Raw genomic sequence first — 57,277 nt, forward strand, 5'->3', positions numbered from 1 at the left:
CGGAGACCTCGCCGGTCGCCTCGTTCTCGCCGTGGGGTAAGCCGCCGGTGGTGGGTTCGATCGGCACGCCGGTCAAGGGGGTGGAGATGAAGCTCATCGACAACGAGTGGAACGAGATTGCCGATGATCCTGAGGCGATCGGTGAGATCGCGATCAAGGGTCACGGCATCATGAAGGGCTACTACAAGCGTCCGGCCGCGACTGAGGAGGCGATCCATGGTGAGTGGTTCCGTTCCGGGGATCTGGGTCGTCGTGACGAGAACGGTTATTACTTCATCGTCGACCGCAGTAAGGACATGATCATCCGCGGCGGGTACAACGTGTATCCGCGTGAGCTTGAGGAGGTGCTGATGACGCATCCGGCGGTCTCGCTGGTCGCGGTCATCGGCGTGCCGCACGAGTCCCACGGTGAGGAGGTCAAGGCCGTCGTGGTGCGCGAGCCGGGTGTCGAGGTCACCGAGGACGAGCTGGTCGCGTGGGGCAAGGAGCAGTTCGCGGCCTACAAGTACCCGCGCATCGTGGAGTTCCGCGACGAGCTACCGATGACCTCCACCGGCAAGATCCTCAAACGCGAACTCAGCTGACCTGCCGCGTGGGCGGTGAGTCATCCCGCACGTCGCCGCTGGGCGGTGCGTGAGCACGCACTTGTGGCCCGGTAGCGCGGGATAGCTCACCGCCCGAGGTGGGGTGGGCGTGTGGTGCGGGACAGCTCACCGCCCACGGCGGGAGGCAGCGCCCTGTGACGGGGTGACGGACCGATACACTCGGACCGTCACCCCGTCCGTCGTTCCAGGGAGCGCCCGTGGCCCGCGTCATCGTCGATGTCATGCCCAAGCCGGAGATCCTCGACCCCCAAGGCAAGGCCGTACACGGCGCCCTGCCCCGCCTCGGTTTCACCTCGGTCACCGATGTCCGCCAGGGCAAGCGCTTCGAGCTCGAGGTCCCGGACACCGACGAGGCGACGCTGGACCAGGTGCGCGAGATCGCCGGCACCCTGTTGTCCAATCCGGTGATCGAGGACTTCGAGGTGCGGGTGGAGGGCGACGCGTGAAGGTCGGTGTCGTCACCTTCCCGGGGTCGCTCGACGACGGCGACGCTCGCCGCGCGGTCCGGATCGCCGGCGGGGAGCCTGTCGCGTTGTGGCACGGAGACCACACCCTCGCGGGTGTCGACGCGGTCGTACTGCCCGGCGGCTTCTCCTATGGCGACTACCTGCGCTGCGGTGCGATCGCGCGCTTCGCTCCGGTCATGGAGCAGGTGATCGAGGCGGCCAAGGGCGGTCTGCCGGTGCTCGGCATCTGCAACGGCTTCCAGATCCTGTGCGAGTCGCACCTCCTGCCCGGCGCACTCATCCGCAACGATCACCGCACCTTCGTGTGCCGTGACCAGGTGCTGCGCGTCGAGAATGCCGACACCGCCTGGACCCGCGACTACACCGCCGGCCAGGAGATCACCATCCCCTTGAAGAACGGCGAGGGCGGCTTCGTGGCCGCGCCGGACACGATCCGCGAGCTGGAGGAGTCCGGCCGGGTGGTCGCGCGCTATGTGGGCGTGAACCCGAACGGCTCGATGAACGAGATCGCCGGGATCACCAACGAGCGCGGCAACGTGGTCGGTCTCATGCCGCACCCCGAGCACGCGGTCGAGGACCTGTGCGGCCCGGGCACCGATGGCCTCGGTTTCTTCACCTCGGTCCTGCAGACCGTCCTGGTCTGACCCCCTTCCTGGGCGGTGACGTGCGCACCTCTCGCCCGGTTGGGCGGTGACGTGCGCACCTCTCGCGCGGGGTGAGAGGTGCGTAAGTCACCGCTCACTGGCGGTATCGCACCGCTGCACGACGAACGATGCGGTCCTAGGCTCGAAGCATGAGCACTGAGGTCAGCCACAACGAGTCCGAGCAGCGGTATGAGATCCACGTCGACGGTGAACTCGGCGGGTATCTCGTCGCGCAGCCCGATGGCGATGTCGTGACCCTGCCCCACACGGAGATCGACGAGCGCTTCGAGGGACAGGGCTTGGCGAGTCAGCTGGTGACCGCGACGTTGGAGGACATCCGCTCACACGGGCAGCGGATCCACCCGACCTGCCCCTATGTCAAGCAGTTCCTGGAGAAGCACACCGAGTACGCCGACCTCGTGGCGGAGTGACATCTCGCGGGGTCAGTCGGCGGCGACCGACTTGCGCAGGCTGTGCAGGAACAGGCTGCGGACCTCGCCGCGGGTGTGCACGGCGAACCGCGTGTGGGCATTGGCCGAATAGAGCAGGGACCAGAGCAGGTCGCTGATCCACGCACCCGGCAGCGCCGGGTCGATCGAGTGATCGGCATGCCCTCGGTCGACGATCGTGCCGACGATCTCGTCCTCCTCGAGGGCGTCGAGGACCTGCTCGTCCTCGGGCATCAGGAACCACCATCCGAGGATGTCGAGACGGTCGAAGAGTTCGGTCGCCAGACGCATCAGCGCCTCGAGTCCGGTGCCGTCCTGCGGCCGTGCCTCCTCGGCGGTCCGGGCGTATTCCTCCTCGACGAAGCTGCCGACGGCGGCCTCGAGGGCGGGGCGGTCCGCGAAGTAGCGGTGGACGGTGCTGCGGGCGACCTCGGCCGCTTCGCCGATCTCGCGCATGCTCGCTCGGCGGTTGCTGCCCAGGACGCGGATCGCCGCGAGGAGGATGGCGTGGCGGGTACGGTCCTGGGTCGGGGTGCTCACTCCGGCAGGCTACCAAGGTGTCCCTTTATGCGCCTGATTCGTCTCAGTTAGGACACCTATGTCTTAATAGTGAGCATGGCTGGCCCACGATCGCGTTTCTCGGTGCTCTGGTCCTTCGCGCGTCCGCATCGCGCGACCCTGTTCGTCGCCCTGGCCCTGGGCCTGTTCGCCTCGGGGATGGAGCTCGCGACGCCGTTGGTGACCAAATGGGTCCTCGACACGCTCGCGGCGGGCGGCTCGATCACCGGACCGGTGTCGGCGCTGCTCGGCCTGCTCGTCGTAGGGGCGGTGATCAGCTGGAGGCAGTGGATCCTCCTGGGCACCCTCGCCGAGGACATCGTCTTCGACGCGCGACGCCACATGATCGGCCGGTTCCTCTCCGCGAAGGTCCTGCCCCTGCTTCGGCGCCCGACCGGCGAGCTGGTGACTCGGATGACCAGTGACTCGGTACTCATGCGCGAGGCGGCGTCCTCGAGCCTCGTCGGCCTCGTCAACGGCAGCATCGTCCTGGTCGGGACGCTCGTGCTGATGGCGGTGCTCGACCTCGTGCTCTTCGCCGCCACCCTCGCCGCCGTGCTGGTCGTCGCCGTCCTGTTCGGACTGCTCATGCCGGCGATCGCGAAGGCTCAGGAGCAGGCGCAGGGGGCGCTCGCCGACCTGGGCGCGGGGACCGAGGGCACTCTGCGGGCGATCAAGACGGTCAAGGCGGCCGGTGCCGAGGAGCGGCAGCGAGAGCGGCTCTTCGACGACGCCCGGCGCGCTCGCGAACACGGGGTGCGGGCGGTGCGCCGCGAGGTGGTGGCGTGGACGATCGCCTGGACGGGGATCCAGGCGGCCATCATCGTGATCCTGGCGCTCGGCGCCGCCCGGGTCGCGGCGGACGAGATGGCGGTCTCGACGCTGGTGGCCTTCCTGCTCTACGCCTTCGGCCTCATGGGGCCGATCACCGAGCTCAGCCAGAACATGACCGCGTTGCAGGCCGGGATCGCCGCGGCGGGCCGTATCCGCGAGATCGACGAGCTCGAATCCGAGCCTCGCAGCGGTGTCATCGGCGCTGAGCCGTCCGGTGGCGGGATCGCCCTGCGCGATGTCAGGGCCCGATACGGCGCGGATGCCGACCCGGCTCTCGACGGCGTCTCCATCGAGGTGCCCGAGCGCGGGCATATCGCCCTGGTCGGCCCGTCGGGTGCCGGCAAGACCTCGGTGCTCTCGACGGTGCTGGGCTTCCTCGAACCCGAGGACGGCGACCTGCGGATGGGGGACACGCCCTACGAGTCGCTCTCGCCGGCACAGGTCCGCAGCCGGATCGCCTATGTCGAGCAGGAGACGCCCGTGGTGCCCGGGACCATCGGCGAGAACCTGCGCTTCGTCAATCCCGAGGCGTCCGACCAGGCGGTGGATCGCGTGCTGGCCGAGCTCCGACTCGATGAGCTCGTCGAGCAACTGCCCGACGGTCTCGACACCCCGCTGACCGACACCTCGGTCTCCGGCGGTCAGCGGCAGCGCATCGCCGTCGCGCGGGCCTTGCTGGCCGACCCGGAGGTGCTGCTGCTCGACGAGGCCACCGCGCAGGTCGACGGCATCACCGAGGCGGCGATCCATCGGGCGATCCGGCGTCAGGCCGAGCGCGGTGCCGTGCTCACGATCGCGCATCGGCTCAGCACCGTGGTCGACGCGGACGAGATCATCGTGATGGAACACGGACGGGTCGCGGCGCGCGGCTCGCACGAGACCCTGCTCCAGACCTCGGACCTCTACCGCCAGCTCGTCGCCGCCCTCGTCGTCCCGACCGGCTGACCGCTCTCGTCGTCTGGTGGTGGGACTCGGTGTCGGTGGGCGCCTCGCTGGGCGGTGACCTACGCACGTCTCGACGGCTTCGAGGGGTGCGTAACCCACCGCCCAGCGTGTCGAGGGGTGCGTAACCCACCGCCCAGCCGAGTGAGGGGTGTGTAGGTCACCGCCCAGGGGCGGGCCGGGGAGGTCAGGTGGTGAGGAGGGAGTGAGCCAGGGCGCCGACGGCCTCGGACTCGACGAGGAAACCGTCGTGCCCATACGGCGAGACCACCACGTCCAGCTCCGCGCAGCCCGCGATGCCCTCGGCGAGCTCGCGCTGCTGGTGCAGCGGATACAGGCGATCCGAGTCGATGCCCGCCACCAGGGTGCGGGCCGTGATCCGGCCGAGCGCGGCGGCGATGCCTCCGCGCCCGCGACCGACGTCGTGACTGTTCATCGCCTCGTTGAGCACGATGTAGGAGTCCGCGTCGAAGCGTTTCACGAGCTTGGCGCCGTGGTGCTGGAGATAGGACTCCACCGCCCAGCGTCCATCGGGCTGCACAGCGCGGCCGAAACGCTCGGCGAGCTCGAACTCACTGCGATAGGACAGATGCGCGACCCGGCGAGCCAGATCGAGTCCGGCTTCGGGGCCGGCGGCGCGGATGATGTCGTTCTGCGTGGTCGCCAGCCCGATCTGGTCGGCCGACGCCGCGGCGCTCGTGGCCAGCAGGAACAGGCGCTCGACGCGGCCGGGATGCTCGATCGCCCACTCCAGCGCCCGCATGCCACCCGCCGATCCGCCGATCACGCTGTGCCAGGCGTCGATGCCCAGCGCATCGGCCAGGGCGACCTCCGCGGCCACCTGATCGCGGACGGTCACGGCAGGGAAACGGGATCCGTAGGGCCGCCCCTCGGGGTCGAGGCTGAGGGGCCCGGTGGAGCCCCGGCAACCGCCGAGGATATTGGCGGCCACGACGAAGAACCGGTCCGTGTCGATGCCGCGACCGGGGCCGACGACATCGCCCCACCAGCCGCCCTCGCCGGTGACGATGTGGTCACCGGTGAGGGCGTGCAGGACGAGCACGGCATTGGAGCCGTCGTACTCGCCCCAGGTGGCATAGGCGAGGCGGACCTCCGGCAGGACCTCACCCGATTCGAGGGTGAGGTCGCCGATCGCCTGCTCGTGGGTCACTTGGCCGCGCGGAATCCTGCGTCGAGGTCGCCGAGGATGTCCTCGATCCCCTCCAACCCGACCGCCAGACGCACGAGACCGGGTGTCACGCCGGCCGCGGCCTGCTCCTCGGCGGTGAGCTGTGAGTGGGTCGTCGAGGCCGGGTGGATCGCCAGGCTGCGGACGTCGCCGATATTGGCCACGTGACTGTGCAGGTCCAGCGCGTCGATGAATCGACGGCCGGCGTCGATGCCGCCGGGCAGTTCGAAGGTGACGATGGCACCGGAGCCCTTCGGCGTGTACGTCTGCGCGAGCGAGTGATACGGGCTCGAGGGCAGGCTCGCCCAGTGCACCGACGCGACGTCCTCACGGGCCTCCAGCCATTCCGCGACGCGGCGGGCGTTCTCGACATGGCGCTCGACCCGCAGGCTCAGCGTCTCCAGCCCCTGCGCCAGCAGCCAGGCGTTGAACGGAGCGATCGCGGGGCCGACATTGCGCAGGTACTGCACGCGCAGCTTGGCGATGTACGCCGCCGCGCCGAGCGCCTCGGCGAACACCAGGCCGTGGTAGCTCTCATCGGGGGTCGTGAATCCCGGGAACTTGTCGCCGTGCGCGCCGTAGTCGAAGGTGCCGCCGTCGATCACGACGCCGGCGATCGCCGTGCCGTGACCGCCGATGTACTTGGTGGCGGAGTGGATCGCGGTGTCGGCACCGTGCTGCAGCGGGTTCAGCAGGTAGGGGGTCGCGACGGTGTTGTCGACCAGGAAGGGGACGCCGACCTCGCGGGCGACCGCCGAGATGGCCTCCAGGTCGAGGACGTCTCCCTTGGGGTTGCCGATCGTCTCGCCGAAGAAGGCCTTGGTGTTCTCCTGCGTGGCATTGCGCCACTGCTGCGGATCATTGGGCTCCTCGACGAAGGTCACGCGGATGCCGAGCTTCGGGAAGGTGTGCCGCAGCAGGCTGTCGGTGCCGCCGTAGAGGCTCGCGGAGGCGACGATGTGGTCGCCCGCCTCGGCGACATTGGTGAGGGCGCCCGTGGTGGCCGCCTGTCCCGAGCTGAACAGCAACGCGCCGACGCCACCCTCGAGCGCGGCGAGACGCTGCTCGACCACGTCCTGGGTGGGGTTCATGATGCGTGTGTAGATATTGCCCGGCTCGGCCAGGCTGAACAGGTCAGCGGCGTGCTGGGTGTCGCGGAACTCGTACGACGTCGTCTGATAGATCGGCAGGGCCCGGGCCCCCGTGGTGGGGTCGGCGGTCTGGCCGGCGTGGATCTGCTTGGTCTCGAACGACCAGTCTTCGCTCGTCATGTCTGCTCCTTCGGCTCGCGAACCTGGACCGAGCGTGACAGATATTCCACCACGTGAGCAACTGTCTCGCGATGCGGTCGAGCTGTCCTGGTCCGCTGAGGGGTGCATATTCGCCCGCGAGAGGTGCACATTCGCCCCGGCCCGGGCGAAATTGCAGCACTCGGCGGTTCGAGGAGGGAGGGCGGGGAAGAGCGCAGGGTTCGGAGCGGGCGACCAGGCTCAGGGGACGATGAGAGCGCTGTCGCGCAGGTCGGTGACGAGCATGTGGCCGGGCGCGTGGCCGATCGCCAGCGGTGGTCGCGAGGCCATGACCGCGGCCTGGGGTGTGACGCCGCAGGCCCAGAAGACGGGCACCTCGCCGTCGTGGATCGTGACAGCCTCGCCGAAGTCGGGCGCCGAGAGGTCCGCGATACCGAGACCGGCGGGATCGCCGACATGGACGGGAGCGCCGTGGACGCTCGGGTACCGCGAGGTGATTCGCACGGCGTCGGCGACGCACTCGGCGGGCATCGGCCGCATCGACACGACGAGCGGGCCGTGCATCCGGCCCGCGGGACGGCAGCCGCGGTCGGTGCGGTACATCGGCACATTGCGGCCCTCCTCGATGTGCCGCACCGGCACTCCGGCCTCCAGGAGCGCCGCCTCGAAGCTGAAGCTGCACCCCACCAGGAAGGCCACGAGATCGTCGGCCCAGGCATCGGTCGCGTCCGCCACCTGCTGGACCGGCTCGCCGTCGACGTACACCTGATACGTGGGCACATCGGTACGGATGTCGCCGTCCTCGCCCAGCAGCGGCCCGGTGAACTGACCGGGCTCGAGCACGTCGAGGATCGGGCACGGCTTCGGGTTGCGCTGCGCGAACAACAAGACGTCGAAGGCGTAGTCGCGTGACACCGCGATGAGATTCGCCTGCGCATAGCCCGCCGACCATCCGGCGGTCGGTGTCACCAGGCCCTCGCGAAAGCGGCGTCGGGCGTCGGCGGGGGACACATCGGCGAATGACACGGAGGCTCCTCTCAGGCCCAGGTGAAGCGGACCTTCTGCCCGGGGCGCAGCTGCGCGGCGCGGTCGACGTCCTCGTCGACGACGACCGCGACGACCGGATAGCCGCCCGTGACCGGATGGTCGGCGAGGAACAGGACCGGCTCGCCGCTCGGCGGCACCTGGATCGCGCCGCGGGCGGCTCCCTCGCTCGGCAGCTGCCTGTCCTGCTCGGCATGACGCAGCGTCGCGCCCTCGGGCGGGTTCAGTCGCGCACCGACGCGGTTCGCCTTGTCCGAGACGGTCCACGTGGTCCGAGTGAGGTGCTCGGCGTCGGCCAGCCAGTCGTCGCGCGGGCCACGGACCGCGCGGAGGGTCACCCCGTCCTCGTCGAAACCGGCGACGGGGGCAAGGTCGGTGGCCGGCAGCTCGCCCGCGCCGCGTCCCACGGGCAGCCGGTCGCCCTCGGAGAGCGGCTTCGGGCCGATCCCCGACATCGTGTCGGTGGCGCGAGAGCCCAGCACCGGCTCGACGTCGATGCCGCCGCGCACGGCGACATAGGCGCGCAGCCCTGAGGCGGCCTGGCCGAGCGTCAGTGTCGCTCCGGCGCGCAGGGTATGGCGGGCGTTGAGTCCCATCGGCACGGGGCCTTCGCCGTCGTCGATCAGCACCTCGACCCCGGCCCCCGTCACCGCGACCTCCACGGCCTCATCGGTACGCAGGCTGAGCCCGCCGATCAGCACCTCGACGGCCGCGAGCGCCTCGTCGTTGCCGACGAGCCGCTGCGCCAGGGCGAAGGACCGTCGGTCGGCCGCGCCCGAGCGCCCGACACCCATCGCGGCGTAGCCGGGGCGGCCCAGATCCTGCACGGTCGCTTGCGGCCCGGTGGCGAGCACCTCGAGCGTCGTCATCGGCCGACCTCCACGAAGCGCACCCGGTCACCGGGCTGGAGCAGCGCGGGCGGATCGCGGTCGAGGTCGAACAGGGTCGCGTCGGTGCAGCCGATGAGCTGCCAGCCGCCGGGAGACTCGCGCGGGTACGCACCGGAGAAGGTCCCGGCGAGCCCCACCGAGCCGGCCGGGACGGCGGTGCGCGGGTCGTCGCGGCGGGGCACCTCCAGTCGTTCGTCACCGCCGGTCAGATAGGCGAAGCCGGGGGCGAAGCCGCCGAATGCCACGGTCCAGGGCCGTCCGGTGTGCGCCGCGATCACCTCGTCGCGCGACAGGCCGGTGAGTCGGCACACCTCGTCGAGGTCGGGCCCGTCGTACACGGTGGGGATCTCGACCGGCTCGCGGTCCTCGTCCGCCTCGGTGTCGCGCGGGGTCAGCCCACCGAGGGCTTCGCGAATCCGGCCCAGCTGCTCGGGCGTGCACGCTGTGACGAGCACGGTCCGGGCCCCCGGGACGATGTCGAGCGCACCGAGGTCCGCCTCGGCGATGGCGGCCGCCCACCCCACGGGCTCCTCGCCGTCGTCGAGGTCCAGCAGCAAGGCGCGGTCGCCGTAGGCCAGCGCCCTCATCGGAAGGTCTCCACCGTGACACCGGCATCGGCGAGCGCCTCGCGCACGGCTCTGGCCATCGTGACGGCGTCCGGGCTGTCGCCGTGGACGCAGACGGAGTCCACGGACATGCGGATGACCGTGCCGTCCACGGCTTCGACAACCCCCTCGGTGACCATCTGGACGACTCGCGCGGCGACCGCGACCGGGTCGTCCAGCACCGCGCCCTCGTCGCGCCGCGAGACGAGGGTGCCGCCGGGTGTATAGGCGCGATCGGCGAAGGCCTCGTAGACCGGCCGCAGGCCCCGCCGCTCGGCCTGCGCGAGCAGCTCGGAGCCCGGCAGTCCGAGCACCGGGAGGCTCGGATCCACCGAGGCGACCGCGTCGACGACCGCGCCCGCGTGCTCGGCGTGGTGCACCGCGGTGTTGTAGAGCGCGCCGTGGGGCTTGACATAGGTGACGCGCCCGCCCGCCGCCGCGGCGAGCGCCTGCAGGGCGCCGATCTGGTAGACGACATCGTCGGTCAGCTCGCGGACCGTCGCGTCGACGAAGCGCCGGCCGAAGCCCGCCAGATCCCGATAGCCGACCTGCGCGCCGATCGCGACCCCCTGCTCGACCGCCCAGCGGCAGGTGCGCGCGATCGTCGTCGGGTCACCGGCGTGGAATCCGCAGGCGACATTGGCGCTCGACACCAGACCGAGGATCGCCTCGTCGTCGCCGAGCTCCCACCGGCCGAAGGACTCGCCCACGTCGCTGTTGAGGTCGATACGCATCCGATCAGCTCCAGAGATCGCTCAGGCCGCCGAGTGAGTTCCACCCCAGATAGAGGGTGAGCAGCCACACGAGGAGGCCGGCGACCTTCAGCCACATCGGGTAGCGATACCCGCCCAGCAGATCACGTCTCGCCCAGGCGATCCACAGCACCACCGTGAAGCCGATCGGCAGGATGAGCCCGTTGACGGCGCCGGCGAAGATCAGCAGCGTGACGGGCGCGGCCCCGAGTGTCACGAAGGCGATGGCGCTGACGGCGATGAAGCCGACCGTCAGCAGGTTCTGGGTGCGGTCCGAGGTCGCGGTGGTGCTCATGAACGAGACCGAGGTGTACGCGGCGCCGATGACCGAGGTGATCGATGCCGCCCACAGGATGACGCCGAAGATGATGAGACCGGCGTCGCCGATCGCCGACTCGAAGGCGCTCGCGGTGGGGTTGTCGGAGGCCAGCTCGATGCCGCCGGCGGTCACGCCGAGGATGGCCAGGAACAGCAGCACACGCATGACCCCGGTGACGAGGATGCCGTAGACCGAGGTGCGGGTGATCTGACCGACGTTCTCCGGCCCGGTGACCCCGCTGTCGAGCAGCCGGTGGGCGCCCGCGTAGGTGATGTAGCCGCCGACGGTGCCGCCCACGATCGTGGTGATGGCCAGGAAGTCGATCGTCTCGGGCACCACGGCGTTGCGCAGCGCCTCGCCGAGCGGCGGACGCGACACGATCGCGGTGTAGAGGGTCATCGCGATCATCAGCACGCCCAACGCGACCACGACGCGGTCGAGCGCCACGCCGGCGCGCTTGCTGAGGAAGATCGCGATGGCGATCACCGCCGAGACGGACCCGCCGATCCTCGGGTCGACGCCGAGCATCGCATTCGTGCCGAGGCCGGCACCGCTGACATTGCCGATATTGAAGATCAGCCCGCCCGACACGACGAGCACGGCGAGCAGCCAGCCGACCCCGGGCAGCACCTCGTTGCCCAGCTCGTGCGCGCGGCGCCCGGCCACGCCGACCACGCGCCAGACGTTCAGCTGCACGGCGATGTCAATGACGATCGAGGCGACGATCGCGAAGGCGAAGGCCGCGCCCAGTTTGACCGTGAAGTCGGTGGTCTGGGTGATGAAGCCAGGACCGATGGCGCTCGTGGCCATCAGGAACATGGCCCCGAACAGCGCTGTGCGGGCCGAGCGCGGCTTCTGCTGGCTGCCGGAGTCGTCGGCGGTCATCGGGCTCTCCCGTCACCAGGGGTCTCGTGCGCGATGACCGCGATCGTAGTCGGGTCGCTGCCGGCCCGCTCGGCGCCGAGGTCAGCCCGCGCTGTCGACGGGATCGTAGGTGGGGTAGCCGATGATCCTCGCGACCGACCGCATGGTCGTGTCATGGGTGACGATGGTGGCGTCTACGCCGGTGTGGATGGCGGTGGTCTCATCGAACCAGCGCGCTGCCGAGGCTGACGGAGGAGTCGAGGTAGAGGTACTTCATCACGCGTCCTTCATGTCGTCGATCAGCTCATCGACGGTCGCGGCGGTTCGTGGGTCGTGCCGGAGGAGACGTGCGGTGCGCGCCGGGCCGGCCTTCTTCGGCGGCGGGATGCCGGGCTGGGTGTCCGGCGGGACGATGTACCCGATCACCCGGTGGTGCCGGGTGATCGCGTAGGTGTCTCCGGCCTCCACCGCGGCGAGGGTCCGTGTGGGGCCCTGCCGGAGTTCGCTGACGGACACGGTCTTCACCTATCGATGGTACGAGTTTTGTCGACGAGTATCGAGAAGTGCGCGTCGTCAGCGCATGGAGAAGGGCTGTCCGGTGGACTCCATGACGCTCAGCCAGAGATCGCCATCGGGGTTGACCCGCTGCGTGCGCTTGGTGACCTCCTCGATCGGCACGTGCGCGAAGCGGTGACGAGGGCGGCCGACGACGATATCGGTGCGACCGGCCATGGCCGCGTGGACGGCGACCTGCGCCAGCCGGGTGCAGTACACCGAGTCCGCGGCGTCCGCGGGAACCGAGCGGATCAGATAGCCCGGATCGAAGTGCCGCAGCGTGAGCGGCAGGCCACGGTCCTTGAAATCGCGGGCGATCCGGGCGCGCAGGAGACCGGAGAAGTCGCCGAGGACCTGGTTGCCGCTCGCGTCGGTGCGCCGGCTCGCGGGGATGAGATCCTGCCCGGCGCCCTCGGCCAGCACGATGACGGCGCTGCCGCGCTCGCTCACCCGCTTGGCGAGCTGGGCGAGCAGCCCGTTCTCGCCGTCGAGCGAGAAGGGCACCTCGGGGACCAGCACGAAGTCGGCATCTTGATAGGCGAGCGCGGAGTAACAGGCCACGAAGCCCGCGTGCCGGCCCATGACCTTGACGACCGCCACGCCGCCGACCGCCGCATCGGACTCCACGCGTGCCGCCTTGATCGACTCGGCCGCCTTGGCGTAGGCGGTCTGGAAGCCGAAGCTGGTGCCGATGAGCGGGATGTCGTTGTCGATCGTCTTCGGCACGCCGACGACGGCGATCGACAGCTCGCGGCGTGCGATCTCCTCGTGGATCGCGTGGGCCCCGCGCATCGAACCGTCACCACCGATGACGAAGAGGATGTCGATGCCGCGATCGACCAGCGTGTCGACCATGACGCCGACCTCCTGGCTGCCCCGCGAGGAGCCCAGCACGGTGCCGCCGCGCTCGGCGATGCTCTGCACGAAGGAGGGCGTGAGCTCGATGGGATCGGGTGCCTGACCCGGAGCGAGCCCCGCATAGCCGTTGCGGAAGCCGGTGACATCGGTGACGCCGTAGTGCTCGAACAGCTCGAGCACCAGGGCACGGATGACGTCGTTGAGTCCGGGGCAGAGGCCGCCGCAGGTGACGATGCCGGCCTTGGTGGTGGCCGGGTCGAAGAAGATCTTGCGGCGCGGTCCGCCGGGCTCATAGGAGGGGACCTCCTCGAGCGGGACGTCGCCGCGCGAGGCGAGCAGGCTGATGGTGTCGTCGATCAGGACGCGATCGTCCTCGGCGACGTAGTAGGCATTGGTGGCGCGGTGGGCCACGTACTCGGCGAGGGGGGAGTCGTAGCGCGCCTCGCCGAGGGAGCGGACCTGCAGGTCCGCCAGGCTCATGTCGTCATAGGTCGCCACACCCCAACGGTAGCCGACATCGGGACCGAGCAGACAGGCGTCCGCGTCCGTGCGTGGGGCTGGTCACGTGAGGTGTGGTGGACGGTTCTCGCACGTATTCTGGGGATATGGCCCGATCCGCCCGGTCTCCTCGCGTGTCGCGCTGGCCGTCGCGGCGCCGGCCGTTGCGGGCAGTGCACGCCGATGCGGTGCTGCACGAGGACCCGAGCTCCCGCGCCCGGCTGATCGGCCGTGGTGCCCGGCTCGCGGTCAAGCCGTTGCTGCGGCTCGCGCCGATGGACGACCGGATGTTCGCCCGCCTCCGTTCCCTGGACCGGTACCGGCCCGGTCGCCCGGCCGAGGGGATCAGTGCCGTGGAGGTCGATCTGGGCGGCGTCCGCGCGGAGTGGATGGAGCTCAACGAGGGACGCAGCAGCGATCTGACCCTGCTGTACTTCCACGGCGGAGGTTTCTTCACCGGGAGCATCGACTCGCATCGCAGCATGTGCGAGCAGCTGGTGCGCGACACGGGCGGTGCCGTGGTGTCGGTCGACTACGTGATGCTCCCCGATGGCACGATCGCCGATTCGGTCGCGGACGCGATGACGGCCTACGAGGCGGTGATCGAGTGGGTGAGCCGGCCCGACAGGATCGTCGTCGGCGGCGACTCCGCGGGTGGGTACCTCGCGATGAAGGTGGGGGAGCTAAGCACCCGCCGCGGCATCCAGCGCCCGGCCGGACTGATCGGCTTCTCGCCGCTGCTGAGCCTGGACCCCGAGCGCGAGGACAAGAATGTCGTCCGGGTCTCGCCCATGCGCGAGGCCTATCTGCCGGTCAAACGCACGCCCCGCATGCGCGAGCGCTGGCTGCCCGATGGCGCGGTGATCGAGGGCTTCGCCTCGCCGCTGCACGCCGCGGCCTATATCGAGTCGCCGGTGCATCTGGTCGCGGTGGAGGACGAGATGCTCCGCCCGGAGACCGAGGCCTTCGCCCTGCTGCTGACCGACAAGGGTGTCGACGTGGAGGTGCACCTATGGCGCGGGCAGGTGCACGCGTTCGTGTCGCTCGTCGACGTCCTTCCCGATGCGCGGGTCGCGGTGCGTCAGGGTGCCGACTTCGCCCGGCGTGTGATCGGCGACCTGGTCGAGGAACCGGTGACCGATCCCGACACCCAGCCCGAGGATCTCTCCGGCCACCTCGCCAGCTGACCTCCGACTCCCGTGGGCGGTGAGTGGCCAACCACGGGCGCGCGTGGGCGGTGAGTAGGCGTCCTTTATCGATGGTGAGCGGTGGGTGAGCGTCCGTTCGCCCGTGCGGATGGACGCTGTCTCACCGCCCGGCCCGTCCGTCGGGAGTGGTCCCATCGCGGTGAGTAGTCAACCACCCCTTCCCCACTCACTTACCGGCAGGCTTGACTGTTTTTATCTCGCGCGCCATGCTGGGCGACGTGACCGAGGCAGAGATCCCGACGCGGGTTCCCCAGGAGGAGCGGACGCGCCAGATGCGTCGCCGACTCCTCGAGGCGACGGTCGACTCGCTCGTCGAGCTCGGCTGGTCGGGCACCACCACCACCGTTGTGAGTCAGCGGGCCGGCGTGAGTCGCGGCGCGCAGCTGCATCATTTCCCGACCAAGCACGACCTCGTGGTCGCCGCCGTCGAGTTCATCACCGAACGTCGGCGCAGTCAGATGGACGCCGTGCTGGCCGACCTGCCCGTCGAGGGCCGCACTCGCGCGGTGCTCGAGGCGCTCACCGCGCAGTTCATCTCGCCGGTCTTCTTCGCTGCCCTCGAGCTGTGGGTCGCCGCCCGCACCGACGAGAGCCTGCGTGCCGAGGTCGGCGATCTCGAACGGCGCATCGGTCGCGAGACCCACGCGCACGCGGTCACACTGCTCGGCATCGACGAGAGCCGGGGCCGTAACCGGCAGCTCGTGCAGGCCACGCTCGACCTCGTCCGCGGTCTCGGCCTGGCCGCGACGCTCAGCGACGACTCGATGCGCCGGACCGCGATCCTCGACGCCTGGGCCATCACCCTCGACCATGAACTGGAGCGCTGACATGACCGTCCTCGACTCGATCCTCGACGACCTCGCCGCGGAGAGCCTGCAGCTCGACGGGTGGGTCGCCGGCCTTCCGCTCGCGGGGTGGCAGACGGTGACCACCCCGGAGGGGTGGACGGTGGCCCATCAGATCGCCCATCTGCACTGGACCGACGAGGCCTCGGTCGAGGCGATCACCGATCGCGCTGCCTTCGAGGAGCTGGTGCGGCAGGCCGGCGAGAACCCGACGGGCTTCGTCGACGAGGCCGCCGACGAACTCGCCTTGGAGCCGCCCGATCAGCTGCTGCGTGCCTGGCGACAGGGGCGTGGTGCGCTCGCCGAGGCGCTGACCTCGGTGCCCGAGGGCGAGAAGGTGCCCTGGTTCGGGCCGCCCATGAGCCCCGCCTCGATGGCCACGGCGCGGTTCATGGAGACCTGGGCGCATGGCCACGATGTCGCCGAGGCGGTCGGGATCGAGGTCCCGCGCAACGATCGGGTGCGGCATGTGTGCCATCTGGCGGTGCGGACCCGTGGGTTCGCCTATCTCATGCGGGGCCTCGAGGCGCCCGATGTTCCGGTGCGAGTGGAGCTGACCGCCCCCGGTGGGGAGCGATGGGAGTGGGGCCCGGAGGACGCCGCCGAACGGGTGAGCGGGGATGCCTGGGACTTCGCGCTGCTGGCGACGCGGCGACGCCATCGCGACGATGTGGACGTACAGGCGACCGGTGAGCACGCGAACCACTGGCTCGATATCGCCCAGACCTTCGCGGGGCTGCCGGGCAACGACCCCAAGCGACTCGCCGACCGCTGACCCCTCGCCCGGTGGAGAGGGGCGGTGGTCCTGCTCGTGTCTACTCGATCCCGGGTCCCGGTGGTCGAGTAGTGGAGGTCGTGATAGGGCGAGGCCACGTTGTGGTGGTTTCGATACGCCGCTCGTTCCTCACGGCTACTCAACCACCGAGGTGTCGCGTACGGACGCTCAGGAGATGACTGAGGCGAGTGCGAGGAAGGCGACGAGGGCGGCCACGAAGACCGCGGTGCGCACGGTGCCGATGCGAAGCTGTCGGCGTTGGACTTCGGTCATGTACTCATCATAGTTCGCCAGGTGCCTGCATGCCATCGGGGAGGGCGGATTAAAGTGTTCGCCATGCCGAACATTTTGCGGTGGGGAGGGCTGGCAGCGGCCCTCGTCCTGTCCGCCTGTGCCCCCGCCGTCTCCGGCGAACCGGCCGACGAGCGCCCCGTGGTCCTCTCGACGTTCACGGTCACGGCCGACATGATCGAGGCCGTCGGCGGCGATGCCGTGCGGGTCGAGTCCCTCCTTCCTCTGGGGGCCGAGGTCCACGGCTACGAACCGACCCCCGGCGATCTGCGCCGCGCGGCGGATGCCGACCTCGTCATCGACAACGGGCTCGGCCTCGAGGCCTGGTTCGAGCAGTTCATGCAGCGCCTCGACGTGCCCCGAGTGACCGCTGCCGAGGGGATCGAGCCGATCGCGATCGACGGCACGGACGAACCCAATCCGCACGCGTGGATGTCACCACGCGAGTCCGCGGACTACGTGGACACGATCGAGCGGGCGCTCATCGACCTGGTCCCCGAGGCGCGGAAGGAGATCACGGCACGTGCCGACGGCTACCGCGCAGAGCTCGCGGCCATCGAGCGACGACTCGTGGAGGCGGCGGCCGAGGTGCCCGTCGAGCGGCGCATCCTCGTCACCTGCGAGGGCGCCTTCTCCTATCTAGCGCGCGACGCCGGGCTCCAGGAGGCCTATCTGTGGCCGGTCAACTCCGAGCATCAGGTCACGCCCAGACGTGCTGCCGCACTCGACGATCTGCTGACCCGGCGCGATGTTCCGGCGGTGTTCTGCGAGTCCACGGTGTCGAGCCAGACGATGCGCCAGCTCGCTGCGGCGACCGGCACCCCCTTCGGGGGCACGCTCTATGTCGACTCGCTCTCGACGGCGGACGGCCCGGTGCCGAGTCATCTCGATCTGGTGCGCCATGCCGCCGATCTGATCGCCGAGGTCCTCCGATGACCGCCGTCGAGGTCGAGGAGGCGACCGTTCGCCGCGCGCGACGCACCGTGTTGCGGGATGTCTCGGTGCGGGTCGAGGCCGGCCGGGTGTGCGCGCTGCTCGGGATGAACGGTGCCGGGAAGAGCACGCTCTTCGATGTCATCGCCGACCGGCTCCCGCTCGCCGGCGGGTCGATCGAGGTGCTCGGCGCCACGCCTCGCAAGGCTCGCCGGGCCGGGCGGGTCGGCTATGTCGTGCAGAGCGAGCGGATCGACCTCGACTTCCCGGTGACGGTCCGCGGGGTGGTCTCGATGGGCATCACCTCGCGACGTGAGGCCCGGCAGCGGACGGACGATGCCATCGAGCGCGTCGGTCTGCAGGACCTCGCCGACCGGCCCCTCGGTCGCTTGTCAGGAGGGCAGCGCAAGCGTGCCTTCCTGGCCCGGTGCCTGGCCCAGCGAGCCGAGCTGATCCTGCTGGACGAGCCCTTCGCGGGAGTCGACCGGCCGAGCGAGCTCACCTTGCGGCAGGCGATCGGCGAACTCGCGGCGGATGGCAACACGGTGATCGTCTCCACCCACGACGTGCGGGAGCTGGACAGCTGGTGCGATGACGCGATCGTGCTGGCGGGCCGGGTCGTGGCATCCGGCCCGGTCCGGGAGACGGTGACGGCCGAGCGGCTGGCGCAGGCCTTCGGTTGGGAGGGGTCGGCGTGATCGAGATGTTCTCCTACGAGTTCATGCAGGTCGCGGCGCTCGTCGCCGTGGCCGCTTCGGTGGCCTGTGCGCTGCTCAGCTGCTGGATCGTGCTGATCGGCTGGTCGCTCATCGGGGACGCCGTCTCCCACGCGGTGCTGCCGGGAGTGGTGCTCGCGTACGCGGCCGGCGTCCCGTTCACGGCCGGTGCGCTGCTGTTCGCCTTCATCGCGGTCGGCCTGATCGCGCTGGTCCGCCAGGGACCGACCAAGGAGGACGCCGCGATCGGGGTCGTCTTCACGACGCTGTTCGCGCTCGGTCTCGTCCTGGTGTCGGTGGTGCCGAGCCATCTGGACCTCGGGCACATCCTCTTCGGCAACGTCCTGGGCGTCAGCGATGCCGAGGTGGTCCAGGTGGTCGCGCTCGCGACCATCGTCGCGGTGGTGCTGGTGGTCCTGCGCGGGCCGCTCACGATGTACGCCTTCGATCCGGTGCACACCTACATGATGGGTCAGTCCCCGCGGCTGCTGGCGGGCGTTTTGCTGACGTTGCTGGCGGTGACGGCGGTGGTCGGGCTGCAGGCCGTGGGGGTGGTGCTCGTCGTCGCGCTGCTGATCATCCCCGGTGTCACCGCGCGTCTGCTGACCGACCGGATCGGGCGCATGCTGATGATCGCCCCGGCGATCGCGGTCGCGGCCACCGCGGCCGGACTGACGGCGAGCTTCGTCCTCGACGTCGCCCCGGGAGGCATGATCGTGCTCGGCCAGTCGGCGGTCTACGCCCTGGTCTATCTCCTCGCGCCGCAGCGCGGCGTCCTGCCGCGCCTCGCGCGCCGGAACCGCGAAGTCCCCGCCTGAGCCCGGCAGCGGCGGTAGCTGGTCAACCCTTCCTCGTCGGTGGAGGTAGACGATCAACGTCATGGGCGAGGTGTGAGGTTGGCCGTCTACCGCCGATCCGGTCGAGAGCCGTAATCTGGAGAGGTGCACCCCGACGAGTTGACCGCGTCCACCCAGGACTATCTGAAGGTCATCTGGACGAGTCGCGAGTGGCACGACGAGCCGATCTCGTCGCGTGCGCTCGCGCAGCGGCTCGGCCAGTCGCCGTCGACGGTCTCCGAGACGGTCAAGAAGCTCACCCAGCAGGGACTGCTCACCCACGAGCGCTACGGGGATGTCGGGTTGACCGACGAAGGTCGCCGCGCGGCGCTCGCGATGGTGCGCCGGCACCGGCTCATCGAGACCTTCCTGGTGGACTACCTCGGGTACTCGTGGGATGAGGTGCACGACGAGGCCGAGGTGCTCGAGCACGCGGTGTCCCATCTCTTCATGAGTCGTCTCGCGGTCGCGCTCGGCGATCCGGAACGCGATCCCCATGGCGATCCCATCCCCACCGCCGAGGGGCGGCTGCCCGAACTGGACGCCCGTCAGCTGTCGGAGGTCGGTGACGGCGAGCGCGTGCGGGTGGTCCGCGTGTCCGATGCCGACCCGGCGCTGCTGCGGTTCCTCACCGAGCAGGGCATCGGCCTGGACGTGCTGCTGGATGTCAACGAACGGCATCCCTATGCCGGCACGATCAAGGTGACGCGCGACAGCGAGGAGCTCGACCTCGGGCTGCCCGCGGCCGAGGCCATCTGGGTCGCCACAGACTGATACGCGCGGCGCCCGGACGGGGCGGTGAGTGGTGAACCGTCGCCCCGCGCTTGTGGCGGTGCGTGAGCGGCCGCCTCTCCGGCCGAACGGACGCCTCCTCACCGGTGGTGGCCGGGAAATGGACGCCTACTCACCGCCCGGGGGCGAGGGAGGCGGGTGGTCAGTGGCCGCCGACGAGGTGGGTCTCGTAGGCGAGCACGACCAGCTGCACGCGGTCGCGGGACCGGGTCTTGGCGAGCAATCGGCTGATGTGGGTCTTGACGGTCGCCTCCGCCACGAACAGCTCACTCGCGATCTCCGAATTCGACAGGCCACGCCCCACCAGCACCAGCACCTCGCGTTCGCGATCGGTGACCTCGGCGAGCCGGTCGTCGGGGGACTCCGTGGCGCCCGCGGGGTCGGGCAGTGTCGTCGCGAAGTGGTCCAGCAGCCGTCGCGTGGTCGACGGCGCGACCACGGCGTCGCCGCGGTGCACCGCCCGGATCGCCCCGAGCAGCTCCGGCGGCGCGGCGTCCTTGAGCAGGAAGGCGGCCGCGCCGGCCTTGATCGCCGCGAAGGCGTACTCGTCCAGGTCGAAGGTCGTCAGCACGATCACCCGGGGACCGTCGGCCATCGCGGTGATGGAACGGGTCGCCTCGACCCCGTCGAGACGCGGCATCCGCACGTCCATGAGCACGACATCGCAGGAGGTCACGCCGATCAGCTGCACCGCTTCGGCCCCGTCGCCCGCCTCGCCGACCACCGTCATGTCGTCCTGGCTGTCGACGAGCATCCGGAACCCGGCCCGCACCATCTGCTGGTCGTCGACGAGGAACACGCGGATCGAATCGCTCACCAGGGAATCCTCGCATCGACCTCGTACCCGCCGCCGACGACGGGCCCGACCCGCAGCTCGCCACCGTGGGCGGCCACCCGCTCCCGCATGCCGACGAGCCCGTGCCCGCCGCCGTCGTCGGCCGCGCTGGCCCCGCGGCCGTCATCGCGGACCGTCAGGTTCAGCACGTCACCGTCGCGGCGCAGCGTGACGGTCGTGGTCACCTGGGGTCCGGCGTGCTTGCGGACATTCGTGAGCGACTCCTGGAGGAGGCGATAGGCCGTGAGCGCGACACCCGGCGGGACGCCGGCCAGGTCCGCCGAGATCTCGGTGTCGAGCCGCATCGACGCGGCGGCCTCCTCGAGGAGAGCCGGGACATCGGCGAGGTCGGGCTGCGGGGCGGTGCCGGTTCCATTCTCGCGCAGCAGACCGAGCAGCGACCGCATCTCGGTCAACGCCTGCCGTCCCGTGCTCGCGATGGTCTCCAGCGCGTCGACCGCCGTCTCGGGGCGGGCGGACGCGGCGTAGCGTGCACCGTCGGCCTGCACGATGATGACCGACAGCCCGTGGGCCACGACATCGTGCATCTCGCGGGCGATGCGGTTGCGCTCACCCTGCGCCGCCAGTTGCGCGCGCTGGTCGGCCTCCCGGGCTACCCTCTCGCTGCGTTCGATCAGCGAGTTCACGTACGCCTCGCGGGTGTGCCCGAGCAGTCCGAGGACCCATGCCACGACCACGATGAGGCCGATGCCGAAGGCCTGGGAGGCGACCAGGCTCGTGCTGTAGGAGGGGGTGCCGTAGGACGGCATCCAGTCGATCGCGGCGACGACGGCGGCGATGAGGCTGAGGACCAATACCGGGATGCTCCATCGCAGCCCCCGCCATCGCGCCACCGAGTACACGGCGATGGGGAAGGCCAGCTGCCCGGGGAGCGTGGTGTCGTAGAGGAGCACCTGCGCGGCGTGCGTGACATAGACCGCGGCGAAGACCGCCACCGGGTGCGAGCGCCGCCAGAACAACGGGGCGATCTGTGCCGCGGTCAGCACCGCTGTGCCCGGGCTGATGCCGACGGCCGCGAGCGGCGCGACGGCGAGCAGCGCACAGGTCAGCGCGATATCGAACCACTGCCTGCCGCGCGGGCTGAGGCGGAACGGTGCCCTGTCCATCGGATCGACGGTAGCCGAATGCGCGAGTCCGCAGATCCGTCCAGGGGTGGATCTTTACCTCATAAAGGTGCTTTTTTGTCTGGAATATCAGACGATCATCCGAAAACAGCCGTTGTGGCGGCCGATGCCGCGCGCGATGCGCCGCTATCTGCTTCCATGAGGTCCAAGGAGTGGCAGACGATCGGAGGAGATCATCGTGGGCGCCACCACCCCGCCGGGGTACGAGGACCTGGAACGCGATCTACGAGAGCGTGGGCTCGACGCCTCGGCGAGCTGGCCGGCCGACGTGCTGGCGAGCCTGGTCGCGAGCGACGCGATGAGCTTCGTCGAGCTCGCCCTCGAGCACGTCCTGGCCGATGCCCTCCGCGACTCCGAGCCGAGGGCCCGGGACCGCGAGCCCTGTGACGTCCGGGGCGCGGTCTTCGCGCACCGGCTGGACGGCACGATCTACGCGACGCTCGCCGAGGCGCTCTCCGCGCTCGCCTGGGCCGGTGATCCGGGCGTGGAGCGATGGCACGTGCTGCTCGCCGAGGTCGACCACGATGCAGCGGACATCCTGCGCTGCCGGATGCTGGCCGCCCCCTCGGCGGACTCCGATACCGCCGTGGAGTGGCTGGTGGCGCATCCGGACTGGTACTCGCTCGGCTGGGGATCGAGCAACTGGCCACCGATGGACGTCGTCGCGGTGCATGCCGATGTGTGCTCGATGGCCACCTATGAGGCGCTCGAACAGGCGATCTTGGAGTTCCTGCCCGCGGTCGAGGAGCCGGCGTGCCGAGGTTTCGGACAGTACGAGCTCCTCGCGGCGCTCGGCGACGGTCATCTCTCGAGCCTGGCGCGCGACCGCCTGGTGGAGCTGCACCATCGATTCGCCGAGATGCCGGTGGCGCGAACCTGAGTCGATGCGGCAGACTGTCGATGCGGCGGCGCGAGCGACGCCCGAGACCGTTCGCGCCGCCGTCTCGCCCTAGGGCCCTCAGCGCTCGGCGTTCCGTGGCGTGACGATGCTCGCGGTGCCGTCCGCCCCGATGCCACCTTCTATACTCGTGGAGTCCACGCCAGTGGACACCTGTTCGTCGCGGGGAAGCCGGTCGGAGTCCGGCACTGTCGCGCAACCGTAGGCCTTCGGGCGAGTCGGGAGACCGGGCGGGCGGGTCCATCACGACACACTGTCGCGTCTCGCAGTGGGGGGTCAGGACCATGGTCGTCACTGCCAGCCCCACGCAGCGTCGGCAGCGCCGCGCCCGCGATCTGCATCCGGGCGCCTGGTGGATCTGGGCACTCGGCCTGGCCGCCGCCGCGTCCGCCACCACCAATCCCGTCGTCCTGGTCCTCGTGATCGCGGTGGCCTGCCTGGTCGTCGCCAGCCGACGTGGCGACGCCCCCTGGGCCCGTGCCTTCCGCTTCTATCTGTGGTTCGGTGCGGTCATCGTGGTCGTGCGCGTGCTGTACCGGCTGGTGTTCGGCGGCGGATCGGTCGCCGGCGACACGGTACTGGTCCACCTGCCCGAGGTCCCTCTTCCCGATGTCATCTCGGGCATCAGGCTGCTGGGCGATGTCACCTCCACGGCCGTGCTCGCCGGACTCTACGACGGCCTGCGGCTCGCGGCGGTCGTCATCTGCGTCGGCGCGGCCAACGCCCTCGCCAATCCCAAGCGGCTGCTGGCCTCGGTGCCGCCCGCGCTGTACGAGGTGGGGACGGCGCTGGCCGTCACGATGTCGGTGTTCCCGCAGCTCGCCGAGAGCGTGCAGCGGGTCCACCGGGCGCGTCGTCTGCGCGGTGAGCCCGGCAAGGGGGTCGGGGCGCTGCGGCGGCTGGTCGTCCCGGTGCTGGAGGACGCGCTGGAGCGGTCGATGACGCTGGCCGCGGGCATGGACGCCCGCGGATACGGTCGTGCCGGCACCGCATCGGTGCGGGCTCGCGCCGTGACCGGCGGGTTCCTGCTCGCCGGCCTGTTCGGTCTGTGCGTCGGCACCTATGCCTTCCTCGACCAGACGGCGCCGAGATGGCTCTCCTGGCCGGTGCTCGCCGTCGGCGTCGGCTGTGCCGTGATCGGCTTCCTGCGCGCGGGCGAGCGGGTGCAGCGCACGCGGTATCGCCCGGACCGTTGGCGGAGCGCGGAGCTGGTGACCGCGTCCTGCGGTCTCGTCGCCGCTGTCGGCATGAGGATCGTCGATCCGGCTGCCGCCTTCCCGTCGCTCACGACGGCGCCCGATGTCTCGATCATGGCGCTGGCCGCGGTGCTCGTGGCGGCGGTGCCGGCCTTCGCGACCCCGGAGCCACGGCGGGCGGTCCGATGATCGACGTCACCGGTGTCACCTTCGCCTACGACGGCGTGCCCCTCCCGGTCCTCGTCGGGGTCGACCTGACGATCGGCGAGGGCGAGCTCGCCCTGGTCGCCGGCCGCACGGGATCGGGGAAGTCGACGCTGCTCGGCGTCTTCAACGGGCTGGTCCCGCACTTCACCGGCGGGACGCTGAGCGGGGACGTCCGGATCGACGGCGCATCGGTCCTCGGACGGCCTCCGCGCGAGCTGGCCGATCTCGTCGGCTACGTGCCGCAGGATCCGCTGGACGGCTTCGTGACCGACACCGTCGAGGAGGAGCTCGCCTACGGCATGGAGCAGCTGGGGCTGGCGCCGTCGACGATGCGGCGCCGCGTCGAGGAGACCCTCGACCTGCTCGGGCTGGCGGACCTGCGCGACCGCGCGCTGCGCACGCTCTCCGGCGGACAGCAGCAGCGGGTCGCGATCGGCTCGGTCCTGACGATGCACCCGCGCGTCCTGGTGCTCGACGAGCCGACCTCCGCGCTGGACCCTACGGCCGCCGAGGACGTGCTCGCCACCATCGCCCGGCTGGTCGACGACCTCGCGCTGACCGTGGTGGTCGCGGAGCACCGGATGGAGAGGGTCATCCCCTTCGCCGACCAGCTCGTCGTGGTCGAGAACGGCACGGTCCGCAGCGGGCATCCGGCGGAGCTGTTGCGCGACTCGCCGGTCGCCCCGCCGATCGTGGATCTCGGGCGGCTCGCCGGCTGGGACCCCCTGCCGCTCTCGGTGCGCGAGGCGCGCAAGCGGGTGCGCAGCGAGCCCTTCGTGCTCACGGAGCCCGAACCGCGACCGGCGCCGAACGGGCCGGTGGAGCTGACCGCTCGCGACATCACCGTCGCCTACGGCCCGGTCGTCGCCGTCGACGCGGTGGACCTGGAGGTGCGCGGCGGCGAGGTCTGCGTGCTGATGGGCCGCAACGGGTCCGGGAAGTCGTCACTGCTGTGGGCATTGCAGGGCACCGGTCGCCGGGACGCGGGCAGCGTCGCGATCGGCCCGGACGGGACCGACCCGATGAGCGTCCCCGCCGACGAGGCGCGGATGCTCGTCGGTCTCGTGCCGCAGACCGCGAGCGACCTGCTCTATCTCGAGGACGTCGCCGAGGAGTGCGCCGCCGCCGATCAGCAGGCGGGTGAGCCGCCCGGCACCTGCCGGGAGCTGCTCGACCGGCTCGCCCCGGGCATCGACGGCACCCGCCATCCGCGTGACCTCTCCGAGGGGCAGCGTCTCGCGCTCGTGCTGGCGATCGTCCTCACCGCCCGGCCCCGGGTGCTCGCACTCGATGAACCCACCCGGGGCCTGGACTACCCGGCCAAGGCCGAGCTCTCGCGGGTGCTTCGCGAGCTCGCCGATGACGGTCACGCAGTGGTGCTGTCGACCCACGATGTCGAATTCGTCGCGCAGGTCGCCGACACGGTGGCGGTGCTGGCGGACGGTCAGGTGGTGTCGGCGGGCCCGGTCCGTGACGTGCTGGCGGAATCGCCCGCGTTCGCGCCACAGGTCGCCAAGGTGCTCGGACCGCAGTGGCTGACCGTGGCGCAGGTGGAGCGGACGCGATGGTGAGCCCCGCCGTGCCCGTCGGTCGCCGGTCCGCGGCGGTCCTGGCACTCGCCTCCCTCGCCGGGATCGTCATGTTCTGCTGGCCGCTGATCATGCAGCCGGCCGATGACGCGACCCGCGTCGACCAGCCCTTCCTGCTCATGGCGCTGTTGCCGATCGTCGCGCTGGTCGTGCTCGCGGAGCTGTCCGAGGGCGGTATCGACTCGCGCGCGCTGGCGATCCTCGGCGTGCTGACGGCCGTCAACGCCGCGCTGCGCACCCTCGGGGCCGGGACCGCCGGTATCGAGCTGGTGTTCTTCCTGCTGATCCTGGCCGGCCGGGTCTTTGGCCCGGGCTTCGGCTTCGTCTTCGGATGCACGACGGTGTTCGCCTCGGCGCTGTTGACGGCCGGTGTGGGACCGTGGCTGCCGTTCCAGATGATGTGCTCGGCGTGGATCGGCATGGGGGCGGGGCTGCTGCCACGCCGCGTCGCCGGGAAGGCCGAGATCGCGATGCTCGTGGTCTACGGCGTGGTCTGCGCCTATCTCTTCGGCCTGCTCATGAACCTGTCCACCTGGCCCTTCGCGATCGGCATCGACTCGGGGTCGTTGTCCTTCGTGCCGGGGGACCCGCTGCTGGAGAACCTCCGCCGCTTCGGGGTCTTCTTCCTGCTGACCTCCACCGGCTGGGACACCGGGCGGGCGATCACCAATACCGTGCTGATCGTCGTCCTCGGGCCCGCCCTCCTGCTCACCTTGCGCCGGGCGGCCCGCCGGGCGCGCATCATCCCCGTCGAAAGGAACTCCCTATGAAGCGACTGCTCGCAGCCGCCGCCCTCGTCCTGCCCGGCCTCGTCGCCGTCGCCGCGCCGGCCTCGGCACACGGCGAGTGCGAGGATCCGGCCGATATCCCGATCCTCGTCGACTACGGCTCGCTCGAGGCGGAGCAGCAGGTCGTGTGCGCGCAGGACGCGGCCCAGATGACGGCGCTCGCCGCGATCACCGGTGCCGGGCTGGAGCTGGAAGGCACGACCGAGTACGGCGACAGCGTGGTGTGCCGGGTCGAGGGTCGCCCCGGCGCTGATGTCGAGTCCTGCGACTCGATGCCGGCCGGCGACAGCTTCTGGGGCTTCTACGTCGGCTCGGACGGTGCATGGGAGTTCGCTCAGCAGGGCGTGGACCAGCAGATCCTCGCCGAGGGCGACTTCGTCGCGCTGGCCTATGGCGACGGCACGGCGGCACCGGCCACCGCGCCCGATGAGGAACTGCGCCAGCAGGCGCAGGAGGCGGGCGGTGAGTCCACGCCCGCCGACGATGCCGCGGCCGAGGACGCCGAGGACGAGGGCAGCAACACCGGCCTCATCGCCGGCTCGATCGTGGTGCTCCTGGTCGTCGTGGCCGCGGTCGTGATCGTGCTGCGCCGCCGCCGCGCCTAGCAGCCTGATACCCGTGGTCCAGGCGCCGTCCCTCGGTGCCGCTCTCCGGGGGCCGACGGAGGATGTGATTCCGTGGTTGCCCTGACTACCACGAAGACACATCCTTCGTTTGCGCCCGACGGAGGATGTGCTTCTGCGGTTGCCCCAGCAGCCCCGGAATCACATCCTCCGTGTCCCGAATCTCGCGAGCAGGGTGTGCGCGTCGACCCCTTCCCCGCCTGCGGCGTCCCGGAGGGCGGCGATCAGAAGCTGGTTGTCACCGGGTCGATACCCGTGCCGGCGAGTTGAACGTCGCCGCTGGGCGGCTCACCGATGGTCACGGGCTGGAGCTGGAACACGAGGGGCGCCAGGGTGGTGCTGGTGTCCCAGTCCACGGTGCAGATCAGCGGCGGGCTCCCCGGGCCGAGGAACGGTGTGTCGACCGGATCCGGCACGAAGGCCGGCCCGCCAGGGGCTGCCTCGGCATCGCAGGTCCACCCGGGGGCGTCGATATCGATGAATCCCGTGGTCTGATCCGGGAAGGTGAAGACGGCGGTGATCGGGATCGTCGAGGCGTCTTCGCCGCTCACGGTCGGCACGGGGGAGAAGGTGGTCGACCAGATGCCGAGTTCCTCGGAGATCTGCTGGGAGACGATCGGTTCCCAGGCCAAGTCGGTCAGCACCATCGGCTGGGGTTCCTCGTGGGGCTCCTCTGGCTCGGGTTCCGGATCGGGACCTGGCCCCGGCTCGGGACCGGGCTCCGTCTCGGGACCCGGTCCCGGCTCGGGGTCCGTGGCGGGCGGGCTCGTGGGCCGGGTCTCCCAGGGGATGAGCGGCAGCGTCACCTCGGCGGTGTCATCCGAAGCAGGTGCCGGTTCGCCCGCCGGGGAGGACGAGGCCGGTTGAACGTCCTCGGCGGGATCGCTCGCCGGTCGTGGGGGCGGGTCCGCCGGAGTCTCACCCGGGTCGCCGTCGTCCGCCGGCGTGGAGGAGCTACCCGGTGGACTCGCCGCCTCGGCGTCGCTGGGCGCGGCCGTCGGGGAGAGCACGACGAGCGCCGCGACGAGCGCGGCGACGCCGGCGACACCGACCGCACCGGCGACCACGGGTCCGGAGACGGCGGACGACGCGGAGCCCGTCGACGAACCCTGATCGCGATGCAGGCCGCCGGGCCACGCGGCGGCGGGGAGGCCGGCGAAGCCGCACAGGACGACCGGCCAGATCCAGGCGCCGAGGCGGCCGTTGATGTCATCGAGCACCGCGTGCTGTGCCGCGCAGTCAGGACACTCATCGAGGTGGCGCATCGCCTTGGCATGGGCCGAGGGACTGAGCCCATCGCGCACGAGGACGCTGAGCCGCTCCCGCGTCCACCGGCACGGGAGGCGTTCGGCGGGAGCGACGTGACTGCTCAGGTAGCCCCGCCGTAACGCCTCACGGGCCCGGTAGGCCCACGTCGAGACCCGGGGCGCGGGAACGCCGAGGCGCTCGGCGACCTCGGCGACGGACATGTCCTCGACATCGAGGCACCAGAGCACCTCGCGCCAGCGCTTCGGCAACCCGTTCAGAGCCTCCGCGGCCCGCCGTTCATCGACCGGATCGAGGAGATCGTGGGTGTGCGGCCGGTCCAGCAGCCAGTCGCGATCCGAGCTCGGTGTCTCGTGGTTGCCGGTGCGCTGATGATCCAGATGCAGTCGCCGGACGGTGGTGGCGAGATAGCCGAGCAGATTGCGGTCCGGCCCGCGACCGGAGCGCAGGGCGGTGAAGACCCGGGTGAACGCCTCGGAGACGAGATCGTCGGCGCGTCCGGGGTCGAGGGCCAGGGCCACGCGCCGCACGGCAGGTGAATGCTGGCGGTAGAGGGTGTCCATGGCGTCGGTGTCGCCGCTGCGGGCGGCGTCGAGCAGGACTTGATCGTCGAAGGCGAGAACCACGAGTACTCCCAGCGTGGACATGACAGGGCCAGCGCTCCCGATCGCTGGTCTCACTATAGAATGTGACGTAGATCACTTCGAAAGCGGCGTCAGATCCGCGCCGATCGCCCGTCTTGTTGGCGATGAGTTCCTACGGTGATCGCCCCCTGGTCCTGGTGATCGACGACCCCTCCTCCCTGCCGGACCAGATATGGCAGGCATTGGACGCAGCCGGGGTGCGCGCCGACACGCGGCTCGTGCGGGCGCTGCGCGCGGGAGACCTCGCCGCGGCGGAGCGCGTGCTGGCCGCCTCCGGCCCCCGGCTCATCGCGGACCACCCGGGCATCCTCGCCCCTTGGTACCGCGATCCTCGGCTCCGGGAGACGGCCGGACCTCGTCTGCGGTGGGCGCTCTGGCTCGACGGGGGAGTCGTGCCGCGGCCGCTCGGCGCCGAACGCGGAACCGAGCGGCTCCTCCTGCGCGCTCTGCGTTGCGAGATCACCGCCGCTCGCGGCCACGGCTCCGACATCGTCGACGCCCACGCGGTCGCCGCCGCGGTGCGCGACGCGCCGCCGACGGTGCGGGATGCGCTCGGCCCCTGGCGTCCGGTGGTCCACGCCGCGTGCGCACGCCGTCTCGTCGCCGCCGGCGATACCCATGGAGCGCTGGCGACCCTCGCCGAGGGCATGGCCTCCGCGACGGACGACGATGCTCGGCGTGAGATCGGCGGGCTGGCCGTCTTCGCCGCCGCGGTACACGGGGACATGATGGAGGCCCGTCGGCTCCGTCAGACGATCCCCTCGGTCTCCGGCGTCCATCGCGTCGACCCCACCCTGGCCGCCGCCGACGCGTTGATCGCCCTCGAGCAGGGGAACGCGCGTGAGGCCCGACGGATCCTCGACCGCGCCGGCAACGAGCACCGTGACCTGCGAGCCGTGGACGCCTTCGTCCTCGTCGCCGAGGGGCGTCTGGACGACGCGGCGACCACGCGATCGCCGATGGGCGGCGGCCATCCACTGCTGCGAGCCCTCGACGACGCGCTGATGTCCGCCGGGACCGCACCGCCGCGACGGCTCGTCGATCTCGCCCTCGCCCAGGACGCGCCGCGTCCCCGGTTGCACGCGGCCGTCCGCGACTTCGCGGCCGCGCGACGCTTCGCCGGGCCGATCACGGTCGCGGTGCTGGCGCAGCGTGTCACCGACCTGGTCGCGTCACATGGGATGACCTGGCCGCTGGGACTGCTGAGTGCGGAGGACGGGGAGGCCCTGACGGCGTTGACCGGCCGGCTTCCCCTCTCCTTCGCGCCGCCGGCGCGGGGCGTGGACCTCACCGAGGCCGAGATCTCCGTGCTGCGCGAGCTCGCCGTCGGCGGCACCGAGGCCCAGATCGCGCGCCGGCTGTTCCGCTCGATCAACACGATCAAGACCCAGCGCCGGTCCGTGTACCGCAAGCTCGGCGTCTCCACCCGCGCCGACGCGGTCGCCATCGCGCTGGAGCACGGCCTCATCCCGGCGGAGCGCGGGGTGAACCGAGGGTGAAATCCGGCTCGAAGTCACCACGTGACCGACGTTCAGACCGAGGATGGCCCTCGGATTCCGGCACGACACGTTATCCAATCACTCCGACAGGAAGTACTTTCTCGATGAGAACGCCGCACGGCATGTTGAAGGCCATCGAGGCGCGCCTGCGCTCGAATCCCGCCTCGCACCGCACGCCCGGACCGATGGGCCGGATCCTGATGATGCTCTTGGCCGCCCTGATGGCGGTCGCCGGCATCGTGACCGTCATGAGTCCCGCGAGCGCGGCTCCGAATCCCCGCATCGTCGTTGACGGCATCACTCTCTCCTGGGACGGCGAAGGGCAGGTCGAGATCGGCGACACCCTCCGGCTTGATGGCACCTGGGATGCCAGCGATGCCGAGCCGGTCGAGGGCGACACGTTCTACGTCGGCCTGCCGCCTGAGCTCCGCTTCGACACCGCCATCCCCTTCGATCTGCTCGGTGCCGACGGCGAGATCTGGGGCAGCTGCCTCACGGATCCCGCCAGCGCGCAGGCGCTGTGCACGCTCAACGACCGGGTCGAGGACTGGGACGGCGCCCGAGGCACCTTCTTCTTCGAGGTCACCGCGAACCAGCGCACCGAGGCCAACGAGGTGACGGTCGATGCCAATGGCGAGGGTCGTCCCGTCGTCGTGCCCGGTGAGGGCGGCATCGGCGACGGCATCGAGCTTCCCGGCGAGGTCTCGAAGTCCGGCGTGATGAACGGCAACAACTGGTCGATGACCTGGACGGTCGACGTTCCCGGCGCCAATATGAGCGGCCAGGACACGGTCACCATCACCGACACCCTCGGCGCGGGGCACGTGCTCTGCGAGCAGCCCGGGTTCAAGGTCGAGACCGTCCGCGGCGACACCGTGAACGACGTCACCGGCATCGCGACCTTCGACGGAGAGCCCGGTGACACCCAGTTCGGCATCGTCCTCACGGCCCCGCAGGGCGGCTTCGCCGCGGACGTCACCTACCGCATCACCTACCGGACCTGCACGCCGGACGGTCGGATCGACGAGGCCGGCACCACCTACGACAACTCGGCTCAGGTTGAGGGTTGGGGCGAGGCCGGCGTCGGCATCGGCCAGGTCACGAACCGCCCGTGGCAGCTGGGCATCAACAAGTCCGGCAGCGTGCTCGGCGGTGCCGAGCGCAACGGCAAGATCCGCTGGACCATCGAGGTCCCCGGCAGCAAGCTGCTCGGCAAGGACGGCTTCACGCTGGCGGACACCCTCGGCGGCGAGCACGCTCTCTGCGAGGACACTGTCTCGGGCATCCGGGTGTTCGAGCGGTACGGCCCGAGCAACGACCGGCGCACCAACATCACCGACCAGCTGATCGCGACCCCCGGAGCGTCGACCGACACGTCCTTCGCCGTGGACTTCGCGATCGCGGACGGCTCAGATCTGCAGTTTAAGGACTCGGACTGGCGCTACGTCATCGAGTACACCACCTGCGCCACCGCCGACGGCCTCCCCGAGGGCGGCACCCCGTTCACGAACGCCGCGAGCATCGACGGCGAGGTCGCGACCGGCGGCACGCAGGTGCCCGGTCGGGCGGAGGGCAAGGGCGGCTCCATCAACGGCGAGACGGTCGTGATCGGCGACGAGGACTACCTGCCGCAGACCACCGTCAACTGGAATGTGCGGATCCCCGGCGAGAAGCTGGCCGACCTCGACGAGGCGCTGACGATCACCGATCAGTTGAGCAGCACGCACCAGGTGTGCGAGGGCGGCGAGAGCGTCGCGGAGTCGCTGCGACTGCGGGTCCGCGCGATCGATCAGATCAACAACGGCGGTCTGGCGACCGTCGATCTGACCTCCTCGACCCAGGCCGGCTACGACCCCGAGACCGGAACGATCACCTTCACCCTCGACCCGGCCGACGGCTTCAGCCGCGAGTACCAGTACCTCATCGAGTACACGACGTGCACGACCAGCGGCGGTATGGACGCGCCCGGCACGGTCTACAGCAACGAGGTCTCGTTCAGCACGATCGTGTGGAACAACTCGGTCACGCAGAACAACCGCGCCGGTGGCACGGGCCAGGGAGTGACGCGCGGCTCCGTCGCGATCTCCAAGGATCTCTCCACCACCGCGGGAGCCCAGTTCGTGCCGGCCGGCACGGAGTTCGCCGTGCACGTGGCCGAGGTCGATCCGGCCGGCGTCACGCAGAACGAGTACGACCTCCGCGTCCCGCTCGACGGCACTCCGGCCAGCGGCTTCACGCCGCGCGGGGCCGGATGGACCTTCGAGCTGTCCGAGCCGACCTTCCCGTCGATCCCGGGCGTCGTCTTCGGCGCTCCGGTGTTCGCCGAGACCTCCGGAGTCACGCCCTCCGAGGACGGCACCACCGCTGTCGCCACGGTCACGCCCCGCACGAATATCGCGGTCCAGCTGACCAACACGGCGCAGCTCGGCAGCCTGAGCGTCCTCAAGGAGATCGAGGGAGCCGCGGCCGGACTGGTCGATGCCGATCAGGAGTTCATGATGAACGCCTCGATCGACGTCAGCGCCCTGGGCGAGGGATTCCCCGCGCAGGACGACCGCCAGTTCGCGATCACGGCCGGCGAGCCCTACCAGCTCGACGACCTGCCGATCGGCGCCGTCGTCACCTTCTCGGAGACCGTGCCCGCCGATGACGACGTGCTGACCTGGGGTCCGGCCCGGATCACGCCGGAGACGATCGAGGTGACGGCCGATCATGTGAACGCACCGGCGACCATCACGGTCACGAACTCGGTGGAGCGCACCGTCGGCACCTTCTCGATCTCCAAGGACGTCACGGGTGCGCAGGCCGACAACCCGGCGGTCCCCGCGAACGTCGAGGTCACCGCGACCTGGACCGAGGAGGGCGGCACCGAGCAGAGCAAGGTGCTGAACCTGCCGACCGACGGCACCCCCGTGCCCTTCGACGAGCAGCTGCTCATCGGCACGCGGGTCACCCTGACCGAGACGCCGCTGGAGGACGGTTCGAGCATCGCCTGGGGCACGCCGGTCTGGTCCGGTGACGGCGTCAGCGTCGACGGCACTTCGGCCGTCGTGACGGTGGGCCGCGATGCCGAGGCGCACGTCACGGTCGAGAACCACGCCGCGACCTCCACGGCGGGCCTCAGCCTGCTCAAGGGAGTCGCCGGCGAGGCCGCGGGCGAGGTCGGCGACGACGCCGAGTTCCCGGTCACCGTGACCTGGACCGACGCCGAGGGCGAGGAGCAGACCCGTGAGCTGACGATCAACGCCCGCGAGCCGGTCGAGCTGGGTGAGGACCTGCCCGCCGGCACCGTGGTGACGATCACCGAGGGCGATGCTCCCGCGATCGACACGGTCATCTGGGACGCCATCACCATCGGCGGCGATGACGTCACCGACAACGGCGACGGCAGCGCCACGGTGGTGGTCTCGGACCAGCAGAGCGAGGTCACACTGGTGACCATCACCAATGAGGCCACCTGGGCGCCGGGCACCTTCTCGCTGAGCAAGGAGCTCACCGGTGTCTCCCCCGAGCACGGCGATGTGCCCGAGACCTTCACGGTGATCGCCAGCTGGCTCGACGAGGAGGGCGCCGAGCAGGCCAAGGAGCTGACGGTTCCGGTCGACGGCACCACCGTCTCGCTCGGCGAGGATCTTCCGCACGGCACCGAGGTCGCGCTCAGCGAGGTCCGACCGGACGACTCGGCCAGCTTCACCTGGAATCGTCCGGTGTGGACCGGGGACCGGGTCACCACGCATGACGACGGCACCGCGGTGGTCGTCATCGGGGCGGCCGATGATGTCGCGGTCGATCTGGCGAACTCGGTGACTGCCCTGACCGGCAGCGTGGAGTTGATCAAGGCGCTCGATGGTAAGAGTGCGGACGATGTGCCGGCCGGCGCCTCGTTCCCCGTGCGGGTCTCCTGGACCGATCTCCACGGCGAGGAGCAGCACCAGGACACCGAGATCACCGCCGGCACGCCGGTCGTCATCGACGGGGTCCTGCTGGGCACCGAGGTCACGCTGACGGAGTCGGCGACCGAGGCCGCCCTGCCGGGCAATGTGCTCTGGTCGGGTGTCCAGTGGAGCTCCGATGACGTCACCGTGACGGTCGACGACGATGCGAAGTCGTCCTCGATCACGATCGTCGGCGAGGACGGCGCACGGGCGGAGGTCACGCTGACCAATACCTTCGACGACCTCGGCACGATCCCGAATGCCGGCGCTCCGGACGGTGCCCTGTGGCTCGTCCTGGCCGGACTCGTGGCGCTGGCGGCCGGCGGCGGTCTGATGGCCCAGCGTTCACGCCGGCACTGAAAGACCCCCACGGCGCGGGCTTAGCTCCCGAGGCGCCCGCGTCGTGGGCCTTCACATGAACCGAGCATGTGAGGGAGGGGGCGACCGCCGGGTGGATCCATCCATCCCCCGGCGGTCGTCGTCGTTCACCCCGTCGACAAGGACGGGGTGAAAAAGGGGTGATGTCGCCACGATTCCTGCTCGCGCGGGCTGACCCGTCCCTAGATTCGGGGAGCTTCAGGCGGATCGTGCTGGAGCTCGAACCTGCAGGCGCAGCGAAAGGGTTGTCTGGTGAGTAGGCGAAGGACTCGAGGTCGTCACTCGGGCAGCGGAGCACGAGGACTCGTCGCGGGGGCACATGCGCTCCTGAGGGCACTCGTCGCGGCCTCCGTAGCGGCGACCTCCCTCGTGGTGGTCGGCGGCGCCATGACCGCGAGCCCGGCGGCGGCCCTCTCGCCGCTGATCTGCGATGGCAGCAAGATCTACACGGTGGCGGGCGGCAATGTCCGCGAGTTCGATGTGGCGACCCGGTCGCTCACCGGCAATATCGTCACCGGCCTGCAGAACAACGGTCTCGGCGTCACCAACGGCGGCGAGATCCTTTACTCGATCGAGAACACCACCGGCGGTGGCGAGAAGGAGATCAGGTACCAGGTGCGCGACACGGGGGAGGTCCGTTCGGCATCGGGGCCCGCGCTCGTCTCGATCGTGCGCGGCGCGGTCAACCCCGTCAACGACATCTTCTACTACGCGAACAACGCGTCCCCGATGCAGATCGGCATGTTCCGCAGCGATGCCGATGGCGACGTGGCGATCGCCCCGACTCAGGTGGCCACGATCCGCGGCATCCCTGCCGGTCAGAACGGCGACATGGCCTTCAGCGCCTCGGGCGACCTGATCATCCTGTCCAATAACGTGATCTACGCCGTGAAGGTCCCCGTCCCGGACTCGGTGGACGGGCCCCTGCCGGTATTGCAGGCGGAGCCCATCAAGACACTGGCCTCGTCGGTCGCCGGCAATGGCATCGCCTTCGGCAATAACGGCATGTTCTACGTGTCGACCTCCACCTCGATCATCGAGGTCGATCCCTCCACCGGTTCCAACCCTCGTACGACCTCCGTCCCCGGTGCCGGTTTCGGTGACCTGGCGAGCTGCGCCTTCCCCAACACGCTCTCGCTGAAGAAGAACATCGTCGGGGAGCGCGGGCAGGCCGGCGACCAGTTCACGATGACCATCTCCGGTCAGCCCTATCTCGGCAACAATGCCGGCAGCGTCTCCGCGTCCACGACCGGCTCCGCGCCAGGAGTGCAGGAACGTTACGCAGGCCCGGAGTTCGTGACGAGCGCCAACTCCTTCACGCTCAGCGAGACAGCCGGCGCGAATGTCCTGAGCCGCTATTACTCGGACCTGACCTGCGTCGACCAGGTCACCGGCCAGTCCGTCGGCGTGACCGGCTCGGCGCATACCTGGAGCGTCACCCAACCCCGTGACTCCCTGCGCGGTTCCGATGTCGTCTGCACGATCGCCAATGAGGCGCATCGCCCCGCGATCGAGGTCGTGAAGTCGGCCGATACGACCGAGCTGGTCGCGGGCGAGACGGTGACCTACACCTTCGATGTCGAGAACACCGGCAACATGCCGCTCGCGGATGTCGCCCTGGCCGACGCCCTTCCCGGTCTCGGCACCATCGCCTGGTCGGTCTGGCCGAACGGTCCGAATGCGAACCAGCCCGATGCCCAGAACCGGATCCCGCTGCTCGGCGTGGGTGAGAAGGCCCAGGCGACCGCGAGCATCGAGGTCACCCAGGATCACGTCGATGCCGGGCGCATCACCAACACCGTCACGGTCTCCGGTACACCACCGGTCGGCTCCGAGGTGACCGATACCGATGACGAGACCGTCACGGCCTCCCAGGCGTCCACGATCGACCTGCAGAAGTCGGTGCGGAATGCCGACGGCAGCGAGGTCACGAACTACGCGGTCGGCGACACCCTGCGCTACACCTTCGCGGCCACGAACACCGGTAACACCACGCTCACCGATGTCCGGATCGACGACCCGCTTCCGGGGCTGCGCGACTGGACCGCGGACTGGACCGGAGCGCAGGCCGAGGGCGTGCTCGCCCCGGGACAGACGGTGACGATGACGGCTGATCTCACGGTCACCCAGGCCCACCTCGACAACGGCTCCATCGACAACGAGGCCACCGCCTCGGGCCAGCCGCCGACGCCGACGGGCGGCACCGCACCCGATCGGGTGAGCGACGACTCCGAGGTCACCGTCACCGGCGACGCGGATCCCGGCATCTCGCTGACCAAGGTCCCCGATGCGACCGAGTACGGTGCGGGTGACGAGGTCGGCTACACCTTCACGATCACCAACGAGGGCAATGTCACCTTGAACGCCGTGGCCCTGGACGACCCGATGCTCGGCGGCGCCATCACCATCCCCGCCGATGCCTGGCCTCATGCGGACCGCCCCGGCGTGCTCGAGCCCGGCGATGTCGTCGAGGTCACCGTGCCCTATGCGGTGACCCAGGCCGACCTCGACAACGGCCTGATCGACAACACGGCCAGCGCCAGCGGCAATCCGCCCTCCGGCGACTCCGTCGACGACACCGCGAACTCGGTCATCCCCGCGGTGCAGAAGCCCGGCATCGAGCTGGAGAAGACTGGCGAGCTGTCAGCCGACGAGAGCACGGTGACCTACACCTTCATCGCGACCAACACCGGCGATGTCACCCTCACGGACGTGTCGATCACCGACCCCATGCCGGGCCTCTCCGCGCTCGAGTTCGACTGGTCCACGGCACTGGTGGAGGGGACTCTGGCTCCCGACGAGTTCGTGACCGCCACCGCCACCTACGCGGTCGAGCAGGCGGACCGCGATGCCGGCTCGGTCGTCAACCTGGCCGTGGCCCAGGGCACGCCGCCGAATCTCAAGGACCCGGACGAACCGACCGCGCCGGGCACACCGGCAGATCCGGTCACCGATGAGGATCCCGCATCGGTGAATCTCGGCCAGAACCCCTCGATCTCGCTGACCAAGACGGGCACGCTCCAGGTCGACGGTGACAGCCAGACCGTCACCTACGCGTTCGTGATCGAGAACGACGGCAACATCACCCTGAACGACGTCGCCCTCACCGATGCGATGCTGGATGCCGCCGACGCCGAGATCGTCATCGACTGGGCGAACGCGACCCCCGCGGCGGCCACTCCGGGCACGTTGGAGCCCGGACAGTTGGTCACCGGCAGCGCGACCTACGCGGTGACGCCGGCCGATATCGAGGCCGGACGCGTCGACAACACCGCGTCGGTGGAGGGCACGCCGCCACCGGTGCGCGATCCGCAGGATCCGGACGGGCCCGGCATCCCTCAGGAGCCCGTGGCCGACACCGATGACGAGACCGTGGCCCCGCAGGTCGTCACCGGGATCGAGCTGGTCAAGGACGGTGCCTTCGCCGATGACCCCGTGACACCGGGCAGCACGGTGACCTACACGTTCACCGCCACGAATACCGGCAATGTCACCTTGACGGATGTCACGCTCACCGATGACAAGCTCGGCGGCGAGGTCGACCTCGCCGACGCGGTGTGGCCCGACCCCGAGCGTCCTGGCGTGCTCGCGCCAGGAGCGCACGTCACCGTCACTGCGCCCTATCGGGTGACCGGTGATGAGATCGTCGCAGGCCTGGTGCACAACGAGGCGACCGTCGAGGGCACACCGGTCCCGGGCGCTCCCGATCCCGCGGACCCCGAGGGCGATCCGGTGCCGCGCGATCCGGTGACCGACGACAGCGAGAAGCAGCTGCCGGTGCCGCACGATCCGGGCATCGAGCTGGTGAAGACCGCCGACCCCCGGACCTACGCCGAGGGGACCGACCTCACCTACACGCTGACCGCCACCAATACCGGCAATGTGCCGCTGAGTGGTGTCACGATCACCGACCCCATGTTCGGCGGTCCCCTCGACCTCACCGGCGCGGAATGGTCGAGCGGGAGCAGCACCGACGCGCTGCTGCCCCAGGGCACCGTGACCGTGGAGGTCACCACGACCGCGACCCAGGCGCAGTTCGACGCCGGCACCATCACGAATCTCGCAGCGGTGACGGGTGCGCCGCCGTACGCGCTCGACGAGGACGGGTTGCCGTTGGTGGACCCGGAGACCGGTGATCCGCTGATCGATCCGGAGACCGGCGAGCCCTACGCTCCGTCGCCGGTCGCCGATGAGGACGCCGAGATCGTGGTGGCGGAGGGCATCGCCCCGGAGATCTCGCTGGTGAAGAGCGGTGCGCTGTCGGGCTCGATAGAAGACGGCTACGTCATCACCTACACCTTCACGGCGACCAATACGGGCAATGTGACGCTCAGCGACGTGGTCATCACCGACCCGCTCGACGGTCTCTCGCCGCTCGAGTTCGACTGGCCGGGCACCGAAGGCGTGCTCGCTCCCGGCGAGTTCGTCGAGGCGACGGCCAGCTATGCGCTGTCGCAGGCCGATGTCGATGCCGGTGGCGTGGCCAATGTCGCCACCTCGACGGGTACCCCGCCGGTGCCGAACGACCCCGGGACCGGTGAGCCGCCGATCGATCCCGAGACGGGTGAGCCGGTCGAGCCGACGCCGCTCGAGCCGGTCGAGGACCCGGAGTTCGTTCCGGTGCCGCATGGACCGGGCCTCGAGTTCGTGAAGGACTCGACCCTGCAGCGGGCCGACGATGCCGAGGGGCCGGTGCGTGCCGGCGAGCCGGTCGAGTTCACCTTCACCGCGACGAACACCGGCAACGTGACCTTGCGCGATGTGCGCATCGACGATCCCCTGCCGGGACTGGGGGAGCTCCGCTACGACTGGCCCGGCGACGAGGGCGTCCTTCTGCCCGGCGAGCGGGTCGAGGCCGTGGCACTCTATGAGCTGACCCAGGCGGATGTGGATGCCGGCACGGTTCTGAACACGGCCTTCGTCACGGGTGTCCCGCCGACGATCCCCGGCGAAGAGCCTCCCGGTGAGCTTCCGCCCGTGGTGGACGAGAGCATCGTCGAGGTGCCGCAGGATCCGAGTGTCGAGCTGGTGAAGACCAGTGAGGTGCCGGCCGATATCGCGGTCGGCGAGGTGGTGGAGTACACCTTCGTCGCGACTAATACCGGCAATGTCACGCTCGATCAGGTGACGATCGCCGATCCGCTGCCGGGTCTGTACGACTGGAGCTACGACTGGTCCGATGCTCAGGCGGAAGGGGTGCTCGCACCCGATGACACCGTGACGGCGACGGCGAAGCTGGAGCTGACGCAGGCGCATGTCGACGACGGCTGGGTGAAGAACACCGCCACGGCCGAGGGCACGCCTCCGGTCCCGATCGATCCGGAGACGGGCGAGCCGCCGGTCGATCCCGAGACCGGTGAACCGGTGGAGCCGACCCCGGTCGAGGACGACGACACCGTGATCACCGACCTGCCGCAGGATCCGAGTGTCGAGCTGGTGAAGACCAGTGAGGTGCCGGCCGATATCGCGGTCGGCGAGGTGGTGGAGTACACCTTCGTCGCGAGCAATACCGGCAATGTCACGCTCGATCAGGTGACGATCGCCGATCCGCTGCCCGGCCTGTACGACTGGACCTACGACTGGTCGGAGGCGACCGCCGAGGGTGTGCTGGCATCGGGCGAGCAGGTCACGGCGACGGCGAAACTGCGGTTGACCCAGGCACATATCGATGCCGGCTGGGTGAAGAACACCGCCACGGCCGAGGGCACGCCTCCGGTCCCGATCGATCCGGAGACGGGTCAGCCGCCGATCGATCCCGAGACCGGTGAGCCGGTGGAGCCGACCCCGGTCGAGGACGACGACACGGTGACCACCGACCTGCCACACGAGTCGGGCATCTCCTTGGACAAGTCCGGCGTGCTCGACGGTGCCGCGGTCGCTGGCGGGACGGTGACGTACACCTTCGTCGCCACCAATACCGGCAACACGACGCTCGCGGACATCGTGCTGAACGATCCGCTGCTCGGCGACGGCCCTCTCGATCTGAGCGGCGCGGTCTGGTCGGGCGCGGTCGGAGTCCTGCTGCCGGGCGAGACGGTGACGGTGGAGCGCCAGTACACGGTGGAGCAGTCCGATATGGATGCCGGCAGTGTGGTGAACATCGCCGATGTCGCTGGGACCCCTCCGACCCCGACCGATCCGGAGACCGGCGAGCCGGGAACGCCCGCGGAGCCGGTGACCGATGACGATCCGGCCGTGGTCGGGTTGCCCCAGGCCCCCGCGCTCCAGCTGGTCAAGAGCGGCGATCTCGACGGCATCGCCTCCGTGGGCGAGACGGTCGTCTTCTCCTTCACCGCCACCAATATCGGGAATGTGACGCTGACCGATGTCGTCATCAGCGACGATCTGCCGGGTCTCGGCGATATCGCCTACGACTGGTCGGCCGCGTCGGGCGAGGGTGTTCTGGCTCCCGGTGAGTCGGTGACGGCCACCGCGGCGTACACCCTGACCCAGGCCGACGTGGACGCCGGCGCGGTCGAGAACGCGGCATCGGTGACGGGCCTGCCGCCGACCGTTCCGGGGGAGGAGCCTCCGGGCCCGATCCCGCCGGCCGAGGACACGACCATCGTGCCGGTGCCCCCCGATCCCTCGATCGAGTTGGTCAAGACGAGCTCGTTCGACGAGGACGCGGTCGCCGGAGCCAGCGTCGAATATTCGTTCACCGCGACCAATACCGGCAATGTCACGCTCACCGGGGTCGTCATCAGCGATCCGCTTCCCGGGCTCGGAGATCTCCGCTACGACTGGCCCGGTGAGGCCGGCGTGCTGGCTCCGGGCGAGTCCGTCACGGCGACGGCGACCTATCGACTGACCCAGGCCGATGTCGATGCCGGCGAGGTGGTCAACTCCGCGAAGGCCGAGGGCACTCCGCCACCGACCTTCGATCCGGAGAATCCCGATACGCCGCGCCCGCAGGACCCCGTGGAGGACGACGACACCACGACGACGCCGCTGCCGGCCCAGCCGGGAATCTCGCTCAGCAAGACCGGGAAGCTGGCCGACGGGGCTGCGGTGGGCGACATCGTGGAGTACACCTTCGTCGCGACCAATACGGGGAACGTCACCCTCCGCGATGTCGTCATCCGCGACGCCTTGAAGGGGCTCTCGGACATCACCTACCGGTGGCCGGGTGAGCCCGGAGTGCTGGCACCCGGGGAATCGGTGACCGCGTCCGCGAGCTATCGGCTCACCGAGGCCGATCTGCGAGCCGGGTCGGTGGTGAACACGGCCACGGTGCTGGGCCATCCGCCCCTCGATGGCGACCCGGTCGGCGCGGACGGCTCGGCCACCGTGACGATGGGAGATCTGCCGTCCACCGGCAGTGCCGTATCGCCGCTCGCCCTCGCGGTGGCCCTCGGCATGCTCATGTTCGGCGCCGCTCTGGTGGCCGCCGTGCGCAACCGCAGGAGGATCCACGGATGAATCGCAGGTACGGCAGTCTGCTGGTGATCCCGCTCGTCGTCCTCTCCCTTGTCTCGTGTTCGGGAGATGACGGGGACGGCGGCACGAAGGACGAGATCGTCGACAGCTACACCGACATCACCGATCAACAGGGCTCGGTCCAGGGATTCGTCGGCGCCGTCGACGATGCGGAGGTCGAGCGGTGCGAGGCCTCCGGTGACGGATGGGTCGCCGAGGGCAATGTCACCAATCCCGAGGATGTCGAGCAGAGCTACCGGCTCTACGTGGCGTACAACGAGGACCGGGACACCCAGGGTCTCGTCCAGGTGGACGTGGCCGCGGTCCCGCCAGGCGGTACCGAGACGTGGAGTGCGCAGGTGCCGCTCACGGCCGACGAGCTCGAATGCGTGCTGCGCGTCGAACGGTTCGCGCCGCTGTCCTAGCCGCCCGCCGTTCCTCGATCCGGCCCCCTTCCCTCCGTGGGAGGGGGCCGGTCGCGTTCGCCGGTCGTTTCCGGCCCGGCAAGCCCGCCCGACCCGCCCTGCCGCGTCGTCAGTAAAGTATGACAAGGAGCAAGCCCTTCCTCGTCATGAGTTGACATGGCATCGGTGACCCCGAACGCGATGGAATGTGACGGCAACGACAACAGGAGGTCCGCAGGTGCCCACAGACAGCCACATCCGGATCGGTATCGACACCGGAGGCACGTTCACCGACGTCGTCGCCTTCGACGAGTCGACCGGGACGATGGTCACGACGAAGACACCGTCGACGCCCAGCGACCCCGCCGAGGGATTCCTCGCCGGCGTGTCCAAGGTGCTCGACCTGATGGGCGAGCAGGGCACCGCGCTCAGCGCGATCAGCCACGGCACCACCGTCGCCACGAACCAGCTCCTCGAGGGCAAGGTCGAGCAGCTCGGCTTCATCACCAATGCCGGCTACGAGTCGGTCCTCGAGATCGCCCGCCAGTCCGTGCCCGACGGCTACGGCAACTCCTACTTCTGGGTCAAGCCCGACCGCATCGTCTCGCGCGAGTACGTCAAGGGCGTCGAGGGACGCCTGGACTTCGAGGGCAACGAGATCCGCCCGCTGGACGAGGACGGCGCCCGCCGCGTCGCGCGCTGGTTCCGCGAGCAGGGCATCGACACCCTCGGCGTCTGCCTCCTGCACGCCTACGCCAATCCCTCGCACGAGCAGCGCCTGCTCGAGATCATCGCCGAGGAGCACCCCGAGGCCGTCGTCTCGGTCTCCTCGGAGGTGCTGCGCGAGTATCGCGAGTACGAGCGCTCGATGACGACCCTCGTCGACGCCGCGGTCAAGCCGAAGCTCTCCCGCTATGTCAACAACATCGTGCGCCGCCTCGAGGAGATCGGCGAGAACATCCCGTTCTACGTCATGAAGTCCAATGGCGGCGTGCTCAGCGCCGGCGAGGTCGTGCACCAGCCCATCACCACGGTGCTGTCCGGTCCCGCCGCCGGCGCCCTCGGCGCCGCGATGGTCGGCAAGATCGCCGGCTTCGATCGTATCCTCACCTGTGACGGCGGCGGCACCTCCACCGATGTCTCGGTCGTCATCGACGGCGAGCCCACCCTCACCACCGAGGGCTCGGTCGGTGCCTTCCCGAGCAAGATCCCGATGATCGACGTCGTGACCGTCGGCGCGGGCGGCGGCTCGATCGCCTGGCTGTCGAACGAGGGCACCCTCAAGGTCGGCCCGCACTCGGCCGGCGCCGATCCGGGCCCGGTCTGCTACGCCCGCGGCGGCAAGGACGTCACCATCACCGACGCCCACGTCGTGCTCGGCCGTATCCCCGCGCACCTGCTCGGCGGCGAGATCGGCCTCGACGCCGACGGAGCCCGCAAGGCCCTCGAGGAGCTCGCCGGCAAGCTCGGCATGTCCGTCGAGGAGTGCGCCACCGGCATCCTGGAGATCTCCGCCTGGAACCAGGCCAACGCCCTCCGCCAGGTCACCGTCAAGCGCGGCCTCGACGTCCGCGACTTCACGCTGACCACCTTCGGCGGCTCCGGCTCGCTGCTGCTGTGCCGCCTGATGGACATCCTGGACATCACGACGACGCTCGTGCCGCTCAACCCCGGCAACCTCTCGGCCTTCGGCCTGCTGACCGTGGACGTCAAGAACGACTACGTCCAGACCCAGGTCAGCCTCCACGACAAGCTCGACGTCGAGGGCACGGGCCGTCTCTACGAGAAGCTCACCGAGCAGGCCGCCGAGGCGCTCAGCCACGAAGGCTTCGCGACCGAGACCCGCCAGTTCCAGCGCACCGCCGATCTGCGGTACTTCGGCCAGGCCTTCGAGGTCCGGGTCGCGGTCGACGAGGGGCCCTTCGACGCCGCTGCCGCCGAGGCCGTCGCGGAGCGCTTCCACGACGAGCACCGCGCGCTCTACGGCTACGACTTCCGGGGCAATGACGACCAGCAGGTCGAGTGGGTCAACCTGCGCGTCTCGGGTATCGGCCCGATCGAGCGGCCGCAGGTCCGCGCCGAGGAGGTCGTCGAGAACCCGGCGATCACGGAGACCTCGCGCCGCCCCGTGTGCTTCGATCCCGAGACCGGCTCGGTGGACACCCCCGTCTACTGGCGCCCCGATCTGACGCCCGGCACGCAGCTCGTCGGCCCGGCGATCATCGAGGAGTTCGGATCCACCGTGCCGCTGCACCCCGGGTTCTCCGCACGCATCGACGCCTACCGCAACATCATCGTGACTCGTGAAGGAGCCGACTCGTGACCACGACCCCAGAAACCACCTCGCGCCGCGCGCCGACGCAGTTCCCCTTCGAGTCGCTGACCGCCGATGCCGGCGCGAGCGCCGACCCGGTGCTCGTCGAGATCGTTCAGGGCAGCCTGGCGTCGGTCGAGATGGAGGTCGAGACCGCCATCGGCCGCACCTCCCGCTCGCCGATGATCCGCGACGCGCACGACTTCCGCGCGGGCATCCACGACCGCAAGATGCGCAAGCTGACCGGTCGCTCCTACAGCGCGCTCGTGCACCCCGTCGCGCGGGACTTCCCGCTCGAGGAGATGGTGCCCGGGGACGTCTTCTTCCACAACGACGTCTACGAGTCCGAGGGCGGCATCGGCCACCTCCCGGATCTCTGCGTGACCGTCCCGGTGTTCCACACGAATCCCGAGACCGGCAAGCCCGAGGTCGTCGCCTTCGTGCAGGCCTTCGGCCACCACGACGATATCGGCGGTGCCGTGCCGGGCTCGATGCCCAGCAACGCCACCTCGGTGTACGAGGAGGGCCTGGCGGTCCCGCCGATCAAGCTCTGGGACGCCGGCGTGCCGGTGCGCTCGGCGCTGCGCATCATGACTCGCAACTCGCGGACCCCCGAGGCGCTCGCGGCCGACCTCGACGCCGAGTGCTCCGCGTGCCTGATGGGCGCCCAGCGACTGGGTGAGCTCTTCGACCGTTACGGTCGCGAGTCGGTCGAGGCTGCTTTCGACGCGATCATCGACAACTCCACGCGCACCTACCGCCGTGAGATCCTGTCGAAGATCCCCGTGGGCACCTGGGTCTGGGAGGACTACGCCGAGCACGACGGTGTCGAGGACCCGAAGCTGCACACGCAGCGGATCACCCTCACCCGCACCGCGGCCGACGATCCCGAGGGCGAGCGTCTGATCCTCGACTTCGCCGGCACCTCACCGCAGGCCAAGGGACCGATCAACCACTGTGGTGACTACTCCGACGGCGTCTTCCTCAAGAAGTGGCTCGCGCCGATCCTGCGCAACCTGGCGGACACGCCCGAGCGCATGGCCGAGCTGGACGTCAACGAGGGCATCGTGCCGCTGATCGAGATGCGGTTCCCGCCCAAGGGCACGCTGCTGACGCCGGAGTTCCCGGCGCCGACCAACGCGCGCACCTTCGTCATCCTGAGGCTGCTCGGCGTGCTGGCCGGCGTCATCGCCAAGGCGGTCGACGGCCGCATGCCCGCCGACCAGGAGACGATCCGGTACACCGGTGTCTACGGCGAGGACATGGAGGGCCGCTCGTACCTCATGCGCGAGGTGCTCGGTGGCGGCGCCGGCGGTCGCTACTACGCCGATGGCGAGGACACCATCCACGTCGTGCCGGACTCGCGGAACCTGCCGACCGAGTTCACCGAGTCGCGTTTCCCGTTCATCGTCGAGAGCCTCGGCCTCGCGAAGGACTCCGGCGGTGCGGGCGAGTTCCGCGGCGGTCTCGGCTACGAGAAGCGCATCCGGATGCTCAAGGACGCCAACTTCATGTCGATCGCCGACCGCTCGATCCTCGCCTGCTGGGGAGTCAAGGGCGGCAAGGCGGGCTCGCCGTTCCGCGTCGTGGTCAACCCCGGCACGCCGGAGGAGCGCGAGATCGACGCGCTGGCCGATGCCGAGCCGATCAAGGCTGGCGAGACGATCTGCATCCAGACCACCGGCGGTGGCGGCTGGGGCGATCCGCTCGACCGCGACCCGGAGCTGGTCGCCCGCGACGTGCGCTGGAACAAGGTCTCGGAGCGTTCGGCGCTCGAGGACTACGGTGTCGTGCTGACCGGTGCGGTGGAGAACGACGACCTCGCGGTCGACGCCGAGGCCACCGCGTCCGAGCGGCAGAGCCGCCGCGACGCCCGCGGCGAGGAGCCCTTCTTCGATCGCGGACCCGGCTACGCCCGACTGAGCGGCGGCGCCACCGTCGCCGACGTCGACTGGGTCTGAGCCAACCCACCCGTTCTTCGCCTCGGTGATCGAGTAGCCGCGAGGAACGAGCGGCGTATCGAGATCACGCCAATGTGATCTCGATACGCCGAGGCGGCGATGTGAGAGGAAAGGGACGATGATGGGGAACGGCACACGGATCGCGATCGTGGGGGGCCGGGGTAAGACCGGTCGCGCGGTCGCCACGGCGTTGGAAGCGGCCGGCGCGGAGACCGTGCCCGTGGGCCGGGCCGAGCTCGCGGACCTCGCGGCCGCGCTGCGCGGCTGCGATGCGGTCTATCTCATCGCTCCCAATCTGCACCCGGATGAACCCGCCTTCGTCACCACGGTCCTCGAGGCGATGCGCGAGGCGGGAGTCGGCCGGGTCGGCTATCACTCGGTCTGCGCGCCCTATGTGCCCTCGATGCCGCACCACCTGGCGAAGGCGGCGAGCGAGGATCTCGTCCGGCGTAGCGGGCTGGACTGGACGATCCTGCAGCCCTGCGCCTATGTCGACAACTTCCTGCCCGGTCTGCGGGCGGCGTCGCCTCGGCTCGAGGTCCCCTATGACGCCGACCGACCGTTCGGGCTCGTCGGGCTGGAGGACCTGGGCGCGGTAGCGGCCCGCGTGCTGCTCGACCCGTCCCACATCGGGGCGACCTACGAGGTCGGCGGCCGGAGCCTGGTGACGGTCCGCGACGTGGCGGTCGCCGCGCAGCGGGTCCTGGGCGTCGAGGTCGAGCTCGTCGTCACCTCCCCGGACGCGTGGGCTGCCGGCCCCGGCGCCACCCTCGACCCGCGTGAGCGCGACTGGCTGCACGCGATGTTCAGCTACTACGAGGATCACGGTCTGCCGTGCGGATCGGCGACCGTCCCGGCCGTCGTCGGCCGCCCCGCGCTCGATCTCGACACGCTCCTGCGCCACGCCCTCGTCTGACCCCTCCCCAGTGGGCGGTGACCTACGCACGTCTCGATCGTGTGGGCGGTGGGTCAGGCACGTCTCGATCGTGTGGGCGGTGGGTCAGGCACGTCTCGATCGTCTCGAGGGGTGTGTAACTCACCGCTCTGTCGGTTCGGGTGTGGGTGGTGGGTTAGGCACGTCTCGATCGTCTCGAGGGGTGCGTAAGTCACCGCTCTGTCGGTTCGGGTGTGGGTGGTGGGTTAGGCACGTCTCGATCGTCTCGAGGGGTGTGTAACTCACCGCTCCGGGCCTGCCCCTGTCTCGAGGGGTGCGTAAGTCACCGCTCCTGGGCGAGAGGGGCCTGTGACTTGTCACACCTTGCCCGAATCCGACGAAATCATCGGACTTTGTTGACCATGCATGCCAATGGGATGCTCCCCTAGCCTCAATGCATGCGCATCGTGATCGCCCTCGGTGGCAACGCCATGACGTCCAGCGACGGCAGTGCCCGTCCTGAACACCAGCGTGACGCCATCCGTCTGGCCGCCCGTCCCATCGCCGATCTGGTGGCCGCCGGACACGAGGTCCTCCTCACCCACGGCAACGGACCTCAGGTCGGCAACCTGCTGACCAAGAACGAGCTCACCGCCTCGCAGGTGCCGCCGGTCCCGCTCGACTGGTGCGGGGCCCAGACCCAGGCCACGATCGGCATGCTCATGCTCAACGCCCTCGATGCCGAACTGGCCGAGCGCGGTGTCGATCGACGCTGTGCCGCCGTCGTGTCGCGCACGCTCGTCGACATCGACGATCCGCGCTTCGCCCATCCCACCAAGCCGATCGGTCGCTACCTCAGCGCCGAGGACGCCCAGCCGCTCATCGATTCCGGCCAGGAGTTCGTCGAGGTACCGGGCCGTGGCTGGCGACGGGTCGTCGCCTCTCCCGAACCCCTGCGCTGCCTCGACGGCGCCACCGCCGAGACCCTCATGGAGGCGGGCTACGTCGTCGTGTGCTCCGGTGGCGGGGGCATTCCCACGGTGCAGGATCTCAACGGCGGCTACCGCGGTGTCGACGCGGTCATCGACAAGGACCTCACCGCCTCGCTCATCGCCCAGGAGCTGAAGGCCGACATGCTGATCATCGCCACCGATGTCGACGCGGTCGTCTGCGACTGGGGCACCGACTACGCCAAGCCGGTCGGCGAGGTCACCGCCGTCGAGATGCGCTCGATCGCCGCGGATCAGGATTTCGCCGCAGGGTCCATGGGCCCCAAGGTCGAGGCCGTGACGGCCTTCGCCGAGAGCGGCACCGGAACCGGTGTCATCACGTCGCTGGCGCGCATCGGCGCGGCAGCTGAAGGTCAGATCGGAACGCGGGTCGTTCCGGCCTGATGAAACACAACCCCCAGTAAGACCCACCCCTCAGGAAAGGAAGCGCCGTATGCCCTCAGCAATCGAGGTTCGCAAGGTCCCGATCCACTCCGTCGCCGACGCCAGCGAGCTCGCCAAGCTCATCGACGACGGCATCATGGAGGCCGACCGCGTCATCGCCATCATCGGCAAGACCGAGGGCAATGGCGGGGTCAACGACTACACCCGCATCATCGCCGACCGCGCCTTCCGTGAAGTGCTGGTCGAGAAGGGCTCGCGGCCGGTCGAGGAGGTCCGTCAGATCCCGATCGTGTGGTCCGGCGGCACCGACGGTGTCATCAGCCCCCACGCCACGATCTTCGCGACGCTCCCCGAGGACAAGGCCCCCAAGACCGACGAGCCGCGCCTCAGCGTCGGCTTCGCGATGAGCGAGCAGCTGCTGCCCGAGGAGATCGGCCGCACGCCGATGATCGAGAAGGTCGCCGACGCCGTCAAGGTCGCCATGGAGCGCGCGGGCATCACCGATCCGGCCGATGTCCACTACGTCCAGACCAAGACGCCGCTGCTCACCATCCACACCATCCGCGACGCCAAGAGCCGTGGCAAGACGGTCTGGACCGAGCACACGCACGAGTCGATGGACCTGTCGAACGGCGTCACCGCCCTCGGCATCGCCGTCGCGCTCGGCGAGATCGACATGCCGACCGACGAGGACGTCATGCACAGCCGTGAGCTCTACTCGGCCGTGGCCTCCTGCTCCTCGGGCGTCGAGCTCGACCAGGCGCAGGTCGTCGTGGTCGGCAACGCTCGTGGCGTCGGCGGGCGCTACCGCATCGGCCACTCGGTCATGGAGGACGCGCTCGATCAGGACGGCATCTGGAATGCCATCCGCGACGCGGGTCTCGAGCTGCCCGAGCGTCCGCACTACACCGATCTCGACGGTCGCCTGGTCAACGTGTTCCTCAAGTGCGAGGCCAGCCAGGACGGCGAGGTCCGCGGACGTCGCAACGCCATGCTCGACGACTCCGATGTGCACTGGCACCGTCAGATCAAGGCGACCGTGGGCGGCGTGACCGCCGCGGTCACCGGCGACCCGGCCGTGTTCGTCTCCGTCTCGGCGGCGCACCAGGGCCCCGAGGGCGGCGGCCCCGTCGCCGCGATCGTCGACCTGGGCGACCAGTGACGGACGAGCAGGACACCGCGGTGCAGGGCCCGCTGGCGGGGACGCTCGTCCTCGACATGACGCGGGCCCTGGCCGGGCCGCATGCGGCCATGATGCTGGGCGACCTCGGCGCGCGCGTCATCAAGATCGAGACCCCCACCGGCGACGACAGTCGCGGGTGGGGGCCTCCCTTCCTCGGCGAGGGTGAGGAGCGCGAGTCGACGTACTTCATGTCGGCGAACCGCAACAAGGAGTCGATCACCCTCAACCTGAAGACCGAGGACGACAAGGAGATCCTCCGTCGTCTGGTCAAGCGTGCCGACGTGCTCATGGAGAACTTCCGGGTGGGCGTGCTGGACCGGCTGGGCTTCAGTGTCGAGGAGCTGCACCGGCTCAACCCGGGTCTGGTGATCCTCTCGATCACCGGCTTCGGCCACGATGGCCCGGAGGCGAGCCGCGCGGGCTACGACCAGATCGCGCAGGGCGAGGCCGGCCTGATGAGCATCACCGGCAGCGAGGAGCCCACCAAGGTGGGCGTCCCGATCGCCGATCTGCTGGCGGGCATGAACGGCGCCTATGGCACGGTCGCGGCGCTCTACGAGCGCGAGCGCACCGGCAAGGGCCGGGTTGTGCGCACTTCGCTCATCGCGAGTGTCGTGGGCGTGCATGCTTTCCAGGGCACGCGCTGGACGGTCGCGGGGGAGGTGCCGGGGCTGTCCGGCGCGCATCATCCGTCGATCGCGCCGTACGGGCTGTTCCACACGCAGACGGCGCCCATCCAGCTGTCGTGCGGCTCGGAGTCGCTGTGGACCGCGTTCGCGGCAGCGCTCGATCTCGACGCGACCGACCCACGGTTCGCCACCAACGGCGACCGCGTCGCGCATCGTGACGAGCTGATCGCGATCATCGAGGAGAAGTTCGCCGCGGCACCGGCTGAGCACTGGCTGGAGCTGTTGTCCGAGGCGGGCCTCCCGTCCGGCAAGGTCCGCACGATCGACGAGGTCTACGAGTGGGAGCAGGCGCGTTCGCAGGGCCTGGTCATCGAGGTCGATCACGCCACCAAGGGTCGGCTCACGCTGCCCGGGCCGGTCATCCGCTTGGACGATCAGCCGTACGCGGGCTCGCGCGAGACCAATATCGCGCCGCCTACCCTCGGGCAGCACAACGAATCGGTCCGTCGCTGGTTGGACGAGACCGAGGAGTGATCCGAGCCTCGGCGGTCGAGCAGTGCCCTCACCTGCTCGACCGCCGGGATCACCACCCCGGCGTGGTCTCGGATTCGGTGGTTGAGTAGGAAGCTCGCTCTGCGAGCGGCCGTATCGAAACCACCACTCAAGCGTGGTCTCGCTGCTCGACGATCGGGGTCGGGCCACCGGCGGTCGAGATCGAAACCCGTCCACGTGCGCTCTCGGTGCCCCGGGCTGGCGCGTGGTGGGAGAATGGAGCGTGATGGGAGACGTCACCGGACTGCTGCTGGCCGCCGGCGCCGGGCGGCGCATGGGCGGTCCCAAAGCGCTGCTGCGCCGCGATGACGGCACCCCCTGGGTCGTGGCGGCACGTCAGACCCTTCTCGACGGCGGCCTCGATGACGTCCTCGTCGTGCTCGGTGCGGCGGCCGATGAAGCGCGCTCCCTGCTCGGCGATGCCCGCAGCATCGTGGCTGAGGACTGGGACCGGGGCATGGGTGCCTCGCTCGAGACCGGCCTGAGGGAGCTCGCTGCCGATTCCGCGCAGGTGGCCCTCGTCCATCTCGTCGATCTCCCCGATGTCGACGCCGAGGTGGTGCGCCGCGTCCTCTCCCATGCCGACGGCCCCGAGACGCTGGCCCGCGCCGTGTACGCCGGAGCTCCCGGCCACCCCGTACTGATCGGCCGCGACCACTGGTCCGCGATCGCCGACGGCACCGACGACGAGGGCGCGCGGGCGTACCTGGCCACCCACGACGCCGTGACCGTCGAATGCGGCGATCTCGCCAGCGGGACCGATCGCGACCGGCCTCAGGACCTCGATCCCAGGAGGGACATATGACCCACGTCGACAGCGCGCAGGCACTCACGGACCGGCTCGGCTCGGTCGGCTACATCGCGGGCGAGGGGCTCTCCACCGTCGGCTATCTCGCCCTGCGGATGCAGCGGCCGCTGCTGCTGGAGGGCGAGCCCGGCACCGGCAAGACCGCCCTCGCGGGCGCGCTCGCCGAGTCCTTCGGTCTCCCTCTCATCCGGCTGCAGTGCTATGAGGGCATCGATGCCCGGCAGGCACTGTACGACTGGGACTTCCCGCGGCAGATCCTCCACCTGCGGGCGCTGGAGGCCGCCGATGCCGCCGATGACGTCCGCGCCGTGGAGGACTCCCTCTACGAGGAGCGTTTTCTACTCCCGCGGCCGGTGGTGCGGGCGCTGCGGGAGGCTCCCGCGGTGCTGCTGATCGACGAGATCGACCGCGCCGATGACGAGTTCGAGGCGCTGCTGCTGGAGGTGCTGTCGACCTATCAGGTGTCGATTCCCGAGCTCGGAACGATCTCCGCGACCGAGCCCCCGATCGTCGTCCTGACCTCCAATCGCACGCGCGAACTCCACGATGCCCTCAAGCGGCGCTGCCTTTACCACTGGCTTGATCACCCCGATCTCGACCAGGAGATCGCCATCGTGCGGGCCCGTCTGCCCGAGGTCGGCGAGGCGCTCGCCGAGCGCATGGTCGAGCTCGTGCAGAAGCTGCGAGCCGACGGCGGCCTGGTCCGTCCTCCCGGCGTGGCCGAGACCCTTGACTGGGTCCGCGCGCTCCAGGCCCTCGGACTGCGCGAGCCCGAGCTCGGTGCCCTGTCGGCGACCGTCGGGGCGGTCTGCAAGCAGCGCGAGGACGCCGAGCGGGTCCGCTCGCTCGTGCGGGCGGCGTTCGGCGATGACTAGCCTGCTGCACGATCCTTCGCCCGACGCTCCGGTCGCCGAGCTCATCGGCTTCGTGCAGGCGCTGCGGGCGGCGGGGATCGGCGCGTGGGCCTCGGAGGACTTCCTCGCCGCCACCGCGCTGCTCGACCTCGGCAGTGCCGAGGATGTCTACTGGGCCGGTCGGGCGACGTTGTGCGGATCGCCCGATGACGTCCCCCTCTACGACGAGGTCTTCGGGTCGTGGTTCCGGGTACCGGCGCCGGGCGTCGGTCATCCTCCGCCCTTCGAGCTGACCCAGAACCGTCCGCGTTCACGGACCGGTGTCGAGAACGAGGGCGGACCCGGTGATGACACCGAGGTCGTGCCGATCGCCGCATCGGTCGCCGAACGTCTCGCCCACCGCGATATCGCCGATCTCGATGCTGTCGAGGCCCAGGCGGTCGCATCGGCCTTCGCCGCCCTGCGCCCCCGGCCTCCGATGCGCACCACGCGCCGCCACCGTCCGTCGCGGCGCGGCGACATCGACATGGGCCGCAGCGCGCGCGAGCAGCTGCGTCATGGCGGCGAGCCCGCGCTGCTGCGCTACCACGAGCGGGCCTCCAAGCCCCGCCGCGTGGTCTGGCTCATCGACGTCTCCGGTTCGATGAAGGTCTACGCCGACAGCTACCTGCGCCTGGCCCACCGCGGCTTCGCCGGCGCTCCGCGCACGACCGAGGTCTTCACCTTCGGCACGCGGCTGACGCGGGTGACCCCTGCCTTCGCCCACCCGGACGCGGAGACCGCGCTGCGCACTGCCGGTGAGATCGTGCCGGACTGGTCGGGCGGTACTCGACTGGGCGAGATGATGCGCGCGTTCTGCGACCGCTGGGGTCAGCGGGGGCCGGCGCGTGGAGCGGTCGTCGTCGTGTGCAGCGACGGCTGGGAGCGCGGGGACCCCGCGTTGCTCGGCGAGCAGATGGCCCGGCTGCGGCGGATCGCCCATCGCCTCGTATGGGTCAATCCGCACCGGGAGAAGCCCGACTACGCTCCGGTGCAGTCGGGGATCGTGAGTGCCTTGCCGGCGATCGACGAGCTCATCGGCGGGCACTCGTTCGCGACCCTCGCGCGGGTGCTCGACGTGGTGGCGGAGCAATGACCGGCGAACCACGGGGGACGAAGGGAGGAGCGGACGATGCGTGATGTGCTGGAGCCGTTGATCGACGCCTGGGAGAGCGGCGACCGGATCGGGCTGGGGACGGTGATCGGGACCCAGAAATCGGCGCCGCGCCCGCCGGGTGCCGCGATGCTGGTGCTCGGCGACGGCTCGGTCGTCGGTTCCGTCTCGGGCGGCTGCGTCGAGGGTGATGTGTACGAGCTCGCTCAGCGGGTCGTCGCCGAGGATGCTCCGGAGCTGCGCCGTTACGGGTACTCCGATGACGAGGCCTTCGCCGTCGGGCTGACCTGCGGGGGCATCGTCGACGTCTTCGTCGAGCCGGTCGATCGCACGACCTTCCCCGAGCTCGGCACGGTCGCCGAGGATGTACGGGCCGGGCGGCCGGTGGCGGTGGCGACGGTCATCGAGCATCCCGACGCCTCATGGGTCGGCCGGCATCTGGTGCTGCGCACCGACGAGGTGCTGGGCGGGCTCGGCTCGCAGCGGGCCGACCATGCGGTCGCGGACGACGCACGGGGCCTGCTGGCGGTCGGACGCTCGCAGGTGCTCGAGTTCGGGCCCGATGGCGAGCGCATGGACACGGGGATGAAGGTCTTCGTCAACGCCTTCCAGCCGCGGCCTCGGATGATCGTCTTCGGGGCGATCGACTACGCGGCGGCGGTCGCGCGGCAGGCCGAGCTGCTGGGCTACCGGGTGACGGTGTGCGATGCGCGGCCCGTCTTCGCCACCCCCGAGCGGTTCCCGGCCGCTGACGAGGTCGTGGTCTCGTGGCCGCATCGCTATCTCCGCGCCGAGGTGGAGGCCGGTCGTGTCGACCAGCGCACGGTCATCTGTGTGCTGACCCACGACCCCAAGTTCGATGTCCCGGTACTGGACCTGGCGTTGCGCCTGGGGGGCGAGCAGCAGCCCTTCTACATCGGGGCGATGGGCTCGCGGCGCACGCACGACGAACGCTTGGAGCGGTTGCGCGAGGCGGGTCTCGGTGAGGAGCAGCTGCGCCGTCTGCACAGTCCCATCGGCCTGGATCTACGCGGGCGCACCCCCGAGGAGACCGCCGTGGCGGTGGCGGCGGAGCTGGTGGCCTTGCGGTGGGGCGGTAGCGGCCGTCCTCTCCACGAGACCGATACCGCCATCCACGCCGACTGACCCTCGGACCGATAACGATGCGTAATGGTTGCTAGGGCGACCGCAATGCATCGTCATCGGTCCCGGGAGGGTGGTTCCGTCAGCCCATCGTGTTGACGATGAGCCCGATGTGCGTGAAGAAGTTCAACGCGCCGAAGGCGATGAACACCACACCGGCGATGCCCCACAGCCAGCCGATCGCGGTCCACAGCCCGTTGCGGATCGAACGCAGCGCGAAGGGGAAGAGGATCGCGCCGAGGCCGACGATGGCGATGAGCCCGGACATGAAGATCGCCTCGACGAGCGGCCACTCGGCGAACTCTCCGGAGATCGGCTCCTCGGGCGGAGCGGCGAACAGCTGGTACTTCACTCCCGCGACGGCGATGCCGATCAGGCCGAGGCCCATGCCGAGCACGAAGACCGACACGGGTCGGGCGACCTTGCGCAGATGCTCCAGGGCTCCGGGGGTCGCGAGCACCGCGGCGCCTCGGAACCAGATGTAGAGGGCGGCCGCGAGCAGCAGCACGCCGAAGGCGAGTGACGTCTCACCGAAGATGATGTTGTCGAAGGGGAAGCCACCGGCGGCCAGCGGCCAGGTGAGGGTCATGTGCAGTCCGGTCGTGGTGAGCACCAGGCCCAGCACGCCGAAGGACAGCGCCCATCCCTCCGGGACGACGTCGCCGGGGGAGCGCAGCAGCTCCCGCCCGAGCCAGACCAGTCCCACCAGACCGGCGCCGACGGCGACGGCCATGATCGTGTTGTACGTGGGCATCTCGGCCCAATCGATGACGAGTCCTTCGCTCGCGAGCGAGTTCACGTCGATCATCTCCTCTGCGGTCAGGTGCCGAGATCACGGCACATCAGGAAAACCATACGCTGGTATGAATTATTCCTCGCGGGTGCGGCACGCCCGTAAGCTGGTGGTCGTGGCGGGTGAGGGCGGAGGACGTGACGGCGAGCGCGCCATGGTGCAGGGGCGAGGGGTCGACCGACAGCAGCGGATGATCGAGGCCGCGGCCACCCTGTTGATCGACGAGGGCTTCGATGCGATCACCCACCGGCGCGTCGCCGACGCCGCCGGGGTCCCCCGCGGCTCGGCGAGCTACTACTTTCCGACACGTGCCGGCCTGATCGCCACCGCCGTGCGGGCCGCCGAAGACCTGCGGGTGGCCTCGGCGACCGCCTACGCGGAGGCGCTCCCCGCGCGTCGGCGCACGTCGCGCGAGACGGCGCGAGAGCTCATCGCGACGGCCTTCGCGCCGCATGTGGACGACACCGTGGCGGTGGCACGGCTGGATCCGATGATGGTGGCGCTACGCGACCCCGAGCTCGCGCCGATCATGCGGGAGCACCGGCCGGGGATCCTCGCCGCCCTCGGAGTCGTGCTGGAGCGGTCGGGACGCGAAGACGTGACCGATATCGATCTGCTCGCCCATCTCGTCGATGCCGCGTTGATCACCGCTGCCTCCGGCCCCGCGGAGGGCGTCATCGACCGCGCCGCCGACCTCGTCGGCCGCTTCCTCGAGCACTACTGAGTCGCCCCGGCCGTGGGCGGTGAGCCATCCCGCATACGTGCCCGGGGCGGTGAGCTATCACGTACTTTCGCGCGGCAGTCTCAATCGGTCGAAGCAACATCTTTGATGAGGAGTTGTTGTGAGGCATTCGGTGCAGACGCGTCGGCGGTTCTATGAGTTGGTGTGTTTAGAGGGTTATGGTCTGTCGTCTGCGGCGTTTGCGGTTGGGGCGGGGATGGGGTCTTCGACGAGGTGGTGGCGGCAGGCTTTCGGTATGGATATCGAGGTCAGCAAGGGTGTTCATGGGGGACCACGGATCGGTGTTGCGCGTGATGTCGATGTCAGTGATGGGCGGGTCCGGTCGCGGCGGG

Annotated in this window: 46 protein-coding genes and 1 riboswitch; of the genes, 32 read left to right on the plus strand and 14 right to left on the minus strand. The window is 70.0% G+C overall.

Annotated features, from left to right (window positions below; translation table 11 throughout):
* From JL108_RS18470 to JL108_RS18485, 4 genes are all read left to right on the plus strand, one after another.
* Positions 1-584, plus strand: a 584-nt coding sequence (locus JL108_RS18470) for an AMP-binding protein (protein WP_205199593.1), incomplete at its 5' end; no start/stop codon positions are given.
* Positions 585-802: 218 nt separating this feature from the next.
* Positions 803-1,051, plus strand: coding sequence for a phosphoribosylformylglycinamidine synthase subunit PurS (gene purS / locus JL108_RS18475; protein ID WP_205199594.1), 249 nt, complete (start codon positions 803-805; stop codon positions 1,049-1,051).
* A complete protein-coding gene (purQ, locus tag JL108_RS18480; protein WP_205199595.1) occupies positions 1,048-1,716 on the plus strand; it encodes a phosphoribosylformylglycinamidine synthase subunit PurQ in 669 nt (222 codons plus the stop codon). The genes purS and purQ overlap by 4 nt, the downstream gene beginning before the upstream one ends.
* Before the next feature lie 149 nt (positions 1,717-1,865).
* Complete coding sequence (locus JL108_RS18485; protein ID WP_205199596.1) at positions 1,866-2,147, plus strand: GNAT family N-acetyltransferase; 282 nt, start codon at positions 1,866-1,868, stop codon at positions 2,145-2,147.
* Between the two features lie 12 nt (positions 2,148-2,159).
* Here the strand turns inward: JL108_RS18485 and JL108_RS18490 are convergent, their stop codons facing one another.
* The gene (locus JL108_RS18490; protein WP_205199597.1) at positions 2,160-2,705 is read right to left on the minus strand and encodes a TetR/AcrR family transcriptional regulator; all 546 of its coding nucleotides are present in this window, start codon (positions 2,703-2,705) and stop codon (positions 2,160-2,162) included.
* Between the two features lie 75 nt (positions 2,706-2,780).
* Between JL108_RS18490 and JL108_RS18495 the strand changes: the two genes are divergently transcribed.
* On the plus strand, positions 2,781-4,502 hold the full coding sequence (locus JL108_RS18495; protein WP_205199598.1) for an ABC transporter ATP-binding protein: 1,722 nt from the start codon (positions 2,781-2,783) through the stop codon (positions 4,500-4,502).
* Between the two features lie 184 nt (positions 4,503-4,686).
* Here the strand turns inward: JL108_RS18495 and JL108_RS18500 are convergent, their stop codons facing one another.
* The 9 genes from JL108_RS18500 to JL108_RS18540 form a co-directional block, all read right to left on the minus strand.
* Positions 4,687-5,670: a homoserine O-acetyltransferase gene (locus JL108_RS18500; RefSeq protein WP_307837322.1), complete on the minus strand. Its 984-nt coding sequence runs from the start codon at positions 5,668-5,670 to the stop codon at positions 4,687-4,689.
* Positions 5,667-6,959, minus strand: a complete 1,293-nt coding sequence (locus tag JL108_RS18505) for a bifunctional o-acetylhomoserine/o-acetylserine sulfhydrylase (RefSeq protein WP_205199599.1) — start codon at positions 6,957-6,959, stop codon at positions 5,667-5,669. The genes JL108_RS18500 and JL108_RS18505 overlap by 4 nt, the downstream gene beginning before the upstream one ends.
* A gap of 219 nt (positions 6,960-7,178) precedes the next feature.
* The gene (locus tag JL108_RS18510) at positions 7,179-7,964 is read right to left on the minus strand and encodes a putative hydro-lyase (protein ID WP_205199600.1); all 786 of its coding nucleotides are present in this window, start codon (positions 7,962-7,964) and stop codon (positions 7,179-7,181) included.
* A gap of 11 nt (positions 7,965-7,975) precedes the next feature.
* Positions 7,976-8,851: a biotin-dependent carboxyltransferase family protein gene (locus JL108_RS18515; RefSeq protein WP_205199601.1), complete on the minus strand. Its 876-nt coding sequence runs from the start codon at positions 8,849-8,851 to the stop codon at positions 7,976-7,978.
* A complete protein-coding gene (pxpB, locus tag JL108_RS18520; RefSeq protein ID WP_205199602.1) occupies positions 8,848-9,459 on the minus strand; it encodes a 5-oxoprolinase subunit PxpB in 612 nt (203 codons plus the stop codon). The genes JL108_RS18515 and pxpB overlap by 4 nt, the downstream gene beginning before the upstream one ends.
* Positions 9,456-10,211 carry a LamB/YcsF family protein gene (locus JL108_RS18525; protein ID WP_205199603.1) on the minus strand — a complete coding sequence of 252 codons (756 nt, stop codon included), beginning with the start codon at positions 10,209-10,211 and terminating at the stop codon, positions 9,456-9,458. Before JL108_RS18525 ends, pxpB begins: the two co-directional genes overlap by 4 nt.
* A gap of 4 nt (positions 10,212-10,215) precedes the next feature.
* Positions 10,216-11,433: an NRAMP family divalent metal transporter gene (locus tag JL108_RS18530; protein ID WP_143914964.1), complete on the minus strand. Its 1,218-nt coding sequence runs from the start codon at positions 11,431-11,433 to the stop codon at positions 10,216-10,218.
* Between the two features lie 255 nt (positions 11,434-11,688).
* Entirely contained in the window at positions 11,689-11,937 is a 249-nt protein-coding gene (locus tag JL108_RS18535; protein ID WP_205199604.1) for a type II toxin-antitoxin system Phd/YefM family antitoxin, read from the minus strand.
* 48 nt (positions 11,938-11,985) lie between these two features.
* Positions 11,986-13,323, minus strand: coding sequence for an ATP-dependent 6-phosphofructokinase (locus JL108_RS18540; protein WP_307837323.1), 1,338 nt, complete (start codon positions 13,321-13,323; stop codon positions 11,986-11,988).
* Positions 13,324-13,430: 107 nt separating this feature from the next.
* On the opposite strand from JL108_RS18540, the gene JL108_RS18545 reads away from it, so the two are divergent.
* From JL108_RS18545 to JL108_RS18575, 7 genes are all read left to right on the plus strand, one after another.
* Positions 13,431-14,510, plus strand: coding sequence for an alpha/beta hydrolase (locus tag JL108_RS18545; protein WP_205199605.1), 1,080 nt, complete (start codon positions 13,431-13,433; stop codon positions 14,508-14,510).
* Positions 14,511-14,749: 239 nt separating this feature from the next.
* Positions 14,750-15,358 carry a TetR/AcrR family transcriptional regulator gene (locus tag JL108_RS18550; RefSeq protein ID WP_307837324.1) on the plus strand — a complete coding sequence of 203 codons (609 nt, stop codon included), beginning with the start codon at positions 14,750-14,752 and terminating at the stop codon, positions 15,356-15,358.
* On the plus strand, positions 15,342-16,151 hold the full coding sequence (locus tag JL108_RS18555) for a TIGR03084 family metal-binding protein (RefSeq protein WP_240191484.1): 810 nt from the start codon (positions 15,342-15,344) through the stop codon (positions 16,149-16,151). Before JL108_RS18550 ends, JL108_RS18555 begins: the two co-directional genes overlap by 17 nt.
* A gap of 336 nt (positions 16,152-16,487) precedes the next feature.
* Positions 16,488-17,378 (plus strand): metal ABC transporter solute-binding protein, Zn/Mn family, encoded by an 891-nt coding sequence (locus tag JL108_RS18560; protein WP_205199606.1) that lies wholly within the window; start codon positions 16,488-16,490, stop codon positions 17,376-17,378.
* On the plus strand, positions 17,375-18,073 hold the full coding sequence (locus JL108_RS18565) for a metal ABC transporter ATP-binding protein (RefSeq protein ID WP_205199607.1): 699 nt from the start codon (positions 17,375-17,377) through the stop codon (positions 18,071-18,073). Before JL108_RS18560 ends, JL108_RS18565 begins: the two co-directional genes overlap by 4 nt.
* Before the next feature lie 5 nt (positions 18,074-18,078).
* Positions 18,079-18,909, plus strand: coding sequence for a metal ABC transporter permease (locus JL108_RS18570; protein ID WP_205199632.1), 831 nt, complete (start codon positions 18,079-18,081; stop codon positions 18,907-18,909).
* 123 nt (positions 18,910-19,032) lie between these two features.
* The gene (locus JL108_RS18575) at positions 19,033-19,701 is read left to right on the plus strand and encodes a metal-dependent transcriptional regulator (protein ID WP_307837325.1); all 669 of its coding nucleotides are present in this window, start codon (positions 19,033-19,035) and stop codon (positions 19,699-19,701) included.
* A 160-nt stretch (positions 19,702-19,861) separates the two neighbouring features.
* On the opposite strand, the gene JL108_RS18580 is transcribed toward JL108_RS18575, so the two are convergent.
* Together JL108_RS18580 and JL108_RS18585 are read right to left on the minus strand one after the other, a co-directional pair.
* Positions 19,862-20,536 (minus strand): response regulator transcription factor, encoded by a 675-nt coding sequence (locus tag JL108_RS18580; RefSeq protein WP_205199608.1) that lies wholly within the window; start codon positions 20,534-20,536, stop codon positions 19,862-19,864.
* Entirely contained in the window at positions 20,533-21,681 is a 1,149-nt protein-coding gene (locus tag JL108_RS18585) for a sensor histidine kinase (protein ID WP_205199609.1), read from the minus strand. The genes JL108_RS18580 and JL108_RS18585 overlap by 4 nt, the downstream gene beginning before the upstream one ends.
* 196 nt (positions 21,682-21,877) lie before the next feature.
* On the opposite strand from JL108_RS18585, the gene JL108_RS18590 reads away from it, so the two are divergent.
* The 5 genes from JL108_RS18590 to JL108_RS18610 all read left to right on the plus strand — a co-directional run bounded on the left by JL108_RS18590 (position 21,878) and on the right by JL108_RS18610 (position 26,982).
* A complete protein-coding gene (locus JL108_RS18590) occupies positions 21,878-22,579 on the plus strand; it encodes a hypothetical protein (RefSeq protein ID WP_205199610.1) in 702 nt (233 codons plus the stop codon).
* A gap of 141 nt (positions 22,580-22,720) precedes the next feature.
* Positions 22,721-22,847: riboswitch (cobalamin riboswitch) on the plus strand.
* Positions 22,848-22,881: 34 nt separating this feature from the next.
* The gene (locus tag JL108_RS18595; protein WP_205199611.1) at positions 22,882-23,982 is read left to right on the plus strand and encodes an energy-coupling factor transporter transmembrane component T; all 1,101 of its coding nucleotides are present in this window, start codon (positions 22,882-22,884) and stop codon (positions 23,980-23,982) included.
* Entirely contained in the window at positions 23,979-25,571 is a 1,593-nt protein-coding gene (locus tag JL108_RS18600) for an ABC transporter ATP-binding protein (RefSeq protein ID WP_205199612.1), read from the plus strand. The genes JL108_RS18595 and JL108_RS18600 overlap by 4 nt, the downstream gene beginning before the upstream one ends.
* The gene (locus tag JL108_RS18605; protein ID WP_205199613.1) at positions 25,565-26,359 is read left to right on the plus strand and encodes an ECF transporter S component; all 795 of its coding nucleotides are present in this window, start codon (positions 25,565-25,567) and stop codon (positions 26,357-26,359) included. Before JL108_RS18600 ends, JL108_RS18605 begins: the two co-directional genes overlap by 7 nt.
* On the plus strand, positions 26,356-26,982 hold the full coding sequence (locus JL108_RS18610; protein WP_205199614.1) for a hypothetical protein: 627 nt from the start codon (positions 26,356-26,358) through the stop codon (positions 26,980-26,982). The genes JL108_RS18605 and JL108_RS18610 overlap by 4 nt, the downstream gene beginning before the upstream one ends.
* Before the next feature lie 242 nt (positions 26,983-27,224).
* On the opposite strand, the gene JL108_RS18615 is transcribed toward JL108_RS18610, so the two are convergent.
* Entirely contained in the window at positions 27,225-28,913 is a 1,689-nt protein-coding gene (locus JL108_RS18615; RefSeq protein WP_205199615.1) for a sigma-70 family RNA polymerase sigma factor, read from the minus strand.
* A gap of 101 nt (positions 28,914-29,014) precedes the next feature.
* Here JL108_RS18615 and JL108_RS18620 point away from each other — a divergent pair, with 101 nt between their 5' ends.
* The 14 genes from JL108_RS18620 (at position 29,015) to JL108_RS18685 (ending at position 55,413) form a co-directional block, all read left to right on the plus strand.
* Positions 29,015-30,409, plus strand: coding sequence for a LuxR C-terminal-related transcriptional regulator (locus tag JL108_RS18620; RefSeq protein WP_205199616.1), 1,395 nt, complete (start codon positions 29,015-29,017; stop codon positions 30,407-30,409).
* A gap of 104 nt (positions 30,410-30,513) precedes the next feature.
* Positions 30,514-34,704, plus strand: coding sequence for a DUF5979 domain-containing protein (locus tag JL108_RS18625; protein WP_205199617.1), 4,191 nt, complete (start codon positions 30,514-30,516; stop codon positions 34,702-34,704).
* Between the two features lie 270 nt (positions 34,705-34,974).
* On the plus strand, positions 34,975-42,144 hold the full coding sequence (locus tag JL108_RS18630; protein ID WP_205199618.1) for a DUF11 domain-containing protein: 7,170 nt from the start codon (positions 34,975-34,977) through the stop codon (positions 42,142-42,144).
* On the plus strand, positions 42,141-42,566 hold the full coding sequence (locus JL108_RS18635) for a hypothetical protein (protein WP_205199619.1): 426 nt from the start codon (positions 42,141-42,143) through the stop codon (positions 42,564-42,566). The genes JL108_RS18630 and JL108_RS18635 overlap by 4 nt, the downstream gene beginning before the upstream one ends.
* Positions 42,567-42,783: 217 nt before the next feature.
* A complete protein-coding gene (locus JL108_RS18640; RefSeq protein WP_307837326.1) occupies positions 42,784-44,868 on the plus strand; it encodes a hydantoinase/oxoprolinase family protein in 2,085 nt (694 codons plus the stop codon).
* Positions 44,865-46,820 (plus strand): hydantoinase B/oxoprolinase family protein, encoded by a 1,956-nt coding sequence (locus JL108_RS18645; protein WP_205199620.1) that lies wholly within the window; start codon positions 44,865-44,867, stop codon positions 46,818-46,820. The genes JL108_RS18640 and JL108_RS18645 overlap by 4 nt, the downstream gene beginning before the upstream one ends.
* A gap of 118 nt (positions 46,821-46,938) precedes the next feature.
* On the plus strand, positions 46,939-47,736 hold the full coding sequence (locus JL108_RS18650; RefSeq protein ID WP_205199621.1) for an SDR family oxidoreductase: 798 nt from the start codon (positions 46,939-46,941) through the stop codon (positions 47,734-47,736).
* Between the two features lie 416 nt (positions 47,737-48,152).
* The gene (locus JL108_RS18655; protein WP_143910983.1) at positions 48,153-49,088 is read left to right on the plus strand and encodes a carbamate kinase; all 936 of its coding nucleotides are present in this window, start codon (positions 48,153-48,155) and stop codon (positions 49,086-49,088) included.
* A 49-nt stretch (positions 49,089-49,137) separates the two neighbouring features.
* The gene (locus JL108_RS18660; protein WP_143910984.1) at positions 49,138-50,250 is read left to right on the plus strand and encodes a ring-opening amidohydrolase; all 1,113 of its coding nucleotides are present in this window, start codon (positions 49,138-49,140) and stop codon (positions 50,248-50,250) included.
* Entirely contained in the window at positions 50,247-51,434 is a 1,188-nt protein-coding gene (locus JL108_RS18665; RefSeq protein WP_307837327.1) for a CoA transferase, read from the plus strand. Before JL108_RS18660 ends, JL108_RS18665 begins: the two co-directional genes overlap by 4 nt.
* Before the next feature lie 244 nt (positions 51,435-51,678).
* A complete protein-coding gene (locus JL108_RS18670; protein WP_205199622.1) occupies positions 51,679-52,257 on the plus strand; it encodes an NTP transferase domain-containing protein in 579 nt (192 codons plus the stop codon).
* Complete coding sequence (locus JL108_RS18675; RefSeq protein WP_205199623.1) at positions 52,254-53,135, plus strand: MoxR family ATPase; 882 nt, start codon at positions 52,254-52,256, stop codon at positions 53,133-53,135. Before JL108_RS18670 ends, JL108_RS18675 begins: the two co-directional genes overlap by 4 nt.
* Positions 53,128-54,249 (plus strand): VWA domain-containing protein, encoded by a 1,122-nt coding sequence (locus tag JL108_RS18680; protein ID WP_205199624.1) that lies wholly within the window; start codon positions 53,128-53,130, stop codon positions 54,247-54,249. The genes JL108_RS18675 and JL108_RS18680 overlap by 8 nt, the downstream gene beginning before the upstream one ends.
* Positions 54,250-54,285: 36 nt before the next feature.
* Positions 54,286-55,413 (plus strand): XdhC family protein, encoded by a 1,128-nt coding sequence (locus JL108_RS18685; RefSeq protein WP_205199625.1) that lies wholly within the window; start codon positions 54,286-54,288, stop codon positions 55,411-55,413.
* 79 nt (positions 55,414-55,492) lie between these two features.
* On the opposite strand, the gene JL108_RS18690 is transcribed toward JL108_RS18685, so the two are convergent.
* Entirely contained in the window at positions 55,493-56,209 is a 717-nt protein-coding gene (locus JL108_RS18690; RefSeq protein WP_307837328.1) for a DUF981 family protein, read from the minus strand.
* Between the two features lie 64 nt (positions 56,210-56,273).
* Here JL108_RS18690 and JL108_RS18695 point away from each other — a divergent pair, with 64 nt between their 5' ends.
* A complete protein-coding gene (locus tag JL108_RS18695) occupies positions 56,274-56,927 on the plus strand; it encodes a TetR/AcrR family transcriptional regulator (protein ID WP_205199627.1) in 654 nt (217 codons plus the stop codon).
* Positions 56,928-57,277: the final 350 nt, after the last annotated feature.

The sequence above is a fragment of the Aeromicrobium sp. YIM 150415 genome (genome assembly GCF_016918125.1).
Lineage (GTDB): Bacteria > Actinomycetota > Actinomycetes > Propionibacteriales > Nocardioidaceae > Aeromicrobium > Aeromicrobium piscarium.

Excerpts from the sequence above, each read along its gene's own strand:
- JL108_RS18485 (WP_205199596.1), top strand. The coding sequence starts at position 1,866 with ATGAGCACTGAGGTCAGCCACAACGAGTCCGAGCAGCGGTATGAGATC.
- JL108_RS18495 (WP_205199598.1), top strand. The coding sequence starts at position 2,781 with ATGGCTGGCCCACGATCGCGTTTCTCGGTGCTCTGGTCCTTCGCGCGT.
- JL108_RS18505 (WP_205199599.1), bottom strand. The coding sequence starts at position 6,959 with ATGACGAGCGAAGACTGGTCGTTCGAGACCAAGCAGATCCACGCCGGC.
- JL108_RS18515 (WP_205199601.1), bottom strand. The coding sequence starts at position 8,851 with ATGACGACGCTCGAGGTGCTCGCCACCGGGCCGCAAGCGACCGTGCAG.
- pxpB (WP_205199602.1), bottom strand. The coding sequence starts at position 9,459 with ATGAGGGCGCTGGCCTACGGCGACCGCGCCTTGCTGCTGGACCTCGAC.
- JL108_RS18525 (WP_205199603.1), bottom strand. The coding sequence starts at position 10,211 with ATGCGTATCGACCTCAACAGCGACGTGGGCGAGTCCTTCGGCCGGTGG.
- JL108_RS18530 (WP_143914964.1), bottom strand. The coding sequence starts at position 11,433 with ATGACCGCCGACGACTCCGGCAGCCAGCAGAAGCCGCGCTCGGCCCGC.
- JL108_RS18545 (WP_205199605.1), top strand. The coding sequence starts at position 13,431 with ATGGCCCGATCCGCCCGGTCTCCTCGCGTGTCGCGCTGGCCGTCGCGG.
- JL108_RS18555 (WP_240191484.1), top strand. The coding sequence starts at position 15,342 with ATGAACTGGAGCGCTGACATGACCGTCCTCGACTCGATCCTCGACGAC.
- JL108_RS18560 (WP_205199606.1), top strand. The coding sequence starts at position 16,488 with ATGCCGAACATTTTGCGGTGGGGAGGGCTGGCAGCGGCCCTCGTCCTG.
- JL108_RS18565 (WP_205199607.1), top strand. The coding sequence starts at position 17,375 with ATGACCGCCGTCGAGGTCGAGGAGGCGACCGTTCGCCGCGCGCGACGC.
- JL108_RS18570 (WP_205199632.1), top strand. The coding sequence starts at position 18,079 with ATGTTCTCCTACGAGTTCATGCAGGTCGCGGCGCTCGTCGCCGTGGCC.
- JL108_RS18585 (WP_205199609.1), bottom strand. The coding sequence starts at position 21,681 with ATGGACAGGGCACCGTTCCGCCTCAGCCCGCGCGGCAGGCAGTGGTTC.
- JL108_RS18595 (WP_205199611.1), top strand. The coding sequence starts at position 22,882 with ATGGTCGTCACTGCCAGCCCCACGCAGCGTCGGCAGCGCCGCGCCCGC.
- JL108_RS18600 (WP_205199612.1), top strand. The coding sequence starts at position 23,979 with ATGATCGACGTCACCGGTGTCACCTTCGCCTACGACGGCGTGCCCCTC.
- JL108_RS18605 (WP_205199613.1), top strand. The coding sequence starts at position 25,565 with ATGGTGAGCCCCGCCGTGCCCGTCGGTCGCCGGTCCGCGGCGGTCCTG.
- JL108_RS18610 (WP_205199614.1), top strand. The coding sequence starts at position 26,356 with ATGAAGCGACTGCTCGCAGCCGCCGCCCTCGTCCTGCCCGGCCTCGTC.
- JL108_RS18615 (WP_205199615.1), bottom strand. The coding sequence starts at position 28,913 with ATGTCCACGCTGGGAGTACTCGTGGTTCTCGCCTTCGACGATCAAGTC.
- JL108_RS18620 (WP_205199616.1), top strand. The coding sequence starts at position 29,015 with ATGAGTTCCTACGGTGATCGCCCCCTGGTCCTGGTGATCGACGACCCC.
- JL108_RS18625 (WP_205199617.1), top strand. The coding sequence starts at position 30,514 with ATGAGAACGCCGCACGGCATGTTGAAGGCCATCGAGGCGCGCCTGCGC.
- JL108_RS18635 (WP_205199619.1), top strand. The coding sequence starts at position 42,141 with ATGAATCGCAGGTACGGCAGTCTGCTGGTGATCCCGCTCGTCGTCCTC.
- JL108_RS18650 (WP_205199621.1), top strand. The coding sequence starts at position 46,939 with ATGATGGGGAACGGCACACGGATCGCGATCGTGGGGGGCCGGGGTAAG.
- JL108_RS18655 (WP_143910983.1), top strand. The coding sequence starts at position 48,153 with ATGCGCATCGTGATCGCCCTCGGTGGCAACGCCATGACGTCCAGCGAC.
- JL108_RS18660 (WP_143910984.1), top strand. The coding sequence starts at position 49,138 with ATGCCCTCAGCAATCGAGGTTCGCAAGGTCCCGATCCACTCCGTCGCC.
- JL108_RS18670 (WP_205199622.1), top strand. The coding sequence starts at position 51,679 with ATGGGAGACGTCACCGGACTGCTGCTGGCCGCCGGCGCCGGGCGGCGC.
- JL108_RS18675 (WP_205199623.1), top strand. The coding sequence starts at position 52,254 with ATGACCCACGTCGACAGCGCGCAGGCACTCACGGACCGGCTCGGCTCG.
- JL108_RS18680 (WP_205199624.1), top strand. The coding sequence starts at position 53,128 with ATGACTAGCCTGCTGCACGATCCTTCGCCCGACGCTCCGGTCGCCGAG.
- JL108_RS18685 (WP_205199625.1), top strand. The coding sequence starts at position 54,286 with ATGCGTGATGTGCTGGAGCCGTTGATCGACGCCTGGGAGAGCGGCGAC.
- JL108_RS18695 (WP_205199627.1), top strand. The coding sequence starts at position 56,274 with ATGAATTATTCCTCGCGGGTGCGGCACGCCCGTAAGCTGGTGGTCGTG.